General features: G+C 42.4%; 51 protein-coding genes (1 of these 51 running past the window's edge). 49 read left to right on the top strand and 2 right to left on the bottom strand.

The genetic code is table 11. The annotated features are described in order from the left end of the window. The 19 genes from INF28_RS03530 to INF28_RS03440 all read left to right on the top strand — a co-directional run. On the top strand, positions 1 to 803 hold the 3' portion of the coding sequence (locus tag INF28_RS03530; protein ID WP_226392093.1) for an S-layer homology domain-containing protein. Its footprint begins 1213 nt before the window's first position; 803 of the gene's 2016 nt are visible here — the last part of the coding sequence; its start codon lies off the left edge, out of view; the stop codon is at positions 801 to 803. A 70-nt stretch (positions 804 to 873) separates the two neighbouring features. After that, positions 874 to 3825, top strand: a complete 2952-nt coding sequence (locus INF28_RS03525) for a dockerin type I domain-containing protein (protein WP_226392092.1) — start codon at positions 874 to 876, stop codon at positions 3823 to 3825. Positions 3826 to 3956: 131 nt separating this feature from the next. Then, positions 3957 to 8504, top strand: coding sequence for a chitobiase/beta-hexosaminidase C-terminal domain-containing protein (locus INF28_RS03520; protein ID WP_226392091.1), 4548 nt, complete (start codon positions 3957 to 3959; stop codon positions 8502 to 8504). Between the two features lie 142 nt (positions 8505 to 8646). Then, entirely contained in the window at positions 8647 to 10800 is a 2154-nt protein-coding gene (locus tag INF28_RS03515) for a glycoside hydrolase family 2 protein (protein ID WP_226392090.1), read from the top strand. Positions 10801 to 11267: 467 nt separating this feature from the next. Continuing rightward, positions 11268 to 12044, top strand: coding sequence for an adenosylmethionine decarboxylase (gene speD, locus INF28_RS03510; protein ID WP_264175675.1), 777 nt, complete (start codon positions 11268 to 11270; stop codon positions 12042 to 12044). Beyond that, entirely contained in the window at positions 12041 to 13489 is a 1449-nt protein-coding gene (locus tag INF28_RS03505; RefSeq protein WP_226392089.1) for an aminotransferase class I/II-fold pyridoxal phosphate-dependent enzyme, read from the top strand. Before speD ends, INF28_RS03505 begins: the two co-directional genes overlap by 4 nt. Position 13490: 1 nt before the next feature. Further along, a complete protein-coding gene (speE, locus tag INF28_RS03500; RefSeq protein ID WP_226392088.1) occupies positions 13491 to 14342 on the top strand; it encodes a polyamine aminopropyltransferase in 852 nt (283 codons plus the stop codon). Continuing rightward, complete coding sequence (gene speB / locus INF28_RS03495) at positions 14335 to 15183, top strand: agmatinase (protein ID WP_226392087.1); 849 nt, start codon at positions 14335 to 14337, stop codon at positions 15181 to 15183. The genes speE and speB overlap by 8 nt, the downstream gene beginning before the upstream one ends. A 14-nt stretch (positions 15184 to 15197) precedes the next feature. Next, complete coding sequence (locus INF28_RS03490) at positions 15198 to 16400, top strand: saccharopine dehydrogenase family protein (protein WP_226392086.1); 1203 nt, start codon at positions 15198 to 15200, stop codon at positions 16398 to 16400. 2 nt (positions 16401 to 16402) lie between these two features. Then, positions 16403 to 17533 carry a carboxynorspermidine decarboxylase gene (nspC, locus tag INF28_RS03485; RefSeq protein WP_226392085.1) on the top strand — a complete coding sequence of 377 codons (1131 nt, stop codon included), beginning with the start codon at positions 16403 to 16405 and terminating at the stop codon, positions 17531 to 17533. A gap of 15 nt (positions 17534 to 17548) precedes the next feature. Then, positions 17549 to 18844: an NAD(P)/FAD-dependent oxidoreductase gene (locus INF28_RS03480; RefSeq protein ID WP_226392084.1), complete on the top strand. Its 1296-nt coding sequence runs from the start codon at positions 17549 to 17551 to the stop codon at positions 18842 to 18844. A gap of 219 nt (positions 18845 to 19063) precedes the next feature. Then, complete coding sequence (locus tag INF28_RS03475; RefSeq protein WP_226392083.1) at positions 19064 to 19372, top strand: PqqD family protein; 309 nt, start codon at positions 19064 to 19066, stop codon at positions 19370 to 19372. 26 nt (positions 19373 to 19398) lie between these two features. Beyond that, positions 19399 to 21042 carry an ABC transporter ATP-binding protein gene (locus INF28_RS03470; protein ID WP_226392082.1) on the top strand — a complete coding sequence of 548 codons (1644 nt, stop codon included), beginning with the start codon at positions 19399 to 19401 and terminating at the stop codon, positions 21040 to 21042. Between the two features lie 13 nt (positions 21043 to 21055). After that, positions 21056 to 22318, top strand: coding sequence for a hypothetical protein (locus INF28_RS03465; protein ID WP_226392081.1), 1263 nt, complete (start codon positions 21056 to 21058; stop codon positions 22316 to 22318). A 21-nt stretch (positions 22319 to 22339) separates the two neighbouring features. After that, positions 22340 to 22564, top strand: a complete 225-nt coding sequence (locus INF28_RS03460) for a hypothetical protein (protein ID WP_226392080.1) — start codon at positions 22340 to 22342, stop codon at positions 22562 to 22564. 5 nt (positions 22565 to 22569) lie between these two features. Then, positions 22570 to 23427 carry a hypothetical protein gene (locus INF28_RS03455; RefSeq protein ID WP_226392079.1) on the top strand — a complete coding sequence of 286 codons (858 nt, stop codon included), beginning with the start codon at positions 22570 to 22572 and terminating at the stop codon, positions 23425 to 23427. Beyond that, on the top strand, positions 23424 to 24908 hold the full coding sequence (locus INF28_RS03450; RefSeq protein WP_226392078.1) for an S-layer homology domain-containing protein: 1485 nt from the start codon (positions 23424 to 23426) through the stop codon (positions 24906 to 24908). The genes INF28_RS03455 and INF28_RS03450 overlap by 4 nt, the downstream gene beginning before the upstream one ends. Before the next feature lie 6 nt (positions 24909 to 24914). Continuing rightward, positions 24915 to 25628 (top strand): YveK family protein, encoded by a 714-nt coding sequence (locus tag INF28_RS03445; protein ID WP_226392077.1) that lies wholly within the window; start codon positions 24915 to 24917, stop codon positions 25626 to 25628. A gap of 157 nt (positions 25629 to 25785) precedes the next feature. Further along, positions 25786 to 26676, top strand: a complete 891-nt coding sequence (locus tag INF28_RS03440; RefSeq protein ID WP_226392076.1) for a radical SAM protein — start codon at positions 25786 to 25788, stop codon at positions 26674 to 26676. 50 nt (positions 26677 to 26726) lie between these two features. On the opposite strand, the gene INF28_RS03435 is transcribed toward INF28_RS03440, so the two are convergent. After that, positions 26727 to 27581 (bottom strand): AraC family transcriptional regulator, encoded by an 855-nt coding sequence (locus INF28_RS03435; RefSeq protein WP_226392075.1) that lies wholly within the window; start codon positions 27579 to 27581, stop codon positions 26727 to 26729. A gap of 206 nt (positions 27582 to 27787) precedes the next feature. Here INF28_RS03435 and xylA point away from each other — a divergent pair, with 206 nt between their 5' ends. Together xylA and xylB are read left to right on the top strand one after the other, a co-directional pair. Beyond that, positions 27788 to 29107 (top strand): xylose isomerase, encoded by a 1320-nt coding sequence (xylA, locus tag INF28_RS03430; protein WP_226392142.1) that lies wholly within the window; start codon positions 27788 to 27790, stop codon positions 29105 to 29107. A gap of 87 nt (positions 29108 to 29194) precedes the next feature. Beyond that, a complete protein-coding gene (gene xylB, locus INF28_RS03425; protein WP_264175674.1) occupies positions 29195 to 30715 on the top strand; it encodes a xylulokinase in 1521 nt (506 codons plus the stop codon). 125 nt (positions 30716 to 30840) lie between these two features. Here xylB and rpsT read toward each other — a convergent pair whose 3' ends face one another. Beyond that, positions 30841 to 31101, bottom strand: a complete 261-nt coding sequence (gene rpsT / locus INF28_RS03420) for a 30S ribosomal protein S20 (protein WP_226392074.1) — start codon at positions 31099 to 31101, stop codon at positions 30841 to 30843. 200 nt (positions 31102 to 31301) lie between these two features. Between rpsT and gpr the strand changes: the two genes are divergently transcribed. The 28 genes from gpr to INF28_RS03285 all read left to right on the top strand — a co-directional run bounded on the left by gpr (position 31302) and on the right by INF28_RS03285 (position 57541). Continuing rightward, the gene (gene gpr, locus INF28_RS03415; RefSeq protein ID WP_226392073.1) at positions 31302 to 32294 is read left to right on the top strand and encodes a GPR endopeptidase; all 993 of its coding nucleotides are present in this window, start codon (positions 31302 to 31304) and stop codon (positions 32292 to 32294) included. A 312-nt stretch (positions 32295 to 32606) separates the two neighbouring features. Next, positions 32607 to 33335 carry a CpsD/CapB family tyrosine-protein kinase gene (locus tag INF28_RS03410; protein ID WP_226392072.1) on the top strand — a complete coding sequence of 243 codons (729 nt, stop codon included), beginning with the start codon at positions 32607 to 32609 and terminating at the stop codon, positions 33333 to 33335. Positions 33336 to 33338: 3 nt separating this feature from the next. Beyond that, positions 33339 to 34034 carry a CpsB/CapC family capsule biosynthesis tyrosine phosphatase gene (locus tag INF28_RS03405; protein WP_226392071.1) on the top strand — a complete coding sequence of 232 codons (696 nt, stop codon included), beginning with the start codon at positions 33339 to 33341 and terminating at the stop codon, positions 34032 to 34034. A gap of 58 nt (positions 34035 to 34092) precedes the next feature. Continuing rightward, positions 34093 to 36045, top strand: a complete 1953-nt coding sequence (locus tag INF28_RS03400) for a polysaccharide biosynthesis protein (RefSeq protein ID WP_226392070.1) — start codon at positions 34093 to 34095, stop codon at positions 36043 to 36045. Between the two features lie 53 nt (positions 36046 to 36098). After that, positions 36099 to 36923 carry a hypothetical protein gene (locus tag INF28_RS03395; protein ID WP_226392069.1) on the top strand — a complete coding sequence of 275 codons (825 nt, stop codon included), beginning with the start codon at positions 36099 to 36101 and terminating at the stop codon, positions 36921 to 36923. Between the two features lie 18 nt (positions 36924 to 36941). After that, positions 36942 to 37439 carry a VanZ family protein gene (locus INF28_RS03390; RefSeq protein ID WP_226392068.1) on the top strand — a complete coding sequence of 166 codons (498 nt, stop codon included), beginning with the start codon at positions 36942 to 36944 and terminating at the stop codon, positions 37437 to 37439. Between the two features lie 42 nt (positions 37440 to 37481). Then, the gene (locus INF28_RS03385) at positions 37482 to 38927 is read left to right on the top strand and encodes an S-layer homology domain-containing protein (RefSeq protein ID WP_226392067.1); all 1446 of its coding nucleotides are present in this window, start codon (positions 37482 to 37484) and stop codon (positions 38925 to 38927) included. Between the two features lie 199 nt (positions 38928 to 39126). Beyond that, positions 39127 to 40029 carry a YitT family protein gene (locus tag INF28_RS03380; protein ID WP_226392066.1) on the top strand — a complete coding sequence of 301 codons (903 nt, stop codon included), beginning with the start codon at positions 39127 to 39129 and terminating at the stop codon, positions 40027 to 40029. 187 nt (positions 40030 to 40216) lie between these two features. Then, a complete protein-coding gene (locus INF28_RS03375) occupies positions 40217 to 41302 on the top strand; it encodes a PucR family transcriptional regulator (RefSeq protein ID WP_226392065.1) in 1086 nt (361 codons plus the stop codon). 103 nt (positions 41303 to 41405) lie between these two features. Then, positions 41406 to 42092: a cell division ATP-binding protein FtsE gene (ftsE, locus tag INF28_RS03370; RefSeq protein ID WP_226392064.1), complete on the top strand. Its 687-nt coding sequence runs from the start codon at positions 41406 to 41408 to the stop codon at positions 42090 to 42092. Continuing rightward, positions 42070 to 42930 carry a permease-like cell division protein FtsX gene (gene ftsX / locus INF28_RS03365; RefSeq protein ID WP_226392063.1) on the top strand — a complete coding sequence of 287 codons (861 nt, stop codon included), beginning with the start codon at positions 42070 to 42072 and terminating at the stop codon, positions 42928 to 42930. The genes ftsE and ftsX overlap by 23 nt, the downstream gene beginning before the upstream one ends. 226 nt (positions 42931 to 43156) lie before the next feature. Further along, complete coding sequence (locus INF28_RS03360) at positions 43157 to 44326, top strand: S41 family peptidase (protein ID WP_226392062.1); 1170 nt, start codon at positions 43157 to 43159, stop codon at positions 44324 to 44326. 1 nt (position 44327) lies between these two features. Beyond that, complete coding sequence (locus INF28_RS03355; protein WP_226392061.1) at positions 44328 to 45077, top strand: hypothetical protein; 750 nt, start codon at positions 44328 to 44330, stop codon at positions 45075 to 45077. Positions 45078 to 45149: 72 nt separating this feature from the next. Then, complete coding sequence (greA, locus tag INF28_RS03350) at positions 45150 to 45632, top strand: transcription elongation factor GreA (RefSeq protein ID WP_226392060.1); 483 nt, start codon at positions 45150 to 45152, stop codon at positions 45630 to 45632. Between the two features lie 39 nt (positions 45633 to 45671). Then, the gene (lysS, locus tag INF28_RS03345; RefSeq protein ID WP_226392059.1) at positions 45672 to 47189 is read left to right on the top strand and encodes a lysine--tRNA ligase; all 1518 of its coding nucleotides are present in this window, start codon (positions 45672 to 45674) and stop codon (positions 47187 to 47189) included. Positions 47190 to 47464: 275 nt separating this feature from the next. Then, positions 47465 to 48463 carry a DUF6017 domain-containing protein gene (locus tag INF28_RS03340; RefSeq protein WP_226392058.1) on the top strand — a complete coding sequence of 333 codons (999 nt, stop codon included), beginning with the start codon at positions 47465 to 47467 and terminating at the stop codon, positions 48461 to 48463. 16 nt (positions 48464 to 48479) lie between these two features. Beyond that, complete coding sequence (locus INF28_RS03335; protein WP_226392057.1) at positions 48480 to 49004, top strand: hypothetical protein; 525 nt, start codon at positions 48480 to 48482, stop codon at positions 49002 to 49004. A 72-nt stretch (positions 49005 to 49076) separates the two neighbouring features. Beyond that, on the top strand, positions 49077 to 50201 hold the full coding sequence (locus INF28_RS03330; RefSeq protein WP_226392056.1) for a DUF4317 domain-containing protein: 1125 nt from the start codon (positions 49077 to 49079) through the stop codon (positions 50199 to 50201). 86 nt (positions 50202 to 50287) lie between these two features. After that, positions 50288 to 50635 (top strand): RhuM family protein, encoded by a 348-nt coding sequence (gene rhuM, locus INF28_RS12810; RefSeq protein WP_264175673.1) that lies wholly within the window; start codon positions 50288 to 50290, stop codon positions 50633 to 50635. Beyond that, complete coding sequence (locus INF28_RS12805) at positions 50632 to 50847, top strand: virulence RhuM family protein (RefSeq protein ID WP_264175672.1); 216 nt, start codon at positions 50632 to 50634, stop codon at positions 50845 to 50847. The genes rhuM and INF28_RS12805 overlap by 4 nt, the downstream gene beginning before the upstream one ends. A 21-nt stretch (positions 50848 to 50868) precedes the next feature. Beyond that, positions 50869 to 51210 (top strand): phenylpyruvate tautomerase MIF-related protein, encoded by a 342-nt coding sequence (locus tag INF28_RS03320; protein ID WP_226392055.1) that lies wholly within the window; start codon positions 50869 to 50871, stop codon positions 51208 to 51210. Between the two features lie 286 nt (positions 51211 to 51496). Beyond that, positions 51497 to 51886 carry a type II toxin-antitoxin system RelE/ParE family toxin gene (locus INF28_RS03315; protein WP_226392054.1) on the top strand — a complete coding sequence of 130 codons (390 nt, stop codon included), beginning with the start codon at positions 51497 to 51499 and terminating at the stop codon, positions 51884 to 51886. After that, on the top strand, positions 51883 to 52983 hold the full coding sequence (locus tag INF28_RS03310; protein ID WP_226392053.1) for a hypothetical protein: 1101 nt from the start codon (positions 51883 to 51885) through the stop codon (positions 52981 to 52983). Before INF28_RS03315 ends, INF28_RS03310 begins: the two co-directional genes overlap by 4 nt. Further along, complete coding sequence (cpaB, locus tag INF28_RS03305; RefSeq protein WP_226392052.1) at positions 52980 to 53642, top strand: Flp pilus assembly protein CpaB; 663 nt, start codon at positions 52980 to 52982, stop codon at positions 53640 to 53642. Before INF28_RS03310 ends, cpaB begins: the two co-directional genes overlap by 4 nt. Further along, positions 53639 to 54352 carry an AAA family ATPase gene (locus tag INF28_RS03300; RefSeq protein ID WP_226392051.1) on the top strand — a complete coding sequence of 238 codons (714 nt, stop codon included), beginning with the start codon at positions 53639 to 53641 and terminating at the stop codon, positions 54350 to 54352. The genes cpaB and INF28_RS03300 overlap by 4 nt, the downstream gene beginning before the upstream one ends. 11 nt (positions 54353 to 54363) lie before the next feature. Beyond that, complete coding sequence (locus INF28_RS03295; protein ID WP_226392050.1) at positions 54364 to 55740, top strand: ATPase, T2SS/T4P/T4SS family; 1377 nt, start codon at positions 54364 to 54366, stop codon at positions 55738 to 55740. Between the two features lie 32 nt (positions 55741 to 55772). Continuing rightward, positions 55773 to 56657 (top strand): hypothetical protein, encoded by an 885-nt coding sequence (locus INF28_RS03290; RefSeq protein WP_226392049.1) that lies wholly within the window; start codon positions 55773 to 55775, stop codon positions 56655 to 56657. Between the two features lie 11 nt (positions 56658 to 56668). Beyond that, positions 56669 to 57541 carry a hypothetical protein gene (locus INF28_RS03285; RefSeq protein ID WP_226392048.1) on the top strand — a complete coding sequence of 291 codons (873 nt, stop codon included), beginning with the start codon at positions 56669 to 56671 and terminating at the stop codon, positions 57539 to 57541. The last annotated feature ends 130 nt before the right edge of the window (positions 57542 to 57671 follow it).

Raw genomic sequence — 57671 nt, 5'->3', positions numbered from 1 at the left:
CTGCTGAAATTACCGGACTCAGCGCAAACATGCTTTACTATCTTGCAATGTCTGCGGTAAATGATCAGGGCGAAGGAGAACGCACAGAAATCATCAGCGCAAAAACTGCAAGTAATAATAACACAGGCGGCACTGGCTCCGGCGGGGGAACATCTTCAGGTGGCATAGGCGGCACCGGCGGCGCTGGAATCGGCGGCGGAATCAGCGGCGGAAATACAGGAGGAAACCCACAAAGTGGAGGTGAAAATAACACTGCGGCAGGATTTTCTGATCTGGTGGGTTATGAATGGGCTGCTGACGCAATACTTCAGCTGAATCAGGCAGGTATTATTAAGGGGATCAGTGCAAGCGAATTTGCTCCGGGAGAACAGATCAAACGTTGTGATTTTATTTTAATTTTAACACGGATGTTAAATATTGAAGATGTGTTCACAGAGAATTTTGTAGATGTTCCTACTGACAGCTATTATTATGACGCTGTCGGTAGTGCAAAAGCTGCAGGGGTTGCACAAGGAGACGGAAGTTACTTTATGCCGGAGGATAGCATTACCCGACAAGACTTGATTATTTTGGCATACCGCGCATTTTTAAACCGGGGATATATTGAAGAAACAGATGACCTTTCTGTGTTGGATCAATTTGCGGATAGGGAGGCTGTTTCAGATTATGCGCGTGCAGGCATGGCCTCCATGGTAAGCCAAGGTGTCATTCAGGGCAGTGACGGAAATGTGAATCCTCTTGGAAATGCCACTCGCGCCGAAGTCGCTGTAATGTGCGCGAGATTGTTAGCGCTGATGAATTGATTAATATTGCAAAAGAAACATATTATAAAGAAATATATTATATTAACATATTATATTAAGGGGTGTTATTATGTATAACAACAAGTTTAGAAAACTGCTATCAGCGGCAGCGGCAGTAGCTATGGTAGTTACAGTAACAGCGATGCCTGTAATGGCGTCAGATGAGCAAACAGTGGTTGCGACAGTACAGGATAATATTGTGTTGCAGAGCGAAGGATTTACCGGTACGGGAAGTGCAGAGGATCCTTATCTGCTGACCTGCGATGAAGAAAATCAGGCTGCGCTGGCCGCTTTCCTTCAGGGAACAGCACCGGCGGATACGGTATATTTTCAATTTGCCAATGATTATAGCGGAAATATTAGCGTGGATATCCCTGCGGGCTTTTCCATTGATTTGGATATGGCAGGGCACACTATTACCCAGGTGTGTCCCGAAAATCAAAATCGCTATATGTTGTTCAACTATGGTGACCTGACCCTGCGGGACAGTGTTGGCGACGGTGAGATCATAGCCAATACGTCTTTTATAAAAAACTATGGTACTTTGACCGTAGAGAGCGGAACGTATAGTGCTGCAAAGATCCATGATATTCAGGCAGACGGGCAGGATATAAGCAGTTGCATTTTTAACAATTTGGGAGGTACCCTTACCTTTAACGATGGTTATGTCGATGCCAAAGGTTTTGCACTTAACAGTGCGGATGGTCCCAATGGGGAACCAGGGCTGACAACCATCAATGGAGGTACTTTCTTCTCCAGTTCTTGTTCCCACGCAGAATGCAGCGGTAAGTACTATGCTTACTGCGTACGGAATTCATCGGGCACCATGATTGTCAATGACGCCACCGTTATCGGTTCTCAGGGAGGCTTGGCCATTGCGGGTGGTTATGGAGAAATCAGAAATGGTTCCTTTACTACGCAGCAGTGTCCAAAAGGGCATAACAACGTTTTTTATGCTTTATATGTAGCGGGAGAATTTGGCGGCGCAAAAGCGGTGGTATCTGAAGGAACCTTTGAATCCAAGGTGAATAACGCCGTATTGGTTGGAAACAGTGCGGACGGCGGCTTGAAAAGACCGGCAAGTGTTTGCTTTACTGGCGGAACCTTTACCTGTCCGGAGGGTAAAAAGGCAGTTGCTGCCGATGAAGGATTGGGGACCCCTTCTATCATAGGAGGGACCTATAGCAGTGATGTCAGTGCATATGTTTCTCCTGCCGCAAAATATGACACCGAAAGCGGAGTGGTAACACCCGTTTCTGCTTCTCAGGATGATGTAGTAGCATATAGTGAAAAGCTGGGCGGTGTTGTGTATTATTACACTTCTCTTGAAGATGCCGTTGAGGATGCCGGTGCAGGTGAAACGGTGACGTTAAAAGCAGGAGAATATACAGGGCCTTTTGAGATTAATAAGCCGATTACCTTGCAGGGAGAAGAAGGCGTCGTCTTCAAAGGTTATATATTTATCAATGCAGATGATGTGACCATTGATAATTTTGAGTTTACAGAGCAGGCGGTTAAAAGTGATTATGATGAAAATCCATTAAGCATTGCGGTAAATATCGTAGACAATACCTGTATAAAAAACTGTGACTTTACCGCTCCGGAAACGACAGGGATCAGCGGCCGGTATAAAGGTATTGTAACCAATTCCGGTGGTTTTAGCGGAATTACAGTACAAGATTGTACCTTTGAGAATTTTGAAACTTCGGTTCATATCAATCCAAATGGAACGGATGTTGCCTTAAGCCACAATGTTGTTTCTAATGGTCTGTATGGTTTCCGTCTTTTAGGAGTCAATGGCGCTGTGATCGAGGAAAATACATTCCAGCAGAGCGGCGCACTTGAAATTCGCCCGGATCACAGCAATACGGTGAAATCACAAAACATTACTATCAGCGGCAATAAGTTTGCTGTTACGGATACACCCAGTTGGGTTGTGCCGTTAAATTTGGAGTATAAAGATGGTTATTATGGTTATGAAGGTGTTTTGGACGTTTCGTCCAATTACTGGGGATCAGAAACGCCTGATTTCACACAGCTGATTAACGGTAATGTAACTATGGATAACTATTATAAGAATGAAGCAATGACCCAGGTAGTTACGCTGATTGAAGCCAAGATTCGCTTGGTACAGAACGGAAACCAAGTACAGGTGTATTTGGATGGTGACAAAGATGGTACTACGGCAGAAATTGAGAATTTGGTTACTGCTGAAATGACCTTTACGCTTTCCGGTGAAGAACTTGCTATTGCCGGGTTTGAAGCTGCAAATGCAGATTGGACAGTGGCAGAGCAGGCGGGAGGAAAATATCTCCTGTATGCCAATGATGGCACAAAGGGGTTAAGCGGAGAGAGCATACTGCTTGGTACCTTGACCGTAGGAGGATATGGAACAGGCAAAGTAACCGTATCGAATATCAGTGTGAAACAGGGAAGCACCGACGGAGAGAATTTGGTGGTAAATAATGAAGCAGATACGGCGGAACTGGACATTACGGTCAGCAAGGAGCAGACAGAGCTGACAGTAGCACTGGCCTTTAACCATAACATAGCCGAGGGGAACACGGCGGCAGACAATGGCTTTACGGTTACGGTTACTGGAGCAGACGGTACGAAACAGACGTTTGAAATAGGAACAGATGAAGAAGAATATACGGCAGGAAATGCAGAAGTGACCGCAAGTGTAAACAAGGGAGAAAGGTATACGGTAGAGGTAAAGGGAGCCGGATACCGGACATTCCGACAGAGTGTACTGATGGAAAATGCAAAGACCATGAATGTGTGGAATAATGCGAAGGATACGGCGGCAGTCGTGGTAGATGAGGTAGAAAAGACGGTGACTTTCCTGGCGGGAGATATAGTGATGGATAACAACATCAACCTGTATGACCTTTCGGCAGTGGTATCGTATTTTGGACAAGCAAAGGCAGAAGGGAAGGATATCCTCCGATATGACTTAAACCGTGATGGAGTGATTGATTCAACAGATGTAGCAATGGTTTTGGTTTCCTGGGGGAAATAGAGCCAGAGAGACAGAACGGGAAAACCGTTCTGTCCTCCTGTCAATGCATAGTTTTTATGCATTGACAGGAGGACAGAGGGTCTTCTAAAAAGACGGAAATAACAGACAGAATTTTACAGGAGGGTATAAAAATGATAAGAGGAAAACGATGGACTGCCATATGGATGACATTGTTTATGATGATAACAATGGTGCCAAATATGATGGTTTTTGGAGCAGATACGGAGAAATCCTCCAGAAAAGTGTATTTGCATGCACAGGAAAATCCGGAAGCGGATGCCCCAGTTGTCAGTGAACTTTCGCTTGGAGACGAATTCCGTCTGTATTTGGCGGTAGATGATCCGAATAAAGGAGACTATGACAGTGGGACAGGGGAACATAAAGAACCGCAGTATGATATGAATGGTTATACGGTTAAATTTTATTATGACCCTGCCTATTTTACATTTGCGGGAGAGGACACGCAAAAACCAATTGATTATCAGATTCCGCAGAAAGCAAATAGTTCAGAAGAGGGAGAAAATCCCGGAAATGTGGATGTAGAAGTTGGATATTATGTGCATGCGCATGGAGCAGGGACAGAAAATATTGATGGCATACTTTATCAAACTGCTTATATCACGGTATTATTTAGCGGGAGCTGGTTGCCTGAAAAGGAAACGCCGTGGTATGATTTGTGTGCGCTTCCATTGCGTCCAGTAAAAACTGGCACATCTGAAGTTTTTATTTCAGTTTATCAAAATAATGACCCCTATACACTTGAGCTTTTAGCCAAAGACGTAGAGGGATATTCGCCTGTATTTGATGTTGATGCACTCAATGGCGGCAGACACCAGATTAATATTAAGGCAAAACAGCGTCCAGCTGTTCCGAAGGCGGATCCTTCTTCAGGAAGTTATAGTAATCCCGTTCAGGTCGAATTACAGGCAGAGGATGGCTGTGAAATTTATTATACCACAGCACAAGATCCGCAGACGGAAGATTATCAGCTTTATACCCAGCCTATTCCGATAGATAAATCTACAGTTTTATATTGTTATGCAAAGCGACTTTCTGACAATCAGCAAAGCATGACGGCGATTTACCAGTATCAGATGATTCCGTCCATACCTGTATTGTATTTTGATGCTGAGGGAATGAAATCCGTACCTAATATTTATGAAACAAATGATGGCTTTCGGGTTTATGTAGATGACGGAACGACTCCTATGGGAATTGCGGATGATAGCGATGTATATTATACGTATTCTCTTTCCCTGCCTGAGGAGGCTGTAGCGGAAGGAGATGATCCTTCTACACAGTGGTGTAAGGTGAGCAAGGTTTTAGGGTATATTGACATTGCAACGACAGAAACCGTGCGGCTGATAACAAAAAAAGGGGAAGATTTGAGTCCAGCTGCTATTTATCAGCTAGGGATTCAGCCTGCCCCCGCAGAAGCAAATCCTGTGCCGCAGCTGCCACAGGAACCGGTAGATGTCACTCTGAAAAGCAAGACTCAAAATGCAGAAATTTATTATACCATGGATGGTTCTGACCCAAGAGTGGCTGGAATCCGTTACACCAAGCCTATTACAGTGCAGCAAACATGTACCCTTCGTACTGTAGCAAAATACGACGGGATTTATAGTGAGGTACACAGTTATCATTACCTTTTTACCGAAACGGACAATTATAGCATAGAGGCTTTTCACCCAGCCGGAGCATATGAAGAATCAGTTACAGTTTCGCTTACCGCAAAAGACAGCAGTAAAAAGATTTATTATACAATGGATGGAAGCGAACCGAATGTACAGTTGGGAAACTTGTATCAAGACGGTGAAATTTTTCAGATTACATCTGATACAGTAATCAAAGCGGTATGTGTGGATGAAGATGGCCGTAGCGGGCAAATTTATACATTTGAGTATAAAATTAAACCGGCAGCACCGGTATTTGCCCCCGAGAGTATGCAGTTTACTAATTCGGGGACGGTTTCGGTGTTCATGCCTATTATAAAAGAGGGATATAGCTTATATTATACATTAGACGGTTCGGTCCCAACAACGGAAAGTTTAAAAGCAGAGGGCGGTAGTGTAGATATTACGGTTACCCAGTATACCAAGATTTCAGCTGTGGTAATCAAAGATGATGCAGTATATTCTGATGTTGTGACCCAGGTGTATGATGTGGTGCGGTCGCGGCCGGCAAAACCAGTGCTGACACCTGTACCAGGAATTTATACGGTGAAAAATGACGATCCTATTACAGTAACCTTTATGCCAACGGCCAATTCGGTAAAGATTTATTACACCATGGCTGCCGTTGGAGACGCAAATTATCCGCCTGTAGATCCTACACCGGGAAGTGAAGAAACACAGCTATATCAGCCCGGGGATGTCATTGAAGTAAAAGGTGATGTGCTGATTAAAGCAGTGGCGGAAAATTCATTAGGTATCCGCAGTGATTTGGGACTTTTCCATTATATGGCGGTTCCGGAAGCTCCTACGGCACCGGATAGTTGTATCATAGATAGTGCGGCATTTATGATTCCGATTCAATCCATCGACGGCGCATTGGTTACATATTCTTTGGGCGGTGCAGAAAATCAGGTACAGCTTTTGGGAATCAACCAGTTTTATGTTGATGCACAAACTGGAAATGCCTATGCAGATAGGGAAAAAACAAAGCTGCTTTGTGAAAATACACAGTCTATGACTACAGACCCCATTACTTTATCCCTGTTTTGCGAGTTAAACGGAGTACAGAGTTCAACGAATGCGTATACCTATGTGGTACAAGAAAATGCAGTAGCGCCTCCTTATACAGATCAGCCGTCCGGCACCTATCCGCAAGAGGCAGTAGATGCGGAAAATCATTTACTGAAGATCAAAGCAGGCTGTTTGGATGCGGGAGCAGAAATTGAATATTCTATTGGTGGCGAATGGCTTTCATATCAAGGAGATATTTTGCTTTCTGATGACAGCGTTCTTCGTTTGCGCAGCAGAAAAAACGGTGCGATAAGCGAAACGGTAAGCTATGTATATACCTTTGTACCGATGATGCCAGTCATTTCACAGGCATCAGGCACTTATTCGGATACGGTGCGTCTTACCTTGGCAATGCCGGATTCGGCACCCTCTGATCGAACCTATTACATATATTATCGAAGAAATGGAGATGCTCAGGATGTACGGTATACCGGTGGTGAAATAGAGATTGATCACAGCATGTCACTAAAGGCATTCGCGGTGGAAGATACAACTGGAAAACTTAGTCCCAATGCCATTGCGAGCTATATTATTGATAAAAGTGATACGCAGAGCGGGACGGTTTATGTTGCCTCACCTTATGATTTAGTGCGGCGAATGGATATATCTGTGCTGGACGAGCAGCCATATGCAGAGGGGATTCGGTTGTTGTCTGACCGCCCTTCTAATGATATTTATTATACATATACTTATACCAGTCGTCAGGGAATTGTCTATACTACTGATGCGTTGCTATATAACAGCATGCCAATTTTACCAACGGGGAACATGAAAGATTTGTCTATTACCGCATGGCTTACCGATGAGAATGGTATGGAGATTCCTCAAAGCAGGCAGACTTTTTTCTACGAATTTTTGGATTTGGGTGTACCAAAAACGTCACTGGAGATACAGGACATTTATGCGGTAAATACCGGTACGGATTATACGATCGAAAATGACTGGCCGGAAGATGAAAATACATTTATATACTATACTTTGGATGGAAGCGATCCTTCAGATAAAAATACGGCACGTCAATTATATCAAGGAGAGACCTTGTCCATCAACAAAGATACCAATGTTAAGACAGTATATTATAATGTTTGCGGAACCTGTGATATGTGTAAAGCAGGAAATCCCAGCGAATGCCGTCAGGCGGTTTATGGCCGAATCAATTCCAAAACATTTTCTATTAAAATAAACCGTGTATCCGGCGGCGGAGGCGGTGGAGGTGTTGGCTTGCCTACAAGACCCACGGAGCAAACAGAGACACTTCCTAAATATACCAAAGATATTTTCGGCAAGGAGCATCCGACGCATATTAGTTATATTACAGGTTATCCTGATGGAAGTGTGCGGGCGGACGGAAGAATCAGCCGGGAAGAAATTGCGGCTATCCTATATCGAATTAAGGACAAATCTTATGATGCGCCCTTTGAAACAACAGGAACCGTTTTCCCAGATGTAAACAACTTGCGCTGGTCGGTTACGGAAATTGAATATCTGGCACAGCAGAAAGTGATCCTTGGATATCCGGATGGTACGTATCAGCCTGAGGGTGAGCTGACACGGGCAGAGTTTGCTGCTCTGATTCGCCGGTTTGCTAATTTGGATCAGCCCGAGGGGGAGAATCCATTTCCGGATGTTGCATCTGAATTTTGGGCAACACAAGATATCACGGCGTTATATGAAGCCGGATTAATTGATGGTTATGAGGACGGAAGTTTTCGTCCGGAAATTCCCATCAGCCGTGCCGAGGTTATGAGTATTGTAAATCGTATTTTAGGACGGAATCCGGATGATGAATATGTTAAAACGCTTGAGGTTAATCCATATTCTGATTTAACTTCAGACAAGTGGTATTATACTATTGTACTGGAGGCTACCATTACGCATGATTACACCTTAAATGATGCCGGGGTAGAGTATGTATGGAAGAATTGGAAATAAAAGTTACAAATTAAAACCTCAAACACCGCTGCTTTTTTCTGCAGCGGTGTTTGTTTTATTTTTTAATTTTAAAGTTCTTTTCTTGACAGGTAAAAAATTGCGTGCTATATTAAGAAAAAAGTTGATTGTGGGAGAGAATGCTATGAAATATTTTCAGACATGGACAGGTGGTTGCAGCTTAAATGAGAAAATAATACAAGAGTTTCCGGCAGATGTGCCAGGCAATATTCAGCTTGATTATGCAAAAGCAAATGGTTTTGCGGATGTAAATTGGATGGATAACTGCACGAAGTTTCAAGAGCTGGAAGACTATACTTGGTTTTATCGAAGTGAATTAAAATATGAAAAAAAGCCTGGTGACCGCATTTATTTTGTAACGCTGGGAATAGAATACGAATACGATGTTTTGTTGAACGGAAAGAAAATTTTGCATCACATTGGAATGTTTAGTAAAGCTGAAGCTGACATTACGGATGAGTTGCAAAACGGGAACTTAATGGAAGTATATATTTATCCGCATCCAAAGCGTCCGGGTGCACTGGATGGCCGCCAGCAAGTGGATCAGAGCTGTAAACCTGCAGTAGAATACGGATGGGACTGGCATCCGCGGCTGTTAGTCTCAGGAATCTGGGAAGAAACTTATATAGAAACCAGAAACAATGATTTTATTACGGCGTGTTCCTGTAGTTATGTTCTTTCTGATGATTTAAAAAATGCAGACATTCTTTTTGAGATCAGTTGTTTGGAGGAAACTGTGATTGAAATTTATGATATGACGGGGGAGCAAGTTTATTATGGCACAGACCCTCACATCCATTTAGAAAATATTCATTTATGGTGGTGCTGCGGACAGGGCGAGGCATATTTATATCATTGGAAGGTGAGAAGCCAGTTTGATAGCCGGGAAGGAAGAATTGGGTTTCGGGAAATCCGCTTGGTTATGAATGAGGGAACATGGGAGGAACCGAGTAGTTTTCCAAAAAGTCGAAGTTTTCCTCCTGCAACAATAGAACTGAATGGCCGCAGAATTTTTGTTAAGGGTAGCAACTGGGTCAATCCGGAAATTTTTACCGGCACAATTACCAGAGAAACTTATCATCAGCAAATTGTATTGGCCAAAGAAGCGAATATGAACTTGCTTCGGTGTTGGGGTGGAGCTATCGTAAACAAAGATAGTTTTTTTGAGATCTGTGATGAAATGGGAATGATGGTGTGGCAAGAATTTCCACTGGCATGCAATAATTATATTGGCACGCCTGCCTATTTAAAGGTTTTGGAGCAGGAAGCATCAGCTATTATCCTGCGGCTGAAACAACATCCGTGTCTGGTGCTGTGGTGTGGCGGCAATGAACTATTTAACAAATGGTCCAAGATGACAGATCAGTCTTTGGCACTGCGGCTTTTAAATAAACTTTGTTATGAATTAGATCCAAAAACACCATTTCTTATGACATCTCCGCTTTCAGGAATGGCTCACGGTGGCTATATTTTTTATGACCCTCAGATTGATGAGTCGGTTTTTGAAACTGTTCGGAAATGTAGATTTACAGCTTATTGCGAATTTGGAATTCCCTCCATTACAGAAATGGAACAATTGCGGACAATTTTCCCTGAGGAGTTGGCCGACCATCCACAGCCAAAAACAGCGTGGGAATTGCACCACGGTTATGGCGCATGGGGACATGCAGGCGAAGATGCATGGATTTGTTTTGGTATTATTGATAAAATATTTGGCAAGCAGATATGTTTCGCGGATTATATTGAAAAAAGCCAGTGGCTGCAGTGCGAGGGGCTTAAATGTATTTTTGAAGAAGCCCGGCGGCAAAAACCGCATTGTTCTATGGCGGTAAACTGGTGTTTTAATGAACCGTGGATCACCGCGGCGGGACAGTCTATCATTGGTTATCCTTGTCATCCCAAAAAAGCATATTATGCTGTACGTGATGCTTTGCGGCCGGTCATGCCCAGTGCGCGCATAGAACATTTTAGTTTTGTGGCAGGAGAAATGTTAACAGCAGAACTTTGGATGCTTAATGACAGTTGTGAAGAAGTGGAAGATACTGTGCGGGTTTTCCTTTTTGTAGATGAGACAAAAAAACATATTTTGGATTGGAATACGGGAATTGTGCCGGCCAATACCAACCGAAGAGGACATAAACTACAGATCGAGTTGCCTTTCTCTTCAGCCCAGTCAGTGACGCTTTTGCTGGAGTCGGAGGCAGGCAGCAGCATGTATCGACTTTTGATGCTGGAAGCAGAGAAGGAGGAAATCCCGGCAAATGCATTGAATATGTAATATAAGCGCCGGGTATCATTACATCCGGCGCAGTTTGTATTTCTTTTTATAAGATTTTTGAAAAATACTTGACAAGTTATTCTTTTTTCAATATAATAAAAATGTTTAGTCGCATATAGCGAGAACACTTTGACTGGTTTTTATGTGGATCTAAAATCTATCAAGAGAATATGATCCGATGCCGGTCGCGAAGACACCTTCGCATTATTGATTGCGTTAAGAGCGCAAATTTTATAAGTTGGCAACTTAATTGCCAGTTGGTTACTTATAACCAAGGGTACTGTGGTACACACTTGTGAAACGGTCAATAAGAGTGGTAAAAGTAGTTCTTACTATATAGACTCTGTCAATCATGAAATCCGGGGAAATGTTGTTTTTATCTCTGTGAAATTCAGTATAAGAGGATGCGTTTTTGAGTGTACCACGTGCAAGTGGTATACTTTTTTGTTTTTGAGAGGTAATGGATAATGGAAAAACTAAGATTGTACGGATTTAATAATCTTACGAAGTCGCTGAGCTTTAATATTTACGACATATGTTATGCAAAAACAGCCAGAGAACAGCAGGATTATATTAAATATATTAATGAGCAGTATAATTCGGAACGTTTAACCGAAATTTTAACTCGATTGACACAGATGATTGGTGCTCGAATTCTTAACATTTCTAGGCAGGACTATGAGCCACAGGGAGCTAGTGTAACTTTTTTGATTGCAGAAGAGGGTATGGTGCGTAAGCGGAGTGGTGAGACAGTGGTCGCGCATTTAGACAAAAGCCATGTAACAGTGCATACCTATCCTGAATACCATCCGGAGACTTCTATTGCTACGTTCCGGGTGGATATTGATGTGGCTACTTGCGGGCAAATTACGCCTTTGTCTACACTGGATTTTCTGATAGGAAGCTTTGATTCAGATATTATTACCATAGATTATCGCGTTCGGGGATTTACCAGAAATGTAGAGGGAGAAAAAATTTTTCTGGATCATAATATTTCATCCATTCAGAATTATATTCACGGAGATATTTTGAAAAAATACGATGCGGTGGATGTGAATATTTATCAGGCAAATATTTTTCATACCAAAATGCTGATTAAGGATTTAATTTTACAGAATTACCTGTTTAATTCCGACGTATATGAACTGCCCCCGCAGTTGAGGCTGAATATTACCAATGCCCTGCGCCGGGAAATGATAGAAATTTTCAGTGGTTGTAATGTATACCGGGAGGCGGAGCAATGATGGATCAAAACCGTGTTCCCATTTTAGAGGGATTAGAGAAAATTCGGCGTAACAGGCTGGTGCCTTTTGATGTGCCGGGGCACAAGCGAGGGAAAGGAAATCCTGAGTTGACCCAGTTCCTTGGGGAAGCCTGTTTGTCTGTCGATGTAAATTCCATGAAGCCCCTTGATAATTTGTGCCATCCTGTCAGTGTGATCAAAGAAGCAGAAGCACTGGCAGCTGAGGCATTTGGGGCAGCAAACGCTTTTTTTATGGTAGGGGGAACGACCTCGGCGGTACAGTCTATGATTTTATCTACCGTAAAGCGGGGCGATAAGATTATTCTTCCACGTAATGTGCACCAAAGCGTGATTCATGCTTTGGTGCTGTGCGGAGCAGTTCCGGTTTATATTAATCCGCAGACGGATAAGCGGCTGGGAATTGCTCTGGGTATGTCTATGACCGATGTAAAGAATACCATTGCCGCACATCCGGAGGCGAAAGCAATTTTGGTAAATAACCCGACTTATTACGGTATCTGTTCGGATTTGCGTTCCATTGTAGAGGTAGCACATGCGGCGGGACTCTTAGTCCTGGCAGATGAGGCGCACGGCACCCATTTTTACTTCGGAAAAGATATGCCGATTTCTGCTATGAAAGCCGGAGCGGATATGGCGGCGGTGAGTATGCATAAATCAGGAGGTTCTCTCACGCAGAGTTCTCTTTTGCTCTGTGGCAGCAATGTAAATGAGAATTATGTTCGCAAAATGATCAATTTGACACAAACTACCAGTGGTTCCTATCTTCTGCTCTCAAGCCTTGATATTTCCAGAAGAAATTTGGCGCTGCGGGGCGTTGAAATTTTTGAAAAAGTAAAACGTTTTTCTGAGTATGCCCGGGAGGAAATCAACGCAATCGGTGATTATTATGCCTATTCCAAAGAACTGATTAACGGAGATAGCGTTTATGATTTTGATACTACTAAATTGTCGGTGAATACGCTGAAATTAGGCCTTGCTGGTATAGAGGTGTATGATTTGCTGCGAGATGAATATGAAATCCAAATTGAGTTTGGTGATTTGGGAAATATTCTTGCCTATATTTCGGTGGGAGATAAAAATAAAAATATCGAGCGTTTAATTAGTGCGCTGAGTGAGATTCGGCGGCTATACAAAAGGGAAAATATAAAGCTGTGGGAGAGTGAATATATCAGTCCTGTTGTTGCCATGTCGCCGCAGGATGCTTTTTATGCAGATAAGGTCAGCCTGCCGCTTGAACAGTGTGCCGGAAGAATATGCGCGGAGTTTGTTATGTGCTATCCGCCCGGTATTCCCATTTTGGCTCCGGGAGAATGTGTAACCAAAGAATTGATTGGGTACATTCAGTACGCAAAGGAAAAAGGATGCACATTGACTGGCCCGGAGAGCATGGATGTAACTTCCCTTAATGTGCTGAAAGGAGAATAAAATGGACGATTTATGGTACAGTGAATACCACACGAAATCGGTGCGGTTTTCCATTCAAATACGGCAGCAGCTGCATTTTGAAAAAAGCAATTATCAAACTATATCTGTGTTTGATTCAGTGGAGTTTGGTCGCTTTTTGACATTGGATGGCGTTATGATGCTCACGGAGCATGACGAATTTATTTATCACGAAATGATTGTACATCCTGCCATGGCGGTTAATCCGGAAATAAAAAGTGTGTTGGTAATCGGCGCTGGGGATGGAGGCGTTGCAAGAGAAATAGCCAAATACAGCCAGATTGAAAATGTTGACCTTATTGAGATTGATGAAAGAGTGATTGAGGTTTGCAAAGAATATTTACCAAAGACAGCATGCGGGTTTGAAGATCCCCGGGTTCATGTACGTATTCAAGATGGCCTCAAATTTGTACGCCGGATAGAAAATACGTATGATTTAATTATTGTGGATTCAACGGATCCTTTTGGACCGGGAGAGGTATTGTTTACCAAAGAGTTTTATGGACATTGTTTTCACGCTTTGAAAGAAAATGGGATTTTGATCAATCAGCATGAAAGTCCATTTTATCCGGAAGATGCCCGTGCGGCAAGTTCGGCGCACCGGTGTATTTCTCAAGTGTTCCCGGTTAGTGAGGTATTTCAGGCGCATATTCCCACCTATCCGTCGGGACATTGGCTGTTTGGGTTTGCCTCTAAGAAGTTGCACCCAACAGCAAATTTGCAGGACGAACACTGGAATCAGCTTGGAATAGAAACCCGTTATTATAACACTCAGCTGCATCGGGGTGCGTTTTGCCTTCCGAATTATGTAAAGGAGATTTTGAACCATGCATAAAAATATACAGACTTTTCTGGCGTGTGATGCAGAGTACGAAGAAGCGGACGTTGTATTGTTTGGCGCTCCGTTTGACGGAACCACCTCGTTCCGCCCCGGAACCCGGTTTGGCCCTTCCGCAATCCGGAATGACTCGTTTGGCATCGAAACGTATTCCCCTTATTGCGATAGGGATTTAACAGAATGCAAAGTGTTTGACGGCGGCGATCTGGAACTCCCCTTCGGCAATACGGAGCGGGCGCTTTCTATGATTGAAGACTATGCGAAAACGGTTCTGAAAGCAGGCAAGAAGTTTGTTATGCTGGGAGGAGAGCATCTGGTTACTCTGGGGACAATTCGGGCCTTGATGCCGTTGCATCCGGACCTGCATATTATACATCTAGATGCACACACCGATCTTCGTACAGAATATCTGGGCGAGGCTCTGTCGCATTCCACCGTGATGTATCAGGTGTGGAAGCTGGCTGGGGATGGAAGAATTCATCAGTTTGGCATTCGGAGCGGTGAAAAATATGAATTTGAGTTTGCGGCTGCACATACCAAACTGCAAAAGTTTGATTTATCCGGCTTTAAGGAAATGACGGAAGTATTAAAGGACAAGCCAGTATATTTCAGTTTGGATTTAGATGTGCTGGATCCCTCCGTTTTTTGGGGAACTGGAACGCCTGAGGCGGGCGGTATTACGTTTAAAGAGCTGATGGAAGCGGTCCTGATGCTGCATCGGCTTCGTGTGGTAAGTTGTGATATCAATGAGCTGTCGCCGCATTATGACCCCAGCGGATGTTCTACTGCTGTGGCATGTAAATTAACCAGAGAAATTTTATTGCAAATTGCGAGATAAAGGAGAAGATAGCAATGGGAAAATGTTTGATTATAGGATGCGGCGGCGTTGCAAGCGTCGCTGTGCATAAATGCTGTCAGAACAGTGAAGTTTTTACAGAAATTATGATTGCAAGTCGTACCAAATCCAAATGTGATGCGTTAAAGGATAAATTGCAGGGAACCACCAAAACGAAAATCCATACGGCGCAGGTAGATGCGGACAAGGTGGATGAACTGGTAGCACTGATAGAGAAGTTTCAGCCGGATGTGGTGTTGAATCTCGCTTTGCCATATCAAGATCTCACCATCATGGATGCTTGTTTGATCACCAAAACACATTACATAGATACGGCCAACTATGAGCCGTTGGATACGGCGAAATTTGAGTATAAGTGGCAATGGGCTTACCGGGATAAATTCCGGGAAGCGGGGATTTGTGCCTTGCTGGGCAGCGGCTTTGATCCGGGGGTAACTGGTGTTTTTTCGGCTTACGCGCAAAAGCATTATTTTGATGAAATTCACTATATTGATATTTTGGATTGCAACGGCGGTGATCATGGGTATCCTTTTGCCACCAATTTTAATCCGGAAATTAATATTCGTGAGGTTTCTGCCAATGGAAGTTATTGGGAAAACGGCAAATGGATTGAAACCAAACCCATGGAAATTAAAAGGGAATATGATTTTGATGGGGTTGGAAAAAAGGATATGTATTTGCTGCATCATGAAGAATTAGAAAGTTTGGGAAAGAATATAAAAGGAATCAAAAGGATTCGGTTTTTTATGACTTTTGGACAGAGTTATTTGACCCATTTAAAGTGTCTGGAGAACGTTGGAATGACATCCATTGAACCGATCGAATATGAGGGACATCAAATTGTACCGCTGCAGTTTTTGAAAGCAGTTTTACCCGATCCAGCAAGTCTTGGACCTCGGACGAAAGGAAAAACAAATATTGGGTGCATTTTTCAGGGCGTGAAAGATGGCAAAGAACGCACTTATTATGTTTATAATGTGTGCGACCATCAGGAATGCTATAAGGAAGTAGGAAGTCAGGCAGTTTCTTATACTACCGGTGTTCCTGCAATGATTGGAGCTATGCTGGTGATGAACGGACAGTGGAATCGGCCAGGCGTTTGGAATGTGGAAGAATTTGATCCAGATCCCTTTATGGAAGCTTTGAACCGTTGGGGTCTGCCGTGGAAAGAAAACTTCCATCCTGTTTTGGTGGATTAATTATGAGGGAAAAACTATTTTCAGTAGAGACGCCGTGTTATGTCATTGATGAACAGCGTTTAATAGAAAATTTATCTATTCTTTCAGAGACGGCTAAACAGGCGGGGTGTAAGATTCTTTTGGCGCAGAAAGCATTTTCAATGTTTTCGCTTTATCCATTGATTGGGAAATACCTGGACGGAACCACTGCCAGTGGATTGTTTGAAGCGCGTTTGGGTCACGAAGAAATGGGAAAGGAAACCCATATTTTTTCTGCAGCATATCTTGAAAAGGATTTTGATGCTATTTTAAAAATCTGTGATCACATTTCCTTTAATTCTTTTGCACAATGGGAAAAATATAAGGCGCGCGCGATGGCGGCAGGGGCAAGCTGCGGCATTCGGATCAATCCGGAGCATTCCACCCAGGAGCACGCCATTTATGACCCTTGCGCCCCGGGTTCCCGGCTGGGCGTTACCGCAGAAGCCTTTCGCCCCGATTTGCTTGCGGGAATTGAAGGCCTGCATTTTCATACGTTGTGTGAGCAAAACAGCGATGCACTGATAGAAACGCTTGATGCAGCGGAAGAGAAATTTGGAATATATTTTTCACAAATGAAATGGTTAAATCTCGGCGGTGGACATCATATTACCCGCAAAGATTATGACCGCAGTGCTTTGATAAAACGTATTTTAAAATTAAAGGAAAAATATCAGGTTGAGGTTTATCTGGAGCCGGGCGAAGCAATCGCTTATTATGCAGGTTATTTAGTGGCTTCGGTGTTGGATGTGGTGCACAATGGTATTGATATAGCACTGCTGGATGCATCGGCCGCATGTCATATGCCAGATGTGCTTGAAATGCCTTACCGGCCTCCGTTAACAGAAAGTGCAATGCCGGGAGAAAAGCCATATAATTATCGTCTTGCAGGTGCAACCTGCCTTGCTGGAGATATTATCGGGGATTATTCCTTTGAATGTCCACTGGAAATAGGCGATCAGCTAGTTTTTGAAGATATGGCTATCTATACTATGGTCAAAAACAATACTTTTAATGGTATCTGCCTTCCATCTATTGCTGTTTTGCATTCAGACGGGACGATAGAAACTGTCAAGAAATTTGGATATAAAGATTTTCGGAGCCGGCTTTCTTGAATGAAGGCGGTAAGCGTGGATCTGATTTTAACAGATAACATTGCCTTGTCAAGCAACGCGAAAATGGGAAAAAACGGAAGTTTATTTTTTGTGGATATTTTTTATTGCAGGCGGTTCATACTAACGGTGCGAGGTGAAAGTATGGAACAATTGATTTGGAAAGACAGAAAAAAACTGCCGGATTTCCCTGCGGCAGAAGGGGAATATAAAACAGATGTTCTAATTATTGGTGGAGGCATCTGCGGTATTTTGTGTGCTTATTTTTTAAGCTGGGCTGGGGTAGACTATATGCTGGCAGAGGCCGGAAAGATCGGCCAGGGAATTAGCGGCTTGTCTTCCGGAATGATTACGGTACAGCATGGTTTGATTTATGATAAGATGCTGAAGGAGCTTGGCCGGGAAAAAGCACAGCTGTATTATAGAGCAAATCAGCAGGCTTTGGAGCGATATATTAGTTTGTGTCGGAATCTTGATTGTGGCTTTGAGCAAAAGACCGGATATGTTTATTCCCGTACGGACAGAAGTGCGATAGAGAAAGAAGTGCGTGCGGTACGGATTTTGGGTGGTACAGCTGAGTTTTCAGAACGGCATTCGCTGCCTTTTGGCATTGCTGGAGCAGTAAAAACACTGGGACAGGTACAGTTGGATCCGGAGCGTTTGATTGGATGTTTGGCACCGGGATTAAATATTTATGAACATACACGGATTGAAAAAATAGAAAAGGGACAGGCTTTTTTTAAAAAAGGGAAAATTACGGCAGAAAAAGTGATTGCGGCGGTGCATGCTCCAGAATTTACTGGTTGGGCCGGTCGTATGAAATTATACCGGCGGCAGGTAGATTCTGTTGTTTTAGATTCTTGTGCGCCAATGGATGGTATTTATTGTGATGCTGCCCGTGCAGGTTTGGCAATGCGAAATTGTGGCAGCGGGATTCTGGTTTCCGGAAATGGTCGCGGGGGAAAAACGCAGTTTCTTTCTGCGGTTTCAGAGTGCTGGCCACAGGCCAAAGTACTGCAATATTGGTCTGGACAGGAGTATATGAGCTTTGATGGTATTCCTTGTGTGGGACCGTGTCGCGGCAGACATGGAAAATTATATGTGGCTTATGGGTGGAATCGTTGGGGAATGACCAACGCTATGGCGGCGGCAATGCTGCTTCGGGATTTGGTGCTGGAGCGGGAAAATGAATATGCAGATTTGTATCTCCCTCAACGGAGCATAGGGAAACGTCAGTTGGTGGTGCATGGATGGAGTGCGCTGTCGCATTGGTTTTTGCCAGGATCAAAAAATCACTTTCAAAAGAAACATTGATTTTCAAAGAAAGTGGAAAAATTTTTATTCTATTTAAATAAAAGCCTTGACATAATGCAAATTTACGTATATAATCTATGTATTCAAAGATAATCAAAATAGTATATGTATAATTTTCCATAAATTGGAATATTGAGCTAAGAAACACAAATTTTGTGCTAAAATCGAAAATAAGGGCTGTGTTTTTACGGATAAGCAATTATGGAAAATGATGGTTCTATGAGACGTGCAACAGAAGAAAGAGGGATGGCATTGCGCATTAAGCATGGATTTATCTTAAAAGAGATTGCCGGCGAATATTATGCCATACCTGTGGATGAAAGTTATGAATCTTTTGGTGCAATGATAGCTTTGAATGAAACAGGTGCTTTTTTATGGCAGGAGTTAGAGACAGAGTGTAGTGTTTCTGCGTTGCAAGAGGCACTGGTAAAGAAATATGGAATAGAGGACGCGCTTGCGGGCAAGGCAGTTCAAGGATTCTTGGACTCCCTGCGGGAAAAATCACTTTTAGAAGGTGAAGCACGCTGAGTTTCTGTACGGCATAGGAGGAAGGCATGACGCAAAATTTTTTCAAAAGGTTTTTGCGTGGGGCATGGCGTAATATATTGGTTCTTTCTCTGCTGGGAATGGGGGCTTCGGCCTGCGGGGTTTATCTTGCGTTGGTTTCCAAGCGTGTGGTAGATACAGCAACAGGACAAATGCAGGGAGCGCTGTTGCAGGAAGGCTTGGTGCTTGCAGCTGTGATCATTATACAGCTTGTGCTTCAAGTTTGTGTGACAACTCTGCATGTACATACTTCGGCCTCTGTCAAATTCAAAATGCAATCTTATCTGACAGAACGTTTTTTGAAAAAAGAAAAACTTTCAGCTGACCGATTTCATTCCGGAGAGCTGGTACACCGGCTTTCGGGAGATACATTGATTGTTGCAGAAGGGATAGCGGAAATTGTACCGGCTTTTGCTGCCATTGGTGCAAGAGTTCTGCTGAGTTTTGTCGCACTTTTGATGTTGGATTCGATTTTGGCCGTTTTGTGTGTTGCAGCTGGCTTGGTTACCTTGTTTGCGGCACATCTTTATAGAAAGAAAACCGGTGTGTTATTTCGGGAAACCCGGGAAAGTGAAGGAAAAATTCGTTCCTTTCTTCAAGAAACTGTGAAGAACCTGGCGGTTATCAAGGCATTTTCCGTATATTCGGTTATTCAGCGTCAGTTAAAAAAATTGCAGACAGTTTCTTATGATTTGACGATCCGGAAAAATCGTGTTAGTATAGGCGCAAATGTTTGTTTTTTTACAGCAATGACAGCCGGGTATTATGCCGCGTTGGCATGGGGGGCATGGAGGCTTTCCTGCGGAGAAATTACATTTGGTACCTTGACTGCTGTTTTGGGGCTTACCGGTGATGTGACGGGGCCGTTTCGGCAACTTGCCTCATTATTTCCGCAGTATATGTCGGTTTGCGCTTCTTCAGACCGTCTGGAAGAACTGGAAGGATTGCATGAAGAAGAATTGCTTCCTGAAATAGAGCCAGAACCGTTTTATCAGAAAATGAAGGCAATTGAACTTCGGAATGTACGTTTTTCTTATGGTGAAGGCGAGGTATTGACATCGATATCCGGGATTTTTCCAAAAGGACAGTTGACAGCGGTGACCGGACAGTCCGGAGCCGGTAAAAGTACGCTTTTGAATATACTGGCGGGGGTACTCAAACCGGAATCCGGCGAGATGCTTGCCTTGCTGGAACAGGAAACGGTAGAGCTAAATAGTGCTTATCGAAAATTATTTGCCTATGTACCACAGGAATTTTTATTGCTGAGCGGTACGGTGGTTGAAAATATAACATTGTTTGATGAAAATCCGGATATGGAATATGTGAAATTTTGTATCCGAGTCGCAGAACTGGAAGAAGTAGTAAAGAATTTGCCTCAGGGAATGGATACTTTTCTAGGAGAAGACGGCAGCCGTTTGTCCGGTGGCCAGCGTCAGCGGATGGCCATTGCCCGGGCGCTTTACAGTCGAGCTGGTGTGCTTTTGCTGGACGAATCCACGTCGGCACTTTCGGCAGATGCGGAAAAAAAGATTCTTGACCGTTTGAAGCAGTGTGGAAAAACTGTAATTTTGGTCACCCACCGTAAAACGGCAATGAGTTTGTGTGATCACGTCTTTGTGATGAAGGGCGGTCATATAGATGAACAATTCTAAGGAGGAGATGTGCGTGTTTAAGAAGGTAGTTAGTTTGGTTGTGGGTATATCCTGTGCTGCGGCGGCAATGGGAGTGTCCGCTGTAACAGTAAGTACATCTAGTACTTATGGCACAGATGGAACCATTAATGTTAAAACAGAAGTAGGCGGTGTGAACGGCGGAGATGTTTTAACATATCTTGCTTATGCCAAAGCTGTGTCGGATTTAGAAATGCTTGAGGGAAATCAGATTGTATATATCGACCAGCAAACGGTTCCGGAGGCTGAAACTACATATAATTTTCAATATGTAACCGATCAGACAGATATTGAAGCCAATGTTAAGGTGGGCGGAATTGTTAACGACTCTGCGATAACACCTTCTGATGACATTTTGACGGGTCCTGTTTGTATGGTAACAATCAACGGCGACACTTCTTCTGTTGCTGTTCCCTATGCAGAGTCCGGTTTTGTAAAAGTAGCGTATGCGCTTTCCGGAGACATAACAGCGATTTCTGTAAACGGTGTATCACTTGCAGAAGATGAATGGTTTGTGGCGGCAGATGGTATTTGGGTTGCTGCCAGTAAGTTTACTGACAATGCTGCTACCATGACGATTACGGAAGATAGTACTTCTGCTGCGGCGATTGATACGCTGGCATTGGGGTATTTAAATGCCGATACATATGAAGGCGATGCCATCGGCAGACACTCTGTGATTGCGGCAGGACAGATTGCTGGATATTCTGCTGACTATGGTATTTTATTTGGGGCTTCCGAGGCAGATGTTACGAAATATACCAATCTGTTTGATCAAGGCGGAAATGCGTATCCTGCTTTGGGCAAAGGTACCGATGGCAAATTTACAGTAAAGCTGTATGATTTTAATAATGCAACGACCAATCCTTTTACTGGTAATGTTGCTTATGCTCGGACGTACTGCAAAACAGGTGAAAATACCTATGTCTACGGTTCCATTTATCAGGTAGATATTTCCGGTGGTTCTGATACAAAGGGTGAAGAAGTGAAACAAGCTTCTCAGTCAAATGTAGATCTACAGGCTGATGTATTTGTGGATTTGACGGAGCCTTCTGTAAATGAACCGGTGGAAAAAGAAGCATCGACAGAGGTCACTGAGAATGAAGTGGCAGAAACTGTAGATGAGATAGTGGAAGATACTGCTGAAGAGGCAGAATTGGTACAGGAACCGGTGGAAGAGACAGAAGAAGTAGTACCGGAAGTAGAAAAGGAAGAAACTGCTGCCGAAACCAATGCGGTCAGCGCGGATATAGAATAGATCATTGAGGAGGAAGGACAGATGAAAAAGTTTGCTTTTGAAGGAGCCGGGGTAAACGGCTTTGAAATGCCCAGCTTGAAAGTGGTAGGGCTGGAAAAAGAAAGTAATATTGCTTTTGCAACGCCTAATACCGTGTATAAGCCAAAGAGTGGCGGCGGTTTTACTCATGAAGATAAATTGCGTGCAGCGTTGGCAGATGAGCTGGATATTTTGGATATGAACGTGAGCGGAGCAATTAGTGGTTGACGTTTATGTTATACACAATTTCAGACCTTGTATTGGATGTACAGGGTGGCAGTGATGAGTTAAGCGAGCGTATGGCAGGGTATGCGCTCTCCCCTTTACAGCGGGGAGGGCGCTCTTGTGATATAAAGATATTGGTTGAAAAAAAGAAAAAAATAGCCCTTCCTGCTGGAGAGCCAATGGGACGGTCCGGGATTTGGAAGCTGATGCGTACGGAAGTGGGATATACGGTATACCGAATTTTGCCGGGATTTGACGATATGGTCAGCGTGCGCATGGATTTTCAATCAAATGAAGCAACGCTTTCCCTTTTATCTCTTGACGATGATAATAGAGATAGGAGGGATTTTATTTTTGCGGGACAAGCTTTTTCCAATTTGATTCTTACGAAGGATAGGATAGTTTTGCATGGATCTTGCATTGCATATCGTGGAAAAGCAATTATTTTTTCCGCTCCATCGGGTACGGGAAAGAGTACTCATACAGGTCTTTGGGCAGAAAATCTGAAAGATGTCATTTATATCAATGATGATACCCCGGTGGTTGATGTAAGTCATGCCGATGGAGCTGTATTTGCCTGTGGAAGTCCATGGAGTGGAAAAAACCAGAAAAATACTAATGTTATCGTACCGCTTTGTGCGGTAGTTTTTTTGGAACGTGGGACAGAAAATGAAATTTGTCCAATTGGAAAAACGGAGGCCATGGCTCGCTTGCTGGGTGAGGTGCGCAAATTGCCGCTCCGTTGTTTTGTGGAACGGGCGGCGGAAAATTGCGGCAAATTGATTTGCAGAGTTCCTGTTTATAGACTGCGTTGTAACATTTCTTATGATGCCGTAGAGACGGTGAGAAGGGAGTTATCACTATGAAAAAGTTTTTTATGGTTATTCCGGTTTGTGTTTTTTTGCTGTATTTGACAGCTTTTTCGCAGACGCCATTTTCAGATCTTTCTGATACGCATTGGGCATGGAGTGCAGTGGAGAAAATGTATTCGGACGGTCGTGTGAATGGTTATCCGAACGGAGAGTTTAAACCGGATCAGGAGGTCACACGCTGGGAATTTGTCAAGATGACTGGCGGAGACCCTGATGTATTGGAAGATCCGGATCGTCCTGCATCGCGGGATGAAGCCGCGGAAATTTTGTGGGAAAGAGCTGGCAAACCAGAAACTCATGCATCATCGGCCATTACACGACATAGTGAAAACCCTAATGCGGCTGCATGGGCATATTCTTATGGAATTATGCAAGGGGAAGACGGGTTCAATCTGCGCTTTTCTTCTTCATTGACACGAGCAGAGGCGGCAATCATGATTGTCCGGGCTGAACAGGAATCTTTACAGCAGACCAGTCTGACCGATACGATTGCCCCGGTTATCTTAGAGCGGATATGGAACAGTTTTCAAACGGGAATTCCATATGAACCAGAGGCTGGACTCACAAATGGGTATTTGGCACGGCTGGCACTCCAAATTGGTTATGAAACACAGGATCTAAATTATGATACCTTAAAGGAACAGCCGGATTTTGATGGAACATTTGCAAGAGATATTCAGTTGGTTTGCCAGGAATGTCTGGGAGAGGATATGGCATCTGAGGAATATATGATGCAACCAGTAAACAGACAGGATGCAGTGGCTCTTTTAACTTTTTATGCAATGAAACAGGCCATGGGGACTTTAGAATATGCAGCAGGGCAAACGTATCCGGATGTGACGGAAGCAGGACCTATGGCAATGATCGGACTGGAATACGCGTATAATAAAGGTCTTTGCTTGAATCCGAATGGCAGTCTGGGGGCAAAAGAACCAGCATCTATGAAGGATATTGCTTGTATTCTTCTTCAATTAGACGACATCATTGGTTTTTCAAAATCATTGGGAAATGCCCATGTTACCCATTTTTTGAAACAGGCAGACCTTTGGCCGGAGCATGCGGAGGAGTATGCATATATTTTAGATGAAATACCAGTTGAAATATACGATACAGTCATGACAGACCAAGGCAAGCCGGTGGAGTCATATCAGTTTGCAAAAAACTTTGATTTGACCCTGGTTGACTTTTTAAATAAGATTTCTCAGACTTTTCCAAGTTCAGTAAAAGCAGAATGGACCCTTTGGCCTTCATTGGTGGTAGAAACTAAAGAAGATACGATTTTGCGGGCAGGGCTTGTTATTACCGAAAATCCGGAAGGTCTTTCTCTGAACCAATTGCTAGAACAAAATGATTTTACAGAAACCTATACAGGCGACCAGTTTATTGTGGATATTGCGGTGGGCGGTTTGGTGATGGATGTTACCATTGATGCGGAAAATTATCGGGCGCTTCGTGCATTTCCCGGAAAGGAATAAGAAAATATGAACGAGGAATTCAGTATAAATAGCATTTTATCCATATTGCTGCCAAAGTGGCCGGTTATTTTTCTAAGTACAGTTGCACTGGGTATGGCGGCGCTTTTGATCTCTTTATTTTTGATACAGCCTGTCTATGTTGCGGGTGGGACACTATATATTACTGGAGATGTGACCGCAGTATCAGGGGCTGTGAAACAAAATACCAATTTGAGTGATTTGATGCTTTCCCAGGAATTGGCAAAAACATATGGACAGATTTTGAGTAGCAATACATTTTTTAAAACAGTGGCGCAAGAGAGCAATACAAATTATACTTATGAACAGATTCAGCGGCTTACTTCAATTAGCAATGTGGAAGAAACTGGATTACTAGCAATTAGTGTTAGTCATACCAAGCCACAGGTGGCATGTGATCTGGCAAATACTATTTTACGGCTTGCTCCTTCGGAAATTGAGAGAATTGTGGTGGGCGGTAGTGCAGTTATCATTGATCCTGCAGAATTGCCTGAAGCACCAGCGTCTCCAAATATTCCGAAAAATACTGTAATTGGAGCATTTGCAGGATTGATTTTGTCAGTTCTTATTATCTTTTTACGGGATATGTTTGATCATTCTATTAAAACAGCAGATGATATAGAAAATTCTTTTTCTTTGCCTATTTTGGGTATGATCCCGGCTATGGAAAGCCGAAAAGTGCGAGGCATAACTGTAAAATAGTGTTTAAGCGGAGGAACCCGCTTTTCAGAAACTCCTGAAGAAAATAACTTCGGGAGTTTTTTACTTGCAGATGCTTTTGAATATAAAATAATTTTAGACAAAAAAGTTTAATAAAGTCGGAGAAAATGACTTTGTATGGCTGAAAGAAGGGAAAGGAATGAAAGAAACACAAGAAAATATTTGCCGGGCGTGTCCCCGCGAATGTGGGATAGACCGGAGTAAAACAGTTGGATTTTGCGGTTGTGGAAAAAAAGTGCGATTGGCACGGGTGGGAATGCATATGTGGGAAGAACCCTGCCTTTCCTATGGAAATGGTTCTGGAACTATCTTTTTTTCGGGTTGTAATTTGCGGTGTGTTTTTTGTCAGAATTACCGAATATCTCATGAACATCAAGGACGAGAGATTACCATAGAAAAACTCGCTGAAGAGATTTTGCGCTTGCAGAAGGAGGGGGCGTCTAATATCAATTTTGTAACACCCAGTCATTATACTGAAAATTTGGCCATGGTTTTGAAAATGGTACGGGGACGTCTGCACATTCCGGTAGTATATAATAGTTCTGGATATGATAGTGTTGAAGCATTAAAGAAATTAAATGGGTTGATTGATATTTATTTACCGGATTTGAAGTATTATTCTCCGATGCTTAGCAAACGATATTCCGGAGCAGAGAATTATTTTTCTGTTGCAGCCAATGCGCTGAAGGAGATGTGGCGACAGACGGGTTATGCTGCTTTTGACCGGCAGGGACATATGACTAAAGGTGTTTTGGTGCGACACCTGGTGCTGCCTACGCATACGGATGACAGTATGAAAATATTCTCTTATTTGGCAGAATGTTATGACCCAGCGAAAATGGCAGTCAGTGTGATGAGTCAATATTTTCCCGCATACAAGGCATCGAAGTTTAAGGAACTTCAGCGCCGCATTACGGCGCAGGAATATGACAGAGTGGTAAATTATGTAGTGGATTTAGGCTTTTCCGTGGGCTTTCTTCAGGAAAGGAGTGCTGCGAAGGAGGAATATGTGCCAGATTTTGATTATTGAAGGGAGGACAAATGTTTTCCATATAAAGCGTTAAGGCCAGAACAATATATTTACTCGTTACCCCTGTCGGCGTTTTGCAGTAATTGCTGGCGGCGGTATTCGGTGGGAGTGATGTGATAATACTTGCGGAACATACGGTTAAAGGTGCGTATGTTTTGAAAACCACAAGCGTATGCGATTTCGGTAAAGCTTTCTCCGCTAACTTCCATGCGTACCGCGGCTCTTTCCAGCCGAAATGCAGCCAGATAATCCATAAAGCTCATACCGGTTGCTTCTTTGAAATAGTGAGCAAAATAATAGCGGGAATAACCACAAAAGCTGGCCATATTGTCTAAGCAAAGTGGTTCGGTATAATGTTTTTTGATATAATCACTGACCTGTTTTAACAGTTGGGTTCGTTTTTCTAATCTTTTTCGGTTTTCGGCACATATGGAAACAAAATTCAAATTTCGTAGAAAAAGACAGGTCAGACGGTTGATCTGCTGATTGACTGCAAATTCATAACCCCATTCTTTCATGGTTCCTTCTGCCGCAATATTTTGAATGCTATCCCGAAAGGCGCTGTAAGATGGATGTTTTGGGGACAAAGGCTGTTCGGTTACTCTGAGTTGGGCGAAATTAATTTTTTCATTGGGAGAGTGGGGAAGATATTTGATGATATAAATATGGTTGTTTTCAGAGGATTGAAAACTGTGGATTTCTCCGGGCATAAAGAAGCAAATATCTCCCTTGGACAGGCGTAATTCTTGGTTTTCTGTATTAACATTCAGTTCGCCTGTTATGACATAAATTACTTCAATTTCTTCGTGAAAATGCGCAATATAATTGATGTTTTCCATGGAAAAATCAAGGTATGGATAAAAATCCGCAGCGCAGTGTATATCTTCAAAATAAATCCTTTCCAAAACAAATTCACCCCTTTTCCTTAGTATAGCATAATTTTAAAAAAAAGCAATATCTGTCCAGCTTACGGCAAAAAAGGGATAGCTTTTTTGCATTGACCATGCTATGATAAAACAAAATGATAACGAAGGAATGTGGTTATTCCGTTTTATGCAGGTCTGCCGTAAGCGGGAGAAATTATTTTGCAGACCGGAAAGGTAAATGAATGATGACTGAATTTTTCCCTTCAATTTCTAAAATTACATATGAAGGACCAAAATCCAAAAACCCGCTGGCATTTAAGTACTATGATCCGGAAAAAATTGTTGCGGGAAAACCGATGAAGGAGTCTTTGAAATTTGCTATGTCCTATTGGCACACCCTTTGCGGTGAAGGGGTTGATATGTTTGGTGCAGGTACGGCAGACAAGTCGTTCGGCGGTAGTGATGAAATGGGAATCTACAGAAACAAGGTATATGCCGGTTTTGAACTGATGCATAAACTGGGCATAGAGTATTTTTGTTTTCATGATAAGGATATAGCGCCTGAAGGCCGCACCTTACAGGAATTTTATACAAATCTTGACAGCATTGTTCCGCTGATCAAAGAGCAGATGAAGAAATATGATATTAAGCTTTTATGGGGAACAGCTAACTGCTTTAACCATCCGCGGTATGTGCATGGCGCGGGAACTTCCTGTAATGCGGATGTGTTTGCTTATGCGGCAGGTCAGATCCGTAAGGCGCTTGATATTACTATGGAACTGGGCGGTAAGGGTTATGTATTCTGGGGAGGCCGGGAAGGTTATGAAACCTTGCTGAATACGAATATGGCGCTGGAACAGGATAATATGGCCCGCTTGATGCGGATGGCTGTAGAATATGCCAGATCCAAGGGATATACTGGTGATTTTTATATCGAACCGAAACCGAAGGAACCGACTAAGCATCAGTATGACTTTGACTCTGCCACTGTTTTAGGATTTTTGCGCAAATATGGTTTGGATAAGGATTTTAAACTGAATATAGAGGCCAATCATGCTACTTTGGCAGCACACACTTTCCAGCATGAACTTTGTACAGCAAGGATTAATGGCGCTTTTGGTTCCATTGATGCCAATCAGGGGGATCCACTTTTGGGATGGGATACAGATCAATTCCCAACAAATGTATATGATGCAGCGCTTTGCATGCTTGAGGTATTAAAAGCAGGTGGATTTACTAACGGTGGCTTGAATTTTGACGCAAAGGCCCGCAGAGCTTCTATGAATGCGGATGATTTGTTCCTGTCTTATATTGCGGGAATGGATACTTTTGCATTGGGGTTAGAAGTGGCAGATGCATTATTACAGGACGGTAGGCTGGATGAATTTGTAAAACAACGGTATGCGTCTTACCAGAGTGGAATTGGCCAGGCAATTGTAAACGGAGAGACTTCTCTTGAGCAGCTGGCGGATTATGCACTGTCTTTGGGTGAAGTACAGGATCATAACAGCGGCAGACAGGAGTACTTGGAAGCAGTTGTCAATTCTGTGATGTTTCGTCGATAATAAAATTTACACACACTACACACAGTATGCGCCGCCTTCAAAAGGCGGCGCAGGAGGTTTATATAAATTATAAAGAAATGAGGCGGTATGGTGCGTTATTTAATCGGAATCGATATAGGTACCTCTGGGACCAAAAGCGGGCTGTTTGATTTGGATGGAAAAATGCTGAGTTCCAGCACGGTGGAATATCCGATGTATCAGCCGCAGAATGGCTGGGCAGAACAGGACCCGGAGGATTGGTGGAAGGCGGTTTGTTTGACGTTGAAGGAGATCACGCGGGATATTGATTCTGCTGATATTGCGGGGATTGGTTTGTCCGGGCAGATGCATGGATTGGTGATGCTAGATAAAAATGGAAATGTGCTAAGACCTGCTATTTTATGGTGTGACGGGCGGACGGCGGCGGAATGCCAGCAGGTTACGGAACGGATAGGAAAGGAACGCCTGCTGCAAATTACCGCGAATCCGGCATTGGCAGGATTTACCGCTTCTAAGATCCAATGGGTAAAAAATCATGAGCCGTGGATTTATGAACAGTGCCGGCATATTCTTTTACCTAAAGATTATGTTCGTTATCGGTTAACCGGGGAATTTGCAACAGAGGTTTCGGATGCCAGTGGGATGCAGCTTTTGGATATTAAAAACCGTTGCTGGAGTGAGGAAGTTCTAACAAAATTGGAAATTGATAAAAACTTGCTGGCCAAGGTTTATGAAAGCCCTGAGGTAACTGGCAGGGTATCAACTGCTGCGGCGGAAGAAACTGGGTTATGTGCGGGCATTGTGGTTGCAGGCGGAGCTGGTGACAATGCGGCTGCGGCAGTAGGTACTGGGGCAGTAGAAGACGGAAAGGCATTTACCACTATTGGAACCAGTGGCGTGGTGTATGTACATACTTCTGAAATGGCAGTGGATTTACAGGGAAGAGTACATACTTTTTGCTGTGCAGTGCCAGGACAGTGGCATGTTATGGGGGTGACTCAGGCGGCCGGGTTGTCGCTAAAATGGTTTCGGGATCAGTTCTGCGGGGAAGAAAAAAATACAGCCAAGCAAATGCAGGTTGATCCATATTATTTAATGGATCAAGAAGCAGCGGCTTCTCCCATTGGATGTAATCGTTTGCTGTACTTGCCCTATTTGATGGGAGAGAGAACCCCTCATCTCGATCCGTCTGCGCGCGGTGTATTTTTTGGATTGTCTGCTGTCCACCAGAAACGGGATATGATACGGGCGATAATGGAGGGGGTATGTTATTCCTTGCGGGATTGTTTAGGTATTTTAAAAGAAATGGATGTTTGTGTCTCGGATATGACTGCCTGCGGGGGCGGAGGAAGCAGCTCTTTGTGGCGGCAGATGCTGGCGGACGTGTTTCGATGTGATGTATGCACCATGGTTTCCAAAGAGGGACCGGCGTTGGGGGCGGCAATTTTAGGGGGGACAGCTGCCGGTGTATATGCTTCAGTGCAGGAAGGGTGCAAAGCTGTTATCAAAAAAGATAGTGTGCTGAAATTCTGTGAAGCTGATTCAATAGTGTATGATAAAATATATCGGATTTATCAAAAATTATATCCGGCGCTGAAACCAGTATATCAAGAATTGGAATTATGCTAGAAAAAAGACTCGGAACTACAAAATTCCGAGTCTTTTTTTGCTAATGTGTATCATATTTCAAAGAGATATGGCAATAGATAGCCACTGAGTAGTAGAATTTTTACCTTGAAAAATAAATTCATTCATTACGCAATTTTATTCAGCTTTGCAGCATATTGACTCTTTCTGCGAGCCGCGGTATTCTTGTGAAGAATCCCTTTTGCAACAGCCTGATCTGTCTTTTTAACAACGAAGTTATAAGCTTCAGAGGCAGCTGCCTTACCCTCTTTTAAAGAGGCCTCAAACTTTTTAATTGCAGTTTTGAGTTGAGACTTAAGCATCTGATTTTGAAGAGTCTTGGTTTTAATTACTTTTACTCTTTTCTTTGCAGATTTAATATTAGGCATGGTTTCACCTCCAAATCATCAATATTCATAGACGTGCTGTGGCGCACGAAAACAGAGGCTAAAAAGCCTCTGCCTTTTTACATCAGTAATGTATATTCTACCATGCTTTTCAATAAAATGCAAGTCTTTTTTTAAAAAATTTTTAATTTTACATAAAAATCAAGCAACAGGCCGAAACTATCCAAAAAGGAGATGAAAAAATGAGCGAAAACACACGCTGTGATCTTGCGGTTGAAGCAAGAGAAATGCTGACAGAAGCCCATGGAGAAGAGTACGAAATCCCTGGCGTTGAAGTGAAACAAAAGACGGTAGGAGGGTATATCTATGTTACAAGTGTGCAAGTAAAAACGGAAGAAGGAGCCAAGCATCTCGGCAAGGAAAAAGGCGATTATGTAACGGTGGAAATGCCTGCTCGATTTTTTGGACAGCAGAAAATATACGAAGAAATGTGCAAGACATGTGCCGAGGTTTTGAAACACTTATCTGAAAAAATTTTAACTTCAGAGCAGGATACTGTTTTAGTCGTTGGTTTGGGAAATTGGAATATTACAGCAGATGCGCTTGGCCCGCGTGTTATAGATTCTTTGATGATTACCCGGCATCTCAAGGAATATATGCCGGAGGAAATTGATGAAGGAATACGCCCGGTATGTGCGATATCACCTGGAGTATTGGGATTAACGGGGATTGAAACCGGTGAGATTGTAAAAGGACTGGTACAGCGTGTTCAGCCGCGTATGGTCATTGCAATTGATGCATTGTGTTCCAGAAAGGTAGAGCGAGTTAATACAACCATCCAGTTCTCAGACACAGGCATAACGCCCGGCGAAGGAATAGGAAATAAACGACAGGCATTAAATGAAGACACATTAGGAGTCCCTGTACTGGCTATTGGCGTCCCAACTGTAGTGGATGCGGCAACAATAGCAGGTGATTCCATTAATTGGGTTTTGCGCCGGCTTAGTAATGAGGCAGGAGAAAAACATCCGCTGTACCGTGTCTTTTCAGAATTGGAAGGTGAGGATAAGTATGAATTAATTCGAGAATCTATTGCCCCGGCCTTTGGGAATTTTATTGTCGCTCCAAAAGAGGTGGATGCTGTTATTGCAGATATTTCTGATGTGATTGCAAATGGAATTAATATTTCTTTGCATAAAGGGATTGGGCTTTCGGATATTGACCGATATGTGTGATATATTCCATATTTTAGAAATACGGATTTGCAATGAAAATCCGTATTTTCTTTTTATAATAATTTAATTACCGAAAAAAGGCCCTGACTTTTTTCTTTAAAGTATTGACTTTTGCAGGGGATATGATATAATATCGAAGTAGAATATCTACAATTATTATGTAGTTTTGTTCGCTTACGCCTTGCAGCGTGGCAAAATGGGCGGGAGCGCTTTGTATTTTTATATGGATTTTAGGCACAAAGAAGGTGGTTTGGAGAGGAGCGGTGTTTTTTGACAGGAGGGCAAAAGAAAGGACGGAAAAAGTTTTGGCGTTTGAAAAAAAAGGAGGAAGGCCGTCCACAGGATAAAATTCTATCCAAAGATACACCGTTTTATACGAAAGAAGCTTATAAAGCTTTAAGAACCAATCTGATTTTTTCTCTTCCTGATGCGGGCAGTAAGGTAATTATTATCACCAGTGCAAGTCCGGGAGAAGGTAAGTCTACCAATAGTTTAAACCTTGCAATTACATTTGCGGAAATGGGTGCAAAAGTGTGTCTGGTGGATTGCGATTTACGTATGCCAAAGCTGGCTGGATTGATGTCTCAGAAAGGGGTGCCGGGACTCAGCAATACGTTAGTACATTTGAATTCCTTGGAAGAGGTGCTCCGCCATACAAAATATGAAAATTTAGATTGCATTTATGCAGGAGAGATTCCACCTAATCCAGCAGAACTTTTGGTTTCTGAGAAAATGGATGAGATTTTGACTTCACTACGGGAACGTTATGATTATATTTTTCTAGATACACCTCCGGTAAATACAGTTACTGACGTATCTTTGCTTGCTGGTAAGGCGAATGGTACTGTATTGGTGGTTCGACAGGGTGTAACGGTAAAAGAAGATCTGTCGGAAGCCGTACATCAGCTGACTTTTGTAAAGGCAAAAGTGTTGGGAGTTATTCTTAATGACACGGTGCAGAACGGTAGTAAAGGATATCGTTATGACAAGGGACGTTATGCGATGGAGGAGTCATCTGCAGGTAAAAAAGCAGAGGGATAAATAATGGTAGATTTTCATACTCATATTCTTCCTGGAATGGATGATGGTAGTAGCAGCGTTTCACAAACGCTAGAAATGCTGCAAGAAATGCATCAACAAAATATTTCTACTGTGGTGGCGACCCCGCATTTTGATATGCGGAAGGAGAGTATAGATGATTTTTTAAAAAGAAGGGATGAATCGTTCGGAAAATTACAGGAATGTTTGCTGGGTCCCAAAATGATTTTGGGTGCAGAAGTTCTTTTGTGTGGGAGCTATTTACATCATATAGAAGGGCTTGAAAAGCTGTGTATTGGTAGAACGCGGTATATGCTGATTGAGGGGTTTACAGAACCCTGGGGGATAGAAATGCAGCATAGTTTATCCCGGTTGATGACAGAAAGAAATATTATCCCTATTTTAGCGCATATGGAACGATATTACGGCATTCCTAAGAATCGGGAAATTATGTATGCATTGTGGCAGCAGGGCGCAGTATGGCAAATGAATGCGCAGGTTTTGTTGAGAAGATGGACAAGACGTTTCGGATTGCGTATGCTTCGTAAGGGTTTTGTACAGGTTTTGGGTTCGGATTGCCATGATATGCAGCTTCGTCCGCCGAACTTGGGAAAGGCTGTAGAAGTTGTGCAGCGGTATGCCAGTATGGATGTCTTACATGAGATAGAGGTTTGCTCTGAAAAAATGATTTCAGATGAATAAAATGGTTAAGCACTGTTCTGCTGTTGTATTCTGGCGGAAATGCGTTGGAGGGAAAGCCATGAGTTTTTTGAAGCGTATCACAAGAAACCGATATTTGTTGATAGGGGATTTTTGTTTTATTTTCATCTCTTATTTGCTTACTGTCGGTTTAGTGTATCAGCAACAGTATTTCTTTGAAATTGTGATTCGTAACTGGGCTTTTTTCGCTATTTCTGCAGCGGTATTCTTGGGTATGATGCATGTTTTTGGTTGTTACCGGGTTTATTGGATTTATGCTGGAACCAAAGATTACGGCAGGGTGGTTGCAGCGTGTTTACTGGCAGGATTGGTTACGGATCTCTTGTGCGAAGTTTATTCTGACGGTGGGTTTTATTTAAAAGCTAATATTTTGGCTTCTGGTATGATGGCCGTGAGTATGATAGGTTTGCGCATGGCAGTTCGTGTACTGGGAAAGCTGGTTTGCGTTTCCTTGTGTGAAGAACAGCGCAGAACACAGAGTGGCCGTCTCAAAAATGTATTGATTATTGGAGCCGGAAGGCTTGGAGTTACTTTGGCAAAAGATATTAGCTATAACGAAGATATGAATTATCATATTTTAGGTTTTGTAGATGATGACCCGGCCAAGTTAAATGCGATTATTGCGGGCGTCCGGGTTTTGGGTACTACAGCTGAAATTCAGAAACTTTGTAATGATTTAAAACCGGATGAATTGATTATTGCGGTTTCCTCTGCTAGTGTTCAGGCGCGGAAACGTATGATTCAGCTCTGCGGTGAAACAGATTGTAAACTTAAAATTCTACCTGGATTGGCCGATTCATTGAAAAGTCGGAATAGTGTGTCTTATATACGCGAAGTAGAAGTGGAGGATCTGTTGAAAAGGGAGCCAATTCAGTTGGATAACCGTGCTATTATGCGGGATATCCGCGGCAAGGTGGTTATGGTAACAGGCGGAGGTGGCTCCATTGGTTCTGAATTGTGTCGCCAGGTTATGCGATTTTTCCCGCAGAAATTAATTATTTTAGATATTTATGAAAATAATGCTTTTGAATTGGAAAATGAACTAAAAGACAGTTTTCCTGGTTATGATATTGAGGTGGTTATCGCATCTGTTCGGGACAGAAAGCGGATGGAAAAGGTTTTTGAGCAATATCGTCCGTATCTGGTTTTTCATGCGGCGGCACACAAACATGTCCCGCTGATGGAAGCCAACGCTATGGAAGCGGTCAATAATAATGTTTTTGGTACATATTATACTGCTTGCTGTGCAAGTAAATATGGAACCAAGCGTTTTATCTTGATTTCCACGGATAAAGCGGTGAACCCCACCAGTGTAATGGGAGCTACAAAACGTATTTGCGAAATGATTGTGCAGTCAATGCAGACAGTAAGTAAAACAGAGTTTGTGGCGGTGCGGTTTGGAAATGTATTGAATTCCAATGGTTCGGTGGTTCCTTTGTTTAAACGGCAGATCAAAAATGGCGGACCTGTTACGGTGACACACCCGGAAATTACCCGATTTTTTATGACGATACCGGAGGCAGCGCAATTGGTGCTGCAGGCGGCAGCTTTCGCACAAGGTGGTGAGATCTTCGTATTGGATATGGGCGAGCCGGTTAAAATTTATGATTTGGCAAAGAATTTGATACGGCTGTCTGGGTTGCGTTTGGGTGTAGATATCAATATTGAGATTACTGGACTGCGGCCGGGAGAAAAATTGTATGAAGAATTGTTGATGAATGAGGAAGGCTTGAAAAAAACATCACATGACAAAATTTTTATTGGTACTCCGTTTTTTAATGATATAAACAAACTGAAAGAAAACCTTGCGTTGTTGAAGTCGGCTGTTGCTTCACAGAATAATGAAATTGTAAAAAATGCCATTGCACAGGTGGTACCTACTTATATTAGAAAAATAGAAGAAGTGTCTATTCAAACAGAAGAGGTGGAGAACAGCGTGAAAGAAAAGGTGATGGAGAAAAAGGCAGCAGGCCAGCAGCTAGCAGCAATTTAACAGTTGCGCTGCAGTAGCTGGATGGGTTACATCTGAGAGGAGTGACAGGCAAAATGGCAAAGAAAACAAGAAAGACTGGATGGATCGTCGCTTTGTCAGTAATTGCAGTTGTACTGTTAGGTGGCTGTATTTTTGTTTATGCACAGTGGAATAACATCCAGGCTTTGTCTTATGCCAAACAATATACTCCCGAGCAGCGGGAGGAAATGCTTAAGAAAAACGACGCGGCAGTACAGGAAATTTTAAATCAGGTACCGGAAGTACAGATTACACCGCTTTCTGAAGAAGATGAGGCTTTGCTTCAGTCGGGCCAGATGTCAGAAGAAGAAGCATTGGCGCGTATTATGGGAACTTCTTCTGCAGAAACAGAGATGCAAGAAGAAAATACTGGTACCATACCAGAAGAGGTGCCGCAGGACACAACTTCTGATGCGGCAGTACAACCGGAGGACACTGGAACAGAAAGTTTGGATCAGGGAACTCTGGAGCAACCCACTGAAACAGGAGGGTCGGCACAAACAACGGAACAGACAAACAGTAAATCTGAGGATACTTTGCATTTACAGGAATTGCTTGCGCGGATTTATCTTTTGCGGTCAAGTTTTACAGGTCAGCTGAATTCGTTGGTGGAACAGGCTAAGGCAGAGGTAATTGCTTCAGGAAGTAAGGATAATATTTTTTCTATTGCAAGCAAATATATTGGAATGGGAAATAATTTAGAAGCACAGTGTGACGCTGAGATGGAAAGTTTGTTAAATGAAATTTATGCTGAGCTAAAGCGTACTGGTGGCGATACGGGCATGGTTGAAGATATTCGTACTGCATATAAAAATGAGAAAAGTATTACTAAAGCAGCGTTGATTGATAAATATTATTAATAACTTTGAGGACAGTGCATGAAAATTAGAATACCGATTTTTATATGGCTGGTATTAGGCGTAATCAGTATGAGTATTTTCTTATTATCTGCTCAGACTGCGCCTCAGTCCACAGAATTGAGTACTGGTGTTTTAGAGCATCTGCTACAGAAAACCATGCCCGCATATGATACTTTACCAGAAGGGGAACAGCAGCAATTAGTTTTGTCATATCATCATATCGCTCGAAAATATGCGCACTTTATTATATATTCTGTTTGGGGCGTGGTGTTGAGTGCACTGATGTATATATATGGTTTGCGGCGGTGGAGATTTGTAACAGCGGTTTTGATCATTGGATTTATTTTTGCAGGCAGCGATGAATTACATCAATGGTTTGTCCCGGGCCGCGGAGCCCAATGGTCTGATGTTGGGCTTGATGTTTTTGGCGTTATTACGGGAATGTTTCTTTTCCTAGTGGCAAAGGAAGTCAAATATAGACAGCGTATCAGGAAAGAAAATACAATTAATTTATGAAAAATATTAAATGTGGATATAAGAATTGAGGAGGAGATCACCATGAAAAAGTTAGTAATATCCATCTTATCTTTGGCAATTGTAATGCAGACCAGTTGCCTTGTTATGGCTGATGAATGGGGGAGCGTGGAAGTCCCGGCTGATTTGCAGGCCAGTAATGGTTCAAGCGTTTATCAAGACGCAATGGTAGAAATTGATGCTGGAGACAGTATTAATTTAAAAGCTACTGTGGATATGTCCAGCGTACGTGAAGCATTTGAAAGCTATGTTGCAGAGGCCAAGGCAACGATTAACGAAATTGCAGATGAAGAAACCAAAAATCTTTTACTGCAAAAACTGGCAGAATCTCAGATTTCTGGTTCTTTTGAAATTTTGCTCAAGTATCCCAAAAGCTTAACCCTTCCTACTGCTGTTACCGGCGGTGAAGCTCTTTACGGATTTAGCTCAGCAGCAGAAAAAGTTTTTGAGGAAGAGAGCAGAGAAGTTGTTGCTGTTGACTCTAATACATCTGCTTTAAAAATTGTTATTAAAGTGGCAGGACCTGTACAAGATGACGGTAGCCGTCTGGGGTATTGTACGGAGAGTGAAGTAGAAGCGAACATAGATGAATATTTGCCAGATTTAGAATTTGTAGCAGCGAATATTGACATTCCTCAAAGAGGCGTGTATTTGTTTTCAGGTGAGATGACAGGTGAGACAACAGTCAAAGGTAATAATACGGAGCGTACCATTACGTATACGGCCGTGCAAAAGCCGGGGAATGAAAATCCGGAGGATAATACCGGTATTAGTGTTAGTGTAGAGGCAACAGGTTCTTCTGCCTATCCTGTAGGTCCCGGAACCTCTGTCGGTGGAAGCGGTAGCAAATTGCCAGGAACCAGCGTTATTTTGCCTGGTACTAGCACTTCCAGCAGCAGTTCTGAGGAAACAGATGCGGTCGCTTTCTATGATGTCAATGCTCAGGATTGGTTCTATGATGGCGTTTCCTATGTTGTCAGCAATGGCTTAATGAATGGTGTTTCTTCTAATGAGTTTGCTCCATATGAGGAAACTACCCGTGCGATGATTTGTACCATCTTGTGGAGAATGGAGAATAGCCCGGCAGCTGGCGCTACTGCGGTATACGGCGATGTTGCCTCTGATGCTTACTATGCTTCCCCTATTGCATGGGCAACACAGGCTGGTATTGTAAACGGATATGGTGATGGTTTGTTTGGCCCGGATGACGTTATTACCAGAGAACAAATGGCTGCAATCTTAAATCGTTATGCAAACTATAAGGGTGCAAAAGCGGTACAGTTTGCTGATCTGAGTGCATATCAGGATGCTTCTTCTGTTTCTGATTGGGCAACTCAAAATATGGCTTGGGCAGTTGGAGCAGGTTTGATTTCCGGTAAGGAAAATAATAATTTGGATCCTTCCGCATCTGCAATTCGGGCAGAGGTTGCTACTATCTTTATGCGTTATTGTGAGAATATTGTCCAATAATTTGTGTGGCGACTTCATGAGACTCAAAAATAACTAAGTTTGCCAAAAGGATAACGGAAGTAATTCCGTTATCCTTTTCTTGTATTGTTAAACAACAAGGTTTTGAGTATCCGAACACAATCTTTTATTGTGCTGTTTTTATTAATGTGTGCCTGAGTTTTTTTGATACATAAGTGAATTTGACAGAAGGAGTCTATAAATGAAAAATATTTGGAACAAGATGATTTGTGAGTTAAAAAAATTAAAATTAAAAAATATTGTGATGTTGACGTTGGCTGGGATGATTAATGCTTTTGGAGTAACTATTTTTTTGACGCCTGTTAAGCTGTATGACAGCGGTATATCAGGAACGTCCATGCTCTTGGCTCAGATTACACCGGAAACTTTTCAGCTTTCGTTCTTTTTAATTGTGCTGAATATTCCATTATTTCTTTACGGGTTAAAAAGACAGGGAATTTCGTTTACCCTATATGCAATTTATACAGTAATTATCTATTCGTTAGGGGCATGGCTAATTACAGATGTTTTGCCTGTTGATGTCAGTTTTGTATCGCCTCTGGCTGGATCTGATCTTTTGCTATGTGCATTGTTTGGCGGTCTGATTTCCGGTTTGGGGAGTGGCCTTGCAATACGTTTTCATGGAGCTATGGATGGCATTGAGGTTATGGCTGTTGTTTTTGCAAAAAAATTGGGGATATCGGTAGGAACCTTTATTATGGGTTATAACATTGTCCTGTATATTGTATGCGGTATGGTAATTCAAAGCTGGATTTTACCACTATATTCCATTGTGACTTATATGGCAGCATTAAAAATGGTGGATGCAATTGTGGAAGGCTTTGATCGTGCAAAATCGGTTTATATTATTACTACTTGTCATGATGAAATTTGCGCAAAGCTGTCACAAACCTTTGAGCAGGGAATTACTGTGATGGATGCGCAGGGATTTTTCTCAGGAACAGAGAGAAAGATGGTTTGGATCGTATTGAACCGATTTCAAATTAGTAATATGAAAGAACTGGTACATAGTATTGACCCACAGGCGTATATTGCAATTTATGAGGTAGCAGATGTGTTTAAGTGTGAGTATACAAATAGTTGAAACTATGAGTGTATGGTACACCAAGGCATCCATAGTAATAGATTTGTAATGTGAAAATTAAAGAATGTGACTTTTCTGTAAATTTTTCGCAAAATTCTTGCAATTTACATAAAGAACGGTTATAATAAAAACATATATTTTGTTTGGGATAAAAGCGGAAAATGGGTTTATATTGGGAGGTGGCGTTATGCAAAACAGACTGTTTCAAAATACTTTGACACAGCTGAAAAAAGATGTGAAACGTGTGGTTGGTGTGATTGATGATACGGAAACGATTATTGCCTGCAGCGATGAAAGTCGGATAGGAAATGTGGTTGATAATATCTTTACCGTATTTGATACCAGCGGAGAGGTTAGATGTATTGGCGGTTTTAGTTATAAAAAAATTGAAACATTTAATAAAAATGAATATGCGGTTTTTTGTGAAGGAGAAGATGATGTTGCAGCCAATGCCTGCTGTTTTTTAGGAATTCACTTTCTGACGATTAAGCAATACTACGATGAAAAATATGATCGCAATAGTTTTGTTAAGAATATTATTGTGGATAATATTTTGCCCGGCGATGTTCTCTATAGAACCAGGGAACTGCATTTAACGGTAGAAGCCAATCGGGTTGTATATTTGGTTCGAGTACAGAAAAATGTAGAAAATGCTGCGTTGGATATTTTAAAAAATTTATTTCCAGACCGTAATCGGGATTTTGTTATTCGTATCGATGACCATGACAGCGTTGTGATTAAAGAATTTAAATCTGAGGCAGGTAAAGATGAAATTCTTCAGGTTGCACAAAATATTGTGGATACCTTGAGCTCTGAAGATATGATTGCTGTTTCGGTCGGTATTTCCACTATGGTGAGTACGATTCAGGAACTCGCACAGGCATACCGTGAAGCAAGAATTGCTTTGGAGGTTGGGAAAGTTTTTGACACCGAAAAGAATATTATCAGTTATGATAATTTGGGCATTGGTCGTTTGATTTATCAATTGCCGACTACGCTTTGTGAATTATTCTTGAAGGAAGTCTTTAAAAAAGAGTCTATTAATGTGTTGGACAATGAAACCATAGGGACAATTCAGAAATTTTTTGAGAACAATCTAAACGTATCTGAGACCTCTCGGAAGCTGTTTGTACATCGTAATACCTTAGTTTATCGTTTGGATAAGATAAAAAAATTGACCGGGCTTGACCTTCGGGAATTTGATGATGCAATTATATTTAAAGTAGCCATGATGGTGAACCGGTACTTGACATCAGAACCGACCAGAATTTAATGTCTTGCTGTAGTTGGTCTGAAATAAAATAGGGAGAAACGGCGGGGCTTCGGCTCCGCCTCTGTCGTGCTAAGAGTTGAAAATGTGCAGAAAGAGGCGCGCGATGATAGAATTCCGAAATGTAAGCAAATTTTATAGAGAAACGGGTGTCAGGGCGCTGCGTAGTGTCAGTGCAAAGATTCAACAAGGAGAGTTTGTCTTTCTGGTGGGAGCTACGGGAGCCGGAAAGACGACCTTGATCAAATTACTGCTGCGTGAAGAAACAGCCGATCGAGGCCATGTCCTGGTAGAAGGTGTAGATTTGGCAAAAATACACCGCAGGAGAATACCACAGCTGCGCAAAGGCATTGGGGTGGTATTTCAGGATTTTCGGCTGTTGCCGGAAAGGACTGTTTTTGAAAATGTAGCCTTTGCCATGCAGGTGGTGGGCCAACGCCGGCGAGTGATACGGCATATTGTGCCGCAGGTTCTAGAATTGACTGGATTGTTAGAAAAAGCAGAATGTATGCCGCATCAACTTTCTGGCGGTGAGCAACAGCGGGTTTCCATGGCTCGTGCCTTGGTCAATAATCCACCATTGTTGATTGCTGATGAACCTACTGGGAATTTGGATCCTGTTTCTTCTGTAGAAATTATGAATCTTCTCGAAAGGATCAATCGGCACGGAACAACAGTGATTGTGGCTACCCACGCGAAAGAACTGGTAGATCAAATGCAAAAGCGAGTGCTGACACTGGAAAAGGGCCTTTTGGCAGGAGATACCATGCATGGAGGATATTATAGTGTTTAACACGATCGTTTATTTTGTAACCCGTGGCCTAAAAAATATCTGGTATAACCGACTGATGAGTATGGCTTCGGCAGGAATTGTTTCTGCTGGGCTGATATTGTTGGGGATCTTTTTGTTGCTTGGATGGAATGTACAAAGCTGGCTTGTCCATATGGAGGAGCAATGTGGAGTGTATGTACGTCTCCTGCCAGATGCAGGAGGAGCGGCTTTGGATCAAATTGAAAATCAACTTAAATCAATTCCAGGTGTCCAGGACGTCTATTTGTATTCCTATCAGGAGCAGGTTCCCGAAAATGATTCTGTTCAAACGGTTTGGCGGGATGCATATTTCGTATCTTTGTCGGATTTGTCAGTAGCCTCTGTGGTGGCACAGGCAGCTGAAAAAGTACAGGGTGTGGAAGAAGTAAGGGACGGACAGGAGCAGGCAGAAAAGATTCAGAAGATGACTAGTGCAATGCGGAAATTTGGATTATGGATTGCAGTTATTTTGATTTTGTCTGCTTTGTGTATTGTAATGAATACCATCCGGCTGGGATTGCTTTCCCGCGGCCGAGAACTGGAAATTATGCGGATTGTTGGTGCATCGAATTGGTATATCCGTGGTCCGTTTGTTGTGGAAGGCGTGACTCTAGGTTTGATTGGGGCCGGTATTGCTGCGGTGATTGTGCTGGCAGGATACCGTGCGGCGATTGAAACGCTCGGCGGAATGGAGCAGATGCCTCTGTTGCTTCCGGTAGAACAGATTCAAAAATGGGTGTTAGGTATATTTGCCCTACTTGGAGTTTTGATTGGTTTTTGGGGAAGCTTTGTTTCTACCTGCAGATATTTAAAAAATTGAAAAGGAGAGATCAATATGAAAAGCAAAACCATAAAAATTGTGGCGATTGTCATTGCATGTTTGTTTTTGCTGGGAATTGCAGCTCCGCTATTTGGAATGTTTGTTTTTTAAAATTGGAAATTTTATTTTACCAGGCATAGGAGTAAGGTGGGGAGAATAGCATAACAATAGAAGTTATGCAAATTCTTTAAAAGTATCTGGACAAAATCAAAGTGAGGCGAATGATATGTACATTAAAAAATCTGTCTTGGTAATCGGTGCGATTGTCCTTATTATTGTTTCCGGTGTATTGGCGGTTGGAGCAGTGAATCCGTTCGGATTTACTGCATTTGGAGATTTAATCAAGTTTACATATGTCAGTCGTTTAATTGATATGACTTATTATGAAGATGTGGACAGCAATACATACATGAATACGGCGCTTCAAGGAGTAGCTGCGGCAACCGGAGATCCGTACACCGGATATTTATGGGGCGAAGGGGCTCAGGCATATATGGAAGAAATGGAAGGAAATTACCAAGGAATTGGTGTGTATATTGAAAACAATACAGAAGATGATACCATTACCGTAGTCTCTGCAATAGCGGGGACACCGGCTGAAGAAGCTGGGCTTACTACGGGAGATAAGATTTTAAAAATAAATGGACAGGGATATACGGGCCAGCAAATCAATGAGGCGGCGAACGCAATGCGTGGTGCCAACGGGACAGAGGTTACGATAACGGTTCGTCGCCAGGCGACTGGGGTAGAAGAAGATTTAACCTTGACCAGAAAAGAAATCGAAATTCAGAATGTGAGCGAAACTATGGTTACAGATGAAATTGGCCGAATTAATATTACGCAGTTTACCCCGGAAACTTCTGATAAATTTGAAAATGCTATGGAAAATCTGGAAGCCAAAGGGATGAAAAAATTGATTATTGATCTTCGGAATAATCCAGGCGGACTGGTTGATGAAGCAACGGCAATTGCAGATTTATTTATAGAAAAAGACAACGTGATAGTTTATACGATGGATAAACATGGAAATCGAACCGACTATATTGCGGAAAAGGACGCAATTCAAATGCCAGTGGTACTTTTGACAAATCAAGGTAGTGCTTCAGCCAGCGAAATTTTAACAGGAGCATTAAAGGATTATGGTGTTGGTTATCAGATTGGAGAAAAAACGTATGGCAAAGGAGTGGTGCAGGGCGTTTTCCCAGTAGGGAAGGACAGTGTTTTGTCAGTAACATCCGCGCGCTATTATACCCCCAGTGGTGTCTGTATTCATGGACAGGGAATAGAGCCGGATGAAAATATTCCGATGGATGTACAAAAATATGTACAGCTATCTGCGTTAGAGCCGGAAAATGATGAGCAGATGCAGGCTGCAGTACAGTATTTAAGCCGATAGCATGAAGTTAGGACTTCTTTCGGTGCGGAAGGATAAAGCGGGGTTTTTTGAAAAATGGAGGGCTCCCGTTCAGATAAAAGAAACTTTTCAAACGCAGATACCGGTGACTGTGGCTGAGTTTGCTTATACGAGAGATCAATGGCTGCGTATGACAAAACACCATCGCAAAAAATTAATACAAAAAGGTAACGAATTATTAAACAAAGCAAATGTATCGGCAGTAGTATTGACGAAGGAATGTGAGAAAGAAGAGTTGTTGCAGAACGATGAGAAATGGTTGCGCATACCTTTATCGCCTGCAATGTTGCCTTCATGTATAAAATTTGCGCTTGACATGACAGAAGAAGAAATACAAAAACGTACGCTGTGTATTATTGATTCAAAGATGGAGACATTAAATTTTGCAATTTTGTCAGAATTATGTCTTGAAGTGCGGTCTATCTTTATTTTAACAGAATGTACAGAAAAAGCAGAAGAATTGGGAGAACTGCTTTGTGATGAATATGGTGTTTTGCCGGAGGTTCAAGCCCTTCCATGTGTAAGAAGTGAGAAAATGTCTGTGACTGTCAACATGGAACGCAGGTGTGTGCAAATTGGACATGGCCGGGTGATCGACGGTGCGGCGGGCGAGTTAGATCTTCATGGATATCATGTGGATTTCGAGATAATTTTGAAGACTTGTCCCCAGCTGGGTGAATACCTGCCGGTTCGCACATGGATGTGTGGGAAAAACTTGTTGACAAGACAATGAAGTTAGATTATAATATTTAGATATAGTTATGAAGGAAATTGCCTTTTCGGGCAAGAAAAGTGGAGGAACAAAATGGAAAACAGAAAGATTACCCTTACTGTAGATGGATTAAAAAAGCTGGAGGATGAGCTGGAATATTTAAAAACCAAAAAGCGAAAAGAAGTTTCTGAGAAAATTAAAGTTGCACTTGGTTTTGGTGATTTGTCCGAAAATTCGGAATATGATGAAGCAAAAAATGAGCAGGCTCAGGTAGAAATAAGGATTAATGAACTGGAAAATATGCTGAAAAATGTTACGGTTATTGATGCTGAAGATATTGACCGTACAAAGGTAGGCATTGGAACCAAGGTTAAGATATTGGATGTTGAATTTGATGAGGCGGATTGGTATACTGTGGTAGGATCAACCGAGGCGGATCCGACCCGGGAGGAGGAAAAGACCATTTCCAATGAATGCCCGCTTTTTATGGCAATTAAAGGAAAAGGCGTTGGTGAAACAGCGCAAATTGACACGCCAGACGGACCGGTAACGTATAAAATTTTGGCCATAGAATAAAGTTGGGCAGTAAATCATCAGATAGAAAGGATAGTCACTATGCAAGAAGAAACGCAGCCAAAGAACGAAGCAGCCGCTTTGGACAAAGAGTTAAATGAGGTATTAAAAATACGCAGGGAAAAACTTTCGGCACTTCAGGAGGAGGGAGAAAATCCTTTTGATGTAACCTGCTTTGACAGAAAAAATTATACCCGGGATATTATTGAAAACTATGATGAATTTGAAGGTAAAATTGTAGTAATTGCGGGCCGGTTAATGTCAAAACGTGTTATGGGCAAGATGTCCTTTGCGGATTTGCAAGATTCTACCGGGAGAATACAGCTTTGTGTAAAACGGGATGAAATGGGTGAAGAACCTTATAAAAAATATAAAAAGCTGGATATCGGTGATATTGTCGGTGCAGTTGGTGAAGTTTTCACCACACAAAAAGGAGAGATATCAGTTCGCACCTCTCAGATAAAATTGTTGAGCAAGTCGCTGCGGCCTTTACCTGAAAAATTCCATGGCTTGACAAATCCCGATTTGCGGTATCGGCAGAGATACGTAGATTTGATTGTCAACCCGGATGTGAAACGTACGTTTGAACTGCGAAGTAAAATTGTATCCGCAATCCGTAATTATTTGGACTGTCGCGGTTATATGGAAGTGGAGACACCAATTTTAAATACAATTGCAGGTGGTGCGGCGGCACGCCCGTTTATTACGCATCATAACACCTTGGATATTGATATGTATTTGAGAATTGCACCGGAATTGTATTTAAAGCGTTTAATTGTTGGTGGATTTGATAAGGTTTATGAAATGGGTCGTTTATTCCGGAATGAAGGTATGGATATCAAGCATAATCCGGAATTTACTACCATTGAGTTGTATCAGGCGTATGCAAATTATGTGGATATGATGAACTTGACGGAAGATATGATTCGCACGGTTGCGCAGAAAGTGTTGGGAACTACAACCATTGTTTACCAAGGGGAAGAAATTGATTTGGGAAGCCCGTGGAAGCGGATGACGATGACGGAGGCAGTAAAGAAATATACTGGAATTGATTTTAAAGCGTTAAAAGATGCGGATGAAGCAAGAGAAGCTGCAAAAGCAATTGGAATAACGTTAGATGAAGATGCAAATCAGCTCTCCAAAGGAGAAATGTTGAGTTTGGTTTTTGAGGAGAAAGTGGAGGAGCAGTTGGTTCAGCCCACCTTTATTACGGAATATCCAGTTGAAATTTCGCCGCTTGCGAAGCGGTATGCGGATAATCCTGATTTCACTGAACGTTTTGAAGTCTTTATAACCCGAAGAGAATATGGAAATGCTTTTTCGGAATTGAATGATCCGATTGATCAAAAAGAGCGGTTTATAAAGCAGGTAGAAAAACGGGAAAAAGGTGATGAAGAAGCGAATATGATGGATGAAGATTATATTCAGGCACTGGAATATGGCTTGCCGCCTACAGGGGGACTAGGTATAGGAATTGACCGTTTGGTAATGCTTTTGACGGATAGTGCTTCTATCCGTGATGTTTTGTTGTTTCCGACAATGAAACCATTGGAGAAATAAAAGCCTGTAATGAAGCGGATTTGAAAGATTTTAATGTTTAGTTTTACACCAATTTACACCAATTTTACACCAATTTGTGCAGATTCATGTGTATGAAAAGCATCTTCACTTAGTACAATGAGAGCCATGTATTCATTTACAGTGGCTCTTTTTGTATTTATAAATACTTATAAATAGATACAACAAAAAAAGCACGGGATGTAATTTCATACCTTTTTAAAGTCTGAAAAGAATATTAGTTATATCTACAAGAAATACAAATGGAGGTGTGAATTTTGAAGGAGCAAATAAATCAAAAATTTGATTATTATTATGGCAGGGAAGCAGAGCAGTTTCATTTTTACAGAATCCCGAAGATACTGTTTACAGATCAAAGATTTTCAGAGATTTCAGTCGAGGCGAAAGTGCTGTACGGCTTGCTGCTTGACCGGATGTCGCTGTCTATTAAGAATCAATGGATTGACGATGAAAACAGGGTGTATATATATTTTAAGCTGGAGGATGTTATGGAGTATATGGGGATTGGTAAGGACAAAGGCGTAAAGCTTTTTGCGGAACTGGACGCTGAAAAAGGCTGCGGTTTAATTCGCAGAAAGAAGCAGGGCTTGGGGAAACCGGTTATTATTTATGTAATGAATTTCAATTCCGCAGAAACGATAACCGATCATAAATCACAGGCGGAGTGCGGAGCTTTGCAGACTTCTGAAAAACCGAAGTCTGAACTTCCGGACGGTGCCGAAGTCTTGACTTCTGAAAATTCGAAGTCCGGACTTCTGGAAAATCGGAGTCTTAACTTCTGTGAACCCGACTCTAATAAGAATAAGAGTAATCATACTGAAAATAATGATATTGAGGATAGTGATACGTATCCTATCAAATCCTATCCATTGAGACTGCAAAACGATTCGATTGATGCGATACGAAAGCGGCAAAGCTATCGGGAAATGATTTGCCGGAACATTGACTATGAGTGCCTAAAAGAGCATTACAGCGAGGAATTACTGCAAGGGATTGTCGATATTATGCTGGATGCGGTGTGCAGCAAAAAACAGTATTTAGTAGTAAGCGGAGAGGAGCTGCCACAGGCAGTGGTTTGCAGCAGATTGCTCAAACTCAGGTATGAGCATATCGAATATGTTTTGGACTGCATGAAGAAAAATACGACCAAGGTGCGATGCATCAAAAGTTATCTGCTGACAGCGTTGTACAATTCACTGACGACCATTGAGCATTATTACAGGGCGGAAGTGAATCATGATTTGTATGGGGAATAGAAAGGGGATTTTTAGAATGAAAGATAAAAATAACATTCAGCCAAAAATGAGCCGGGAGGAATACTTGTATCATAATACGGAAGTATTGCTGAAAAAGTACCGGGATGTGGTCTGGAGCATTGAGGTTTCCGCGATGCAGGCACAAATAAGCTTTGAATTGGAAATGGATTGTGCGTTAGAAGAATTTTTGGAAATGTCGTATGCGGCCGGGGCAGATTTATCCGGAACCCAGATTCAGGAGCAGATGCGAACCTTGGAGCGCAATAAGAAAATGCTGAAAATCATTGACGCAGCAGTGGAGATGCTCCGCAAAAAGCAAGGCGACGGGGAAGAGTATTACTGGATTATATATTATACATATTTGTCGGACAAGCCGTGCAAACGAATCGAGGACATTATACAGCGTGTAGGAGAAAAGACGGAGCCGATGGCGTGGAAAACTTATTTCAGCCGCCGGAAAAAGGCAATCGAAACCTTGAGCGGCATATTATGGGGCTTTACCTCAAAGGATTGTCTGCCGATTCTGAAGGAGTTTGTTTAGCACGGGTGATTTGTAAAATTTGCAGAAATATGATATACTGTTTTAGAATTCTACAGATAAGGGGTACATCATATGAATGATAAGGAATTACGGGAAATCCGAAGAAGATTTCGTCCCGAAAAAAATAATATTATGGGAATCAGAGGTTGTTTTGTGAATGATAGAAATGAAATAGTCAGCGAATTCTATCAGCCGATGCTGCAATGTTCGCAGGAGGAAAGCGAAAAGTTGCTGGCGATTATGAAAAAGTCGATCTCCGGTGGGCTTGGTTCTAATTTGGTTGACATTTGTTTTGAAATCAAACAGGTTATGGAAAGTGAAGAGCACGCGCTTTTGATGAAATTAAATAAGTCAGAACTGAAGGACGAGGAAACTGTTCATACTTTCTTTCAAAAGGTGATTGAATCTATTCGTATCGACGGCAATTATGTCATATTGCTGGCAAGTGACAATTATGACGTGTTTTCCCATAACGCAGACGGAACAAAAGGAGAATCCACCGAGGTATATTCTTATATTGTTTGCAGTGTATGTCCGCTTAAACCAATGAAAGCAGCACTGTCCTTTCGAAATTTTGACAATACATTTCATGCTGTCAGTGCGGATTCTCTTCTTTGCCCGCCGGAATTGGGATTTTTATTTCCGGCTTTTGATGACAGACGAGCTAATATATATAACGCTTTGTACTACACCAGGGATATTTCACAAATCTATCCGGAATTTATTGAGCGGATTTTTAATACGCCCTTGCCGATGCCGGCGACTGAACAAAAAGCAGCTTTTGAAAGCTGTCTTATGGAAACACTTCAGGAGGAATGTGACTATGAAACATTGCGTTCCGTACATACACAAATCTCAGAAATGGTACAGGAACATAAGGAAACCAAGCAAGAGGAACCATTGACTCTGTCCAAAAGAAAATTTAAAGAGGTTCTGGAGGGCTGTGGCGTCAGCGAGGAAAAGGTGGAACACTTTACGAAAAAGTATGAAGAGCAGTTTGGTGAAGACGTGGAAATTACTCCGTCAAACATTGTTGATGTGAAGAGGTTTGAAGTTACTCTCCCTGATGTCACCATTAAGGTCAATCCGGAACGCAATCACTTGATTTCCACGCAGGTTATTAACGGAATTAAGTATATTATGATTCAAGCGACCGAAGGCGTGGAGGTCAACGGCGTGAATATTAATATAAGGTGAGGGAAGTTGATTTGTTTTAGGGAGTATGATATAATTTAAAGTATAAATTATATTGGAAAGTAAGAAGGAAATTTGGAGAATACGTTATGAATCATAACATTATTATTTTTAAGACGGAAGACGAACAAATAAAAGTAGATGTTTGTTTTTATGAGGAATCGGTATGGCTTACCATTGATCAGATGGCAGAGTTATTTGAACGAAATAAATCTACGATTTCAAGACACATTAGCAATATTTTTACAGAGGGCGAACTTCAAAGGAATGCAGTTGTTGCGAAATTTGCAACAACTGCTGCAGATGGAAAGACGTATCAGATAGATTATTATAACCTTGACGTTATTATTTCTGTTAGATATTGTGCGAAACCATTGCGCGGCATGCTATTCGGACAATGGGCTACACAAAGGCTAAATGAGTATATTCGCAAATGACGATGCATGATTGGGCACAACATCTTGATAGAATACTTACGATGAGCGGTGAGAAATTGCTGGAAGGAGCCGGAAAGGTATCGCATAAGCAAGCGATAGACAAGGCGGCTTCGGAATATAAAAAGTATCAGGAAAAGACGCTTAGCGAGGTAGAGAAGGACTATTTTGATACGATTAAAATGTTAGAGAATAAAGCTGGTTTGGATAAATAAAATTTAGGGGGAGAGAATAGAATGCCATTTATTGATTCAAAAATTACAGTGCCGGTTACGGAGAAGGAAAAAGAAAAGATAAAAGCAGAACTTGGAAAAGCGATTACAACGCTGCATAAGACGGAAACTTATCTCATGGTTGGAATAGAAGACAAGTATGATTTATGGCTGGCGGGGAAAAAGTTAGAAAAAGGCGCATATGTTTCAGTTAGCTTGTACGGCAGCGCAGCCCCGGAGGATTATGATAAACTGACGGCGCAGATTTGCGATTTGTATGCAAAGGAACTCGGTATACCGGGCGATGCAATATATGTGTCTTATCATCCTGTATCCGATTGGGGATGGAATGGCAGTAACTTTTAATTGGTTAATCTGGGATTTATATAAAATCTGAAAACTTGTTTAATTATATTTAATGATTTATCTGGCGTGCTCCGTTTTGGGGTGCGCCTTATTTTTTTGTATATTCTGTTTACATTATTTCTACATTTACTTCCTGAAAAATAATATAAAAAAGAAATTGTATAGGGGTTTGAAGGATATTTTTTAAGTTGTATAATGGTATTATCAAAATTGTATCAAGCGATACGGGAGCTTTGTCAGATAGACTGACAAGGCTTTTTCTGTTGCGAAAGGGTGACAATGTCTTGTGAGAAAAATTTATATGTATAACGGCCAGGATGGGAAAATCCCCATTTCGGAGTTTATTGGCAATGCAAGCGTAAAGGTAAAGAAAAAGCTGGCGTACATTCTCAGGCTGCTTGCAGATGAAACCAATCTGCTGCAGGAGCCGCATGTAAAGCATTTTTCAATAGAAAGGTATAAGCGGCTATATGAAATAAGGTTAAAGGTTGAGAAGATAATGGTCCGCATGATTTACTGTGAGGCAAATAAAAATATCATTCTGCTGTATGCCTTTGTTAAAAGAGATAAACGGGATACTGAGCGGGCGCTGGAGTATTCGCTGAAGCTCATTGAAAAGCTGGATAAGGAATCGACCGAGCCGTTTGAACAGCTGACGGAGGTGAAGTTGCATTGATTGGTGTTATGACTCTGTTTGGAGAGGTTGACCTTCAGAGCGTTTTAAAAAAGGTGTTCAGGCAAAATGACATGGAATTTATTGCTGAAAACTGTAGTACGAGCGTACAGCTGCTGGAGCGGGTGCAGGAGCAGTACAAAATAACCGATGTGATACTTGTTGCAGCGGCGGCGGTAAATATGGAGATATTTCCGGAGCTTGTTTCCGAAATCCGCAGCCTTGAGAGTAAAATGCGGATGATTCTTATTTTAAATGGTAACAGGGAGCAATATCCGCCGGAGCAGTTTTCCGAGTATGAGAATAAACGCATTGATGTGCTGTTTGACGACAACGGGTTTGATACACAGGAGTTGATTGACCTTGTAAAGCAGGGAAAGCTGCCGCGCCAAAAGGCAAAAAGTTCTCAAAAACAGACGCAGTTCAAAGAGATAAAACAGATTCCGCGATTTCCGCTTAGCGTAAAGAGGGAAAAAGTATTGGAAGAGCCGGAAAGCGCCGTGGAGGAGCAGTCCAAAGAGAGCGCGCTGACGCCAAGAGCCTTTTCACCGCCGACGGGCAGGTATGTAATTGGATTGTTTAACGCAGCGCATGGAGCAGGCGCAACCACGGCAGCTATCCGCCTTGCGGAATATTTTGCATTGTACGGGTATGTGACAAAGCTTGCGGATTTGACGGGAACGGATGCGTTATCTCTGGTTGATATAAAAAATGTGGAAGTTGGAATTGGTGCAAGGGAACTCAGTCGGTTCAAGCAAGAAGCGAACATACTAATAATAGATTTCGGAACGCCGTATGACATTGTGCCGCGAGGAGATGCTTTTCAAATTAGCTATGGATATCCTCCGGAGTACATTCGGGAGATTAACAGGTGCAGTCTTAAAATTCTTTTTGGCTTTACAGATATATGGCAGATAGGAAGAATGAAGTTTTTCTTAAAAAACGAACAGTGGAAAGAGATGATAGACGCTTCTTATATTTTTATGACTGACGGAGAGGAAAGAAGCTTACAGTCAGAATATCCGGAAATCAATATTATGAATCGGGAAAACGGTTATATAAACGAAATTACGCTGGCTTTGAAGGAGGATGAACGATGAAATTTTTACAAAACAAAATACTGATAGGCGCCGGCTGCATTTTGCTTGCCGGCATTTTTGCATTTGCGGTCTTGCCGGGGATGTATCAGGGTAAGGGCGGTACGGAAAGGGTAATAAAAGTATCCGGTACAGTCAGCGCAGGGACAAAAATTGAAGAGGCAATGCTGACAGAGGTTGAAGTCGGCAGTTTTGGCTTGCCGGAAACTGTTGTCAAAGAGAAAAAGGACATTGTCGGAAAATACGCCAGAACAGAAATTACACCAGAGGATTGTATTGTGAAATCCAAACTGTCTGATTATGCTGCAAACGAAAAACTTGACGGAATATTGGCAAGCGGGCAGAAACTGGTTACGGTAACGCTGCCGTCCATTGCGGCAGGCGTGGGGAATCATTTGCAGGCGGGCGATGTTATTTCGCTTATTTGCTACAAAGATGATGTTCCGATGGTATATGAGGAGCTTAAAAACATTGAGGTGTACAGCATTGAAAATGACGCTGCACAGGATATTGCCGAGGTAAATGCAGCAGAGGAAAAATCGGATACGGTTGCAGCTACACTAACGCTTATCGTAAACGATACGCAGGCAAAGCGGCTTGTGGAAGCGGAGTATTCCGGCAAGCTGCACGCCGTATTTGAACGGAAGGGGCAATTGCAATGAACACCAAAATTATAACTGTTTGGGGTGCAAACGGAAGCGGCAAAACTACTATTGCCTCCAATCTCGGGATTGCGCTGGCATCACGGAATTTAATGGTCGGCATTATCTCGTCAAAATTGTATTACGGGGAACTGCAAGGGATATTTGCAAAGCGGGTGGAGAACGACAAAGGGATTTACAGTGCGATTGCCAACGGCTGTAATACAAAGAATATGTTTGAAACTGCGGCGTCTAATCTCTTTTTTCTGTCGGTGCCGAATGGTTTTGACGCCATGCTGCTGACTGCGGTTAGAGGAGAGACGGCAAAGGAGTTGATTGAGGATGCAACCATGCGGTTTGATTATATCATCATCGACGGCAGCGAGGAATTGAATAATCCGATTTCAAGCATTGGACTCACAATGTCTCATCGGATTGTTGTTGCGCATCGGGCGTCAGCCAAGGATTGTTTATGGCAGGCGTCAATGGAAAATACAAGCGGACTTTTGAATTTGAGTGGCAAAATGATTCATGTGCTGAACGGTTATGACAAGACCTGCGATAAGCTGACCTATATGAGTAACATCGGGGTTAAATTTGCGTTTGAACTGCCGTATGTGGCAGACGGACGAATCCTTGAGAATGCGGGGAAACCGTTTTTGTCGGCGTCGAATGTTCCGGGCGATTACAAAAAGACAATGCAGAAGCTTGCAAGTCAGGTTATGATGTAGGAGGATGCAGGATGGTAGATGTATTTAATGTTAACGACCTTATTTACGAGGTGAATACAGGAACAATAACCGCTGCGAATGTAAGAGGTGCGGCAAGAACCTACAAGGAAGCGCTGGATATGATCAGGCACATTATTTCAAAAAACCATTCCGCAGAGCTGATTGACGTATTGTACTCCGAGGAGGCGAAGGACAAACTGAAAAACCTGATTGTGCGGTATTTGAATCAGCAGAGAATATCGGTGGAAACGTTTTCCAACATAGGGGAGCTTGCGGATAAGATCTATGAGGACATGGCGGGGTTTGGCGTGCTGACAAAATATCTTTCCGATGAAGCGGTGGAAGAAATCAATATCAATGCGTGGAACTGTATTGAAGTGGTATATCCTGATAGAATCATGATGCTGGAGGACACCTTTATCAGTCCGGACGACTGTATGGACAAGATTAAAAAGATGGTATGGCTGGGCGGCAGTATTGTGGATGGCTCCAATCCGATGGTGGACAGCTTTATTGGGGAAGGAATCCGAATCTCTGCAATTATACCGCCGTGCGTGGACAAGAAAACGGGCGGCGTTGCGTCGATTCGCCGACAAAAGGAGAATGTTATCACGAGGGAATTGATGATTGCTTACGGCAGTGCGACAGAGGAAGAACTGGACTTTCTTTCATTGTGTGTCAATAACGGTGTTTCACTTGCAATCGCCGGCTCTACAGGAGCAGGAAAAACGACCGATTTGGGATATCTGATAGGTTGTCTGGATAAAGACAAGCGTATTTATACCATTGAGGATACCAGAGAATTGAATATCGCAAGGCTTGACAGCAGCGGAAAAATGATAAACCGTGTGGTGCAGACGCTAACCAAAGAGAATGGAAATCCGATTACAATGGACGATTTGCTTAAAGAAGCGCTGCGGTTCCATCCGTATGCCATTATCCCGGCAGAGATGCGAGGTAAAGAAGCGCTGACTGCGGTGGAAGCAGGGCGCACCGGCCATACCATTATCAGCACGCTTCATGCAAATTCGGCGATTGACGCATACAACAGAATTTTATCAATGTGTGTATCGTCGGGTGTGGGATTATCGGAAAGTAAGCTGATGGAGTTTATTTTAGAGGCAATGCCGTTGATTTTGTTTAAGCGGCAACTTCCGGACGGCAGACGTATCTATGATGAAATTTTTGAAGGAATGCGAGTAGAGGACGGCAGAATCGTCGGTCAGACCTTGTATCAATACGAAATCAAAGAAAACATCTATGAGAGCGACGGACGTATCTCAAAGGTGATCGGAGAACATAAGCAGATAAATAAAATGTCAAGTGCCCTTTTGTCAAGATTGAAGTATGGCGGCGCATCAGATGCAATGCTGAGGCGGTTTATGTGAGGTGAACATCATTGCAAAATTTCATATGCCTTATGGTATTCGCGCTCCTTGTTTCGGGCGCTTTTTTTATATGCGGCATTCAGCTGCCGAGAAAGAAAAATAAAATATCCATCGCAAAGGCGGCGGTAAAAGATAAAAAGAAAGCTGTCGATGAAAAGTATGCAAAGCTCAGGCTGTCTGAAAAAATATATGTATCGGTAAAAAATGTTGCGGCTATGTGCGGGCTGCGTATGAATCTATTTTGGCTCATGGTAGCGGCAGCCGTGTTTGTCGGATTCGGGCTTGGAAAGTATCTGTTTCAAAGCAATATGCTTGCGTTTGCAACGGCATTTGTTTTCCTTCCTGTGCCATATATCATATTGTGCGTGCGGTCAAGATGGTATAAAAGGAATCAGGACGAATTGCTGGAAAACGCAATGAACCTGATTACCAACAGCTATCTCGGATGCAACGACATCATCACGGCGGTCAATGAAAATCTGAACAAGTTAGACATATACCGTCCGTTTGCGGAGTTTGTGACAGACGTAACGCTGATAGATTCCAATATCAAGCGTGCACTGAGGAAGCTGGAGCTAAAAATAAACAATAAGTATTTTTCGGAATGGATTGACATTCTTGTTTTATCACAGGAAAAGTCAGGGGATTACCGGTTTATCCTTCCGGCTGTTGTACAGAGTATGAATGATGCGAAACGGCTTCAGGTTGAGGCCGATACCGTTATGATGAGGGTGTGGAGAGACTATTTTACTGCAATCTTGCTGTCATTTTCCATTATCCCTCTGCTTAGGTGGAGCAATGAGGCGTGGTTTGAGATTTTGACAACCTCGGCAGCGGGTAAAATACTGATTTTGCTCATGCTTATTATGACGCTTGTATCTGCGTTTATAACTCTGAAAATCAACAAGCCGCTGTAGGGGGTGTAGATATGGTATATTTTCTGATTTTTATATTGCTGACCGGTGGCTTTTTTGCTGTGACGTCACAGCTTTTGGGATTGCCGCCGGCAAGTACGAGCAGAGGAATAAGGATTGCAGCGCATAAGCAGTTTTCGCCCATGCACTTCGTAAATGCATACTTTATTGCTCCGTTTGTCAAAATTTTAGCGCCGATAGTCAGAATGACTGACTTTAAGGAAAAAAGGATGGAGTTGCAGCTTGCAAGAGCAGGGATTCCATTGACGCCGAAGGAATATGTCGCACGGTCGTATCTTATGGCCGGCAGCGCGCTTGTTCTTTCAGTGTTTCTGCTCTCCGTCACGATGCGCAATATGCTGCCGCTTGCCGCAGTGTTGGCTGCGGTAGTGTATTTCCATTTTAACGGAGAGGTTAGCGACCGGTTAAAGGAGAAGGATCGGCTGATTGAGTCGGAACTTCCAAAGTTTGTCAGAGCAATCGTGCAGGGACTCAAGACGGAAAAAGATGTGATTAAACTGCTTGAGACGTATCAGACAATTGCCGGAGAGGGGCTGAAATATGATATTGAGGTTCTGATTATGGATCTGAAGTCCGGCAATTATGAGGCTGCAATGCTTGCTTTTGATAAACGCGTCGGTAATGCTTACATCTCAAGGCTGACCAAGGCTCTGATTGCCGTCAGCCGGGGAGACAATCAGGATTCTACATTGAATTACTTGATTTCAGACATGGGACTGTTGGCGAAAGAAACCATGCAGAGAGAATTGAATAAGCGTCCGGGAAGGGTGAAGATGCTCATTATACCGATTGTATTATTAGCAGTTATTACTCTTTTTTATGTCATTGGGATGCATTTGTTCCGTTCTCTTGGCGGGATTATGTGAGAAAGGAGCATTCCTGTTAAGTAACAAAAATGAGGTTTGACAAAAAGGAGTTCACTCCCTTAGAATGTAACACAGGGTCAAAGCCCTAATAAAAAGAAATCCACTAAGGGAGGAACTCTAAGATGAGTAT

The organism is Ructibacterium gallinarum, assembly GCF_014982785.1.
Taxonomy (GTDB): domain Bacteria; phylum Bacillota; class Clostridia; order Monoglobales; family Monoglobaceae; genus Ructibacterium; species Ructibacterium gallinarum.
The sequence above is the reverse complement of the archived record's forward strand: the minus strand, read 5'-3'. Positions and strand labels throughout refer to the sequence as shown.

Excerpts from the sequence above, each read along its gene's own strand:
- INF28_RS03285 (WP_226392048.1), top strand. The coding sequence starts at position 56,669 with ATGGTATATTTTCTGATTTTTATATTGCTGACCGGTGGCTTTTTTGCT.
- greA (WP_226392060.1), top strand. The coding sequence starts at position 45,150 with ATGGAAAACAGAAAGATTACCCTTACTGTAGATGGATTAAAAAAGCTG.
- INF28_RS03330 (WP_226392056.1), top strand. The coding sequence starts at position 49,077 with ATGAATGATAAGGAATTACGGGAAATCCGAAGAAGATTTCGTCCCGAA.
- INF28_RS03405 (WP_226392071.1), top strand. The coding sequence starts at position 33,339 with ATGGTAGATTTTCATACTCATATTCTTCCTGGAATGGATGATGGTAGT.
- INF28_RS03460 (WP_226392080.1), top strand. The coding sequence starts at position 22,340 with ATGAAAAAGTTTGCTTTTGAAGGAGCCGGGGTAAACGGCTTTGAAATG.
- rpsT (WP_226392074.1), bottom strand. The coding sequence starts at position 31,101 with ATGCCTAATATTAAATCTGCAAAGAAAAGAGTAAAAGTAATTAAAACC.
- INF28_RS03355 (WP_226392061.1), top strand. The coding sequence starts at position 44,328 with ATGAAGTTAGGACTTCTTTCGGTGCGGAAGGATAAAGCGGGGTTTTTT.
- INF28_RS03385 (WP_226392067.1), top strand. The coding sequence starts at position 37,482 with ATGAAAAAGTTAGTAATATCCATCTTATCTTTGGCAATTGTAATGCAG.
- INF28_RS03505 (WP_226392089.1), top strand. The coding sequence starts at position 12,041 with ATGATGGATCAAAACCGTGTTCCCATTTTAGAGGGATTAGAGAAAATT.
- INF28_RS03445 (WP_226392077.1), top strand. The coding sequence starts at position 24,915 with ATGAACGAGGAATTCAGTATAAATAGCATTTTATCCATATTGCTGCCA.
- gpr (WP_226392073.1), top strand. The coding sequence starts at position 31,302 with ATGAGCGAAAACACACGCTGTGATCTTGCGGTTGAAGCAAGAGAAATG.
- INF28_RS03515 (WP_226392090.1), top strand. The coding sequence starts at position 8,647 with ATGAAATATTTTCAGACATGGACAGGTGGTTGCAGCTTAAATGAGAAA.
- INF28_RS03320 (WP_226392055.1), top strand. The coding sequence starts at position 50,869 with ATGCCATTTATTGATTCAAAAATTACAGTGCCGGTTACGGAGAAGGAA.
- INF28_RS03525 (WP_226392092.1), top strand. The coding sequence starts at position 874 with ATGTATAACAACAAGTTTAGAAAACTGCTATCAGCGGCAGCGGCAGTA.
- INF28_RS03520 (WP_226392091.1), top strand. The coding sequence starts at position 3,957 with ATGATAAGAGGAAAACGATGGACTGCCATATGGATGACATTGTTTATG.
- INF28_RS03360 (WP_226392062.1), top strand. The coding sequence starts at position 43,157 with ATGTACATTAAAAAATCTGTCTTGGTAATCGGTGCGATTGTCCTTATT.
- INF28_RS03400 (WP_226392070.1), top strand. The coding sequence starts at position 34,093 with ATGAGTTTTTTGAAGCGTATCACAAGAAACCGATATTTGTTGATAGGG.
- INF28_RS03375 (WP_226392065.1), top strand. The coding sequence starts at position 40,217 with ATGCAAAACAGACTGTTTCAAAATACTTTGACACAGCTGAAAAAAGAT.
- INF28_RS03470 (WP_226392082.1), top strand. The coding sequence starts at position 19,399 with ATGACGCAAAATTTTTTCAAAAGGTTTTTGCGTGGGGCATGGCGTAAT.
- INF28_RS03490 (WP_226392086.1), top strand. The coding sequence starts at position 15,198 with ATGGGAAAATGTTTGATTATAGGATGCGGCGGCGTTGCAAGCGTCGCT.
- xylA (WP_226392142.1), top strand. The coding sequence starts at position 27,788 with ATGACTGAATTTTTCCCTTCAATTTCTAAAATTACATATGAAGGACCA.
- INF28_RS03390 (WP_226392068.1), top strand. The coding sequence starts at position 36,942 with ATGAAAATTAGAATACCGATTTTTATATGGCTGGTATTAGGCGTAATC.
- lysS (WP_226392059.1), top strand. The coding sequence starts at position 45,672 with ATGCAAGAAGAAACGCAGCCAAAGAACGAAGCAGCCGCTTTGGACAAA.
- speD (WP_264175675.1), top strand. The coding sequence starts at position 11,268 with ATGGAAAAACTAAGATTGTACGGATTTAATAATCTTACGAAGTCGCTG.
- ftsX (WP_226392063.1), top strand. The coding sequence starts at position 42,070 with ATGGAGGATATTATAGTGTTTAACACGATCGTTTATTTTGTAACCCGT.
- nspC (WP_226392085.1), top strand. The coding sequence starts at position 16,403 with ATGAGGGAAAAACTATTTTCAGTAGAGACGCCGTGTTATGTCATTGAT.
- INF28_RS03475 (WP_226392083.1), top strand. The coding sequence starts at position 19,064 with ATGAGACGTGCAACAGAAGAAAGAGGGATGGCATTGCGCATTAAGCAT.
- INF28_RS03380 (WP_226392066.1), top strand. The coding sequence starts at position 39,127 with ATGAAAAATATTTGGAACAAGATGATTTGTGAGTTAAAAAAATTAAAA.
- INF28_RS03295 (WP_226392050.1), top strand. The coding sequence starts at position 54,364 with ATGGTAGATGTATTTAATGTTAACGACCTTATTTACGAGGTGAATACA.
- xylB (WP_264175674.1), top strand. The coding sequence starts at position 29,195 with ATGGTGCGTTATTTAATCGGAATCGATATAGGTACCTCTGGGACCAAA.
- INF28_RS03440 (WP_226392076.1), top strand. The coding sequence starts at position 25,786 with ATGAAAGAAACACAAGAAAATATTTGCCGGGCGTGTCCCCGCGAATGT.
- INF28_RS03335 (WP_226392057.1), top strand. The coding sequence starts at position 48,480 with ATGAAAGATAAAAATAACATTCAGCCAAAAATGAGCCGGGAGGAATAC.
- INF28_RS03395 (WP_226392069.1), top strand. The coding sequence starts at position 36,099 with ATGGCAAAGAAAACAAGAAAGACTGGATGGATCGTCGCTTTGTCAGTA.
- INF28_RS12805 (WP_264175672.1), top strand. The coding sequence starts at position 50,632 with ATGACGATGCATGATTGGGCACAACATCTTGATAGAATACTTACGATG.
- INF28_RS03455 (WP_226392079.1), top strand. The coding sequence starts at position 22,570 with ATGTTATACACAATTTCAGACCTTGTATTGGATGTACAGGGTGGCAGT.
- speE (WP_226392088.1), top strand. The coding sequence starts at position 13,491 with ATGGACGATTTATGGTACAGTGAATACCACACGAAATCGGTGCGGTTT.
- rhuM (WP_264175673.1), top strand. The coding sequence starts at position 50,288 with ATGAATCATAACATTATTATTTTTAAGACGGAAGACGAACAAATAAAA.
- ftsE (WP_226392064.1), top strand. The coding sequence starts at position 41,406 with ATGATAGAATTCCGAAATGTAAGCAAATTTTATAGAGAAACGGGTGTC.
- INF28_RS03450 (WP_226392078.1), top strand. The coding sequence starts at position 23,424 with ATGAAAAAGTTTTTTATGGTTATTCCGGTTTGTGTTTTTTTGCTGTAT.
- cpaB (WP_226392052.1), top strand. The coding sequence starts at position 52,980 with ATGAAATTTTTACAAAACAAAATACTGATAGGCGCCGGCTGCATTTTG.
- INF28_RS03290 (WP_226392049.1), top strand. The coding sequence starts at position 55,773 with ATGGTATTCGCGCTCCTTGTTTCGGGCGCTTTTTTTATATGCGGCATT.
- INF28_RS03300 (WP_226392051.1), top strand. The coding sequence starts at position 53,639 with ATGAACACCAAAATTATAACTGTTTGGGGTGCAAACGGAAGCGGCAAA.
- speB (WP_226392087.1), top strand. The coding sequence starts at position 14,335 with ATGCATAAAAATATACAGACTTTTCTGGCGTGTGATGCAGAGTACGAA.